The organism is Bacillus sp. UNC125MFCrub1.1 (genome assembly GCF_000701305.1).
Lineage (GTDB): Bacteria > Bacillota > Bacilli > Bacillales > Bacillaceae > Bacillus > Bacillus altitudinis.
The window spans coordinates 171,840-229,510 of the sequence record NZ_JNIG01000010.1 but is presented as its reverse complement, the minus strand read 5'-3'; the positions used below and the strand labels follow the sequence as shown (position 1 = coordinate 229,510).

18 protein-coding genes and 1 riboswitch (2 of these 19 cut by a window edge) are annotated in these 57,671 nt (G+C 44.8%); of the genes, 14 read left to right on the top strand and 4 right to left on the bottom strand.

Annotated elements, in window-relative coordinates:
* From N521_RS06310 to N521_RS06260, 11 genes are all read left to right on the top strand, one after another.
* Positions 1–922, top strand: partial view of a hydantoinase B/oxoprolinase family protein gene (locus tag N521_RS06310; protein WP_035390499.1) — the end only. Its footprint begins 1,064 nt before the window's first position; 922 of the gene's 1,986 nt are visible here — the last part of the coding sequence; the start codon falls outside the window, past its left edge; it ends in the stop codon at positions 920–922.
* Positions 919–2,004 carry an ABC transporter substrate-binding protein gene (locus tag N521_RS06305; RefSeq protein WP_008347834.1) on the top strand — a complete coding sequence of 362 codons (1,086 nt, stop codon included), beginning with the start codon at positions 919–921 and terminating at the stop codon, positions 2,002–2,004. Before N521_RS06310 ends, N521_RS06305 begins: the two co-directional genes overlap by 4 nt.
* Positions 2,005–2,012: 8 nt before the next feature.
* The gene (locus tag N521_RS06300; RefSeq protein ID WP_025206726.1) at positions 2,013–3,104 is read left to right on the top strand and encodes an ABC transporter ATP-binding protein; all 1,092 of its coding nucleotides are present in this window, start codon (positions 2,013–2,015) and stop codon (positions 3,102–3,104) included.
* On the top strand, positions 3,104–3,973 hold the full coding sequence (locus N521_RS06295; protein ID WP_008347830.1) for an ABC transporter permease: 870 nt from the start codon (positions 3,104–3,106) through the stop codon (positions 3,971–3,973). Before N521_RS06300 ends, N521_RS06295 begins: the two co-directional genes overlap by 1 nt.
* Entirely contained in the window at positions 3,966–4,769 is an 804-nt protein-coding gene (locus tag N521_RS06290; RefSeq protein ID WP_008347828.1) for an ABC transporter permease, read from the top strand. The genes N521_RS06295 and N521_RS06290 overlap by 8 nt, the downstream gene beginning before the upstream one ends.
* Before the next feature lie 368 nt (positions 4,770–5,137).
* A riboswitch (cyclic di-GMP riboswitch) is annotated at positions 5,138–5,230 on the top strand.
* Between the two features lie 147 nt (positions 5,231–5,377).
* Positions 5,378–16,093, top strand: coding sequence for a non-ribosomal peptide synthetase (locus tag N521_RS06285; protein WP_035390496.1), 10,716 nt, complete (start codon positions 5,378–5,380; stop codon positions 16,091–16,093).
* 19 nt (positions 16,094–16,112) lie between these two features.
* A complete protein-coding gene (locus N521_RS06280) occupies positions 16,113–26,735 on the top strand; it encodes a non-ribosomal peptide synthetase (RefSeq protein WP_035390494.1) in 10,623 nt (3,540 codons plus the stop codon).
* Positions 26,736–26,780: 45 nt separating this feature from the next.
* Positions 26,781–30,614, top strand: a complete 3,834-nt coding sequence (locus tag N521_RS06275) for a non-ribosomal peptide synthetase (RefSeq protein WP_035390492.1) — start codon at positions 26,781–26,783, stop codon at positions 30,612–30,614.
* A gap of 62 nt (positions 30,615–30,676) precedes the next feature.
* Positions 30,677–40,819, top strand: a complete 10,143-nt coding sequence (locus tag N521_RS06270) for a non-ribosomal peptide synthetase (protein WP_035390490.1) — start codon at positions 30,677–30,679, stop codon at positions 40,817–40,819.
* A gap of 13 nt (positions 40,820–40,832) precedes the next feature.
* Complete coding sequence (locus tag N521_RS06265; RefSeq protein WP_035390488.1) at positions 40,833–49,031, top strand: non-ribosomal peptide synthetase; 8,199 nt, start codon at positions 40,833–40,835, stop codon at positions 49,029–49,031.
* Positions 49,032–49,037: 6 nt separating this feature from the next.
* Positions 49,038–49,778, top strand: a complete 741-nt coding sequence (locus tag N521_RS06260; protein WP_025206732.1) for a thioesterase II family protein — start codon at positions 49,038–49,040, stop codon at positions 49,776–49,778.
* Positions 49,779–49,816: 38 nt separating this feature from the next.
* Here N521_RS06260 and N521_RS06255 read toward each other — a convergent pair whose 3' ends face one another.
* Positions 49,817–50,731, bottom strand: coding sequence for a DMT family transporter (locus N521_RS06255; RefSeq protein WP_008347299.1), 915 nt, complete (start codon positions 50,729–50,731; stop codon positions 49,817–49,819).
* A 131-nt stretch (positions 50,732–50,862) separates the two neighbouring features.
* Here N521_RS06255 and N521_RS06250 point away from each other — a divergent pair, with 131 nt between their 5' ends.
* The gene (locus N521_RS06250) at positions 50,863–52,200 is read left to right on the top strand and encodes an aminotransferase-like domain-containing protein (protein ID WP_035390486.1); all 1,338 of its coding nucleotides are present in this window, start codon (positions 50,863–50,865) and stop codon (positions 52,198–52,200) included.
* Here the strand turns inward: N521_RS06250 and N521_RS06245 are convergent.
* Positions 52,187–52,888, bottom strand: a complete 702-nt coding sequence (locus tag N521_RS06245) for a 4'-phosphopantetheinyl transferase family protein (protein ID WP_035390484.1) — start codon at positions 52,886–52,888, stop codon at positions 52,187–52,189. The two genes, N521_RS06250 and N521_RS06245, sit on opposite strands and share 14 nt — an antisense overlap.
* Before the next feature lie 143 nt (positions 52,889–53,031).
* Here N521_RS06245 and N521_RS06240 point away from each other — a divergent pair, with 143 nt between their 5' ends.
* A complete protein-coding gene (locus tag N521_RS06240) occupies positions 53,032–53,892 on the top strand; it encodes an effector binding domain-containing protein (RefSeq protein ID WP_017366603.1) in 861 nt (286 codons plus the stop codon).
* Between the two features lie 25 nt (positions 53,893–53,917).
* Here the strand turns inward: N521_RS06240 and N521_RS06235 are convergent, their stop codons facing one another.
* Together N521_RS06235 and N521_RS06230 are read right to left on the bottom strand one after the other, a co-directional pair.
* On the bottom strand, positions 53,918–54,508 hold the full coding sequence (locus tag N521_RS06235) for a hypothetical protein (protein WP_035390482.1): 591 nt from the start codon (positions 54,506–54,508) through the stop codon (positions 53,918–53,920).
* Between the two features lie 85 nt (positions 54,509–54,593).
* Positions 54,594–55,238 (bottom strand): YczE/YyaS/YitT family protein, encoded by a 645-nt coding sequence (locus N521_RS06230; protein WP_007498187.1) that lies wholly within the window; start codon positions 55,236–55,238, stop codon positions 54,594–54,596.
* A 546-nt stretch (positions 55,239–55,784) separates the two neighbouring features.
* Between N521_RS06230 and N521_RS06225 the strand changes: the two genes are divergently transcribed.
* Positions 55,785–57,671, top strand: partial view of an isopeptide-forming domain-containing fimbrial protein gene (locus N521_RS06225; protein WP_035390480.1) — the 5' portion only. It continues 2,160 nt past the right edge of the window; 1,887 of the gene's 4,047 nt are visible here — the first part of the coding sequence; it begins with the start codon at positions 55,785–55,787; its stop codon lies off the right edge, out of view.

Here is a 57,671-nt window from a genome sequence, read left to right as displayed (position 1 = left end):
GCTGTTGCCTGAAGCAGTGCCGGCGGCAGGTGCAGGTCAATCCGCTATCGTCGTTCTCTCTGTTCCTGATGATCAAACAGGAGGCAGAAAAATGTCTGTGGTCGAACCGTTAGGCGGAGGCGGCGGTGCTCAAAAAGGGACTGATGGAGTAGATGGAATTGATCATTCGTCAGGATTTTTAAAAAATACACCCATTGAGAGCTTGGAACAGCATATTGATATTCATGTACACCGATATGAACTGTTGCCAAACACAGGTGGAGCAGGGGAACATAGAGGGGGACATGCGATTGGTTTAGAATTTGAAATGATCAAGCCAGAATCGATGGTGACGGCACGAGGAATGGAACGAATGAAGTTTCAACCTTGGGGGTTAATGGGCGGACGTGCAGGAGCAATTGGTGAGGTGAAATTGACCAAACCAAATGGGGAGACACAAAACCAGCCGAAAATTGATGTCATGCGTCTTGAAAAAGGCGATATTGTTCAATTGGTTTCACCAAGTGGAGGAGGATGGGGGAATCCATTTGCTAGAACGAAAGAAAAAGTCCTTCATGAAGTGGAAGCAGGGCTATTAAGTGAAGAAAGAGCACTTCAGCAATATGGCGTCAAAGTCTATCGAGATCATAATGAATGGAAAATTGATGACGAACAGACGAGCAGGCTTCGTGAAAAGATGAATGATGCTGATGCTGTCGCTTGGGATTTTGGAAAACAAAGAGCAGCTTATGAGAAAGTGTGGACAGACGAAGCCAGCAGTGAGCTTGCTGTGCAGCTTCGTTCATACCCAGCAAATGAGCGTACGCACTATAAACATGCGGTTCATTCTCATTTTAGTCATAGACAAGAACCGTTAACAAAGATGGATATTATTCAAGCACTTCATCAGTTGAATCAACAAAAAGGGGGAAACGAATTATGAAAAGAAGATTAATGACCATATTTGCAGGTGTCCTATCCATCATGATACTGCTGTCTGCATGCGGTGGAAATGGGCAGGACCAAAGTAAACAGCAGCAGACTGTGATCGTTGGTGTCTACGGAGGGGATTGGGAAAAGAATATTAAGCCAATCCTCGAAAAGTTTGAAAAGGATACAGGCATTAAAGTACAAACGGTCTCTGGGGCAGATTCTGAATGGTTTACAAAATTAAAAGCATCTAATGGTAAAAATCCACCGTATGATTTGCTTATTTTACAGCCTGATACGATTCAAAGAGGTATTGCGGCAAACGTTCTTGCGCCTATTGATGAAGATCAAGCACCGAATGTGAAAAAGCTTTATCGTTCTGTTCAAAAGAAACTCACTGTTGATGGAAAACAATATGCAGCAGGCTTTAGTATGGGACAGCTTGGAATTGCTTATAGAAAAGATCTTGTCAAACAGGAGCCAAACAGCTGGACAGATTTATGGAGCGATCAGCTGAAAGGGAAAGTGGCGATTTCTTCCCCAACTTATTCAGCGGGCTTACAATTTTTCTCTGCACTTGTCCATGCTCAAGGAGGGACAGAATCAAATCCTAAGGATATTGATAAAGCATTTAAAAGCCTAGCACAATTAAAAGGGCGTGTAGCTGCTTTTCCTGATAACCCAGGGTCTATTCAAACGCTGTTAGAACGTGGTGACGTGACGGCAGTTCCATATTGGGATGGCCGAGCATTTGCACTTGAAGAAGAAGGGATGGATATTGGATTCTCATATCCGAAAGAAGGCGCTGTGGCAGCAGTTGCGAGCTGGGCGTTAACAAAGGGAAGTCAGCATGAGGAAGCGGCTTATAAGCTATTAAACTACCTTAGCGGGAAAGAAGCTCAAGAAGCCTTCTCAGAAAAATCTTACTATGGCATGTCGAATTCTGATGTGAAATACGGAGACAAAATTAAGGGGAAAGTGAAGGTTGGCGAAAATTATTATAGCAAGCTGACTTGGGTAGATTACGAAACAGCGACCTCGGAGCTCGGTCAATGGACAAATCGATGGAATGAAGTATTAGGCGGAGGAAAATAGGTGATCGCATGAGTGGAATCAATTTAGAACATATCAGCCAGCATTTTGGCGAGCAGATTGCTCTTGATGATGTCAGTCTTACGGTAAAAGAGGGAGAGTTTTTCTCCCTTCTTGGCCCTAGTGGCTGCGGAAAATCAACTTTACTCAATATCATTGGTGGTTTTTTAGAACCGACAAAAGGAGTCGTCTATATTGGTGATCAGGATGTGACGACTTTACCTCCTTATCAAAGAAAAACGGGGATGGTCTTTCAAAGCTATGCACTTTTCCCACATCTCACCGTATTTGATAATGTTGCATATGGGTTGAAGGTTCAAAAGAAAAAGAAGGCGGAAATCAAGCAAAAGGTGATGGAGAGTTTGTCTCTTGTTCAATTAGAGTCATTTGCCAAACGTATGCCGCACCAATTAAGTGGAGGTCAGCAGCAACGGGTCGCCATTGCACGGGCACTTGCCATCCAGCCTGCCGTTCTTCTTCTGGATGAACCACTCAGTAACTTAGATGCAAAACTAAGAAAAAATATGCAGACGGAGCTGCGAAATATTCAACGGAATGTCGGGATTACGACTATTCTTGTGACGCATGATCAGGAGGAAGCCTTAAGTCTTTCCGACCGAATTGGGATATTAGGTGAGGGGAAAATTCAGCAGATTGGGACACCTTTAGAAGTATATCGTCAGCCAAATAATCGTTTTGTTGCTGAATTTATCGGACAGGTCAATCTATTTGAAGCGGAATATGATGAAGTTACTTCCACATACACTGTTCCACATTTCATTCAATCAAACGGGAAGCAAGTTCAGCTAAAAGTTGCCGCATTTAAAGAGAAGAGCGAGAAGCATTTACTCATGCTGCGTCCTGAGAGAATCAAGTTATCTTCTGTCGGGGAGGAAGTTCAGCCAAATCATGTCACAGGCGTGTTGGCAGATGTCAGTTATATTGGGCACTCTTTACGTTTGGTCGTTGGGCTTAATCAAGGTGAAATCATTGTCCATGCATCAGACGCAGCATTTCCCGAGCTGCCTCAAGTTGGAGAAACTGTGCATATTCATTGGCAGCCTGAAGATATTGTGTTCTTAGATTCGAAGGTGCATGCGTGATGCGAATCAAAAAAAAGAATCAGCGCTTTCATTGGTTTATGCTGCTGCCAGCTTGTTTGTTTCTAGTTGTATTCCTTCTTGCTCCGCTTGTGATGATGTTTGTCCTCAGTTTTCGTGATGTGGATTCGATGATGAATACGTTACAATCCTATAGTTTGTCTCAATATTTACATGTATTTACGACAGATGCATATGTGAAAGCAATTGGAAGTACTGTGTGGGTGGCCTTACAGACAACGGTGATTTGTTTATTGATGGCATATCCAGCAGCTTATGTGCTAGTGAAAGCACCTCACCCAAGATTGCGGGCTTTTTTCTATATCTTACTTGTATCGCCGCTTTTGACGAGTGTCGTCATTCGGACATTTGCATGGATCGTTCTTCTTTCGCAAAATGGCTTGATCAATGGCATGCTGATCGATTTACATCTGATTGAGAAACCGTTATCGATGCTGTGGAATATGAATGCGGTCATTATTGCTTATGTTCAAGTGATGCTGCCTTTTGCAGTGCTGCCTATTGCAACGAGCTTAACTGATATGGACCGTCACTTAAGACCGGCTTCTATGAGTCTTGGTGCTGGTCGTATTCGGACATTTTTTCATGTGACCTTGCCGCTTACGATTCCAGGCATGATCACCGGAGCAATTATTGTCTTCTCACTTGCAGCAGGAAGTTATATTACTCCTCTGCTAGTCGGCGGACGGATGCAACCGCTCTTGCCACTGTCCATTTATCAGCAGGTCATGCAGGTGTATAATTTGCCTCTTGCCGCTGCGATGTCCTTTACTTTATTGATTTGTGTGCTAGCGGTCGTCAGTCTATTAAGCTATCTATTGAAGCGTTGGGAGGCGAGGATGCATGCGTAAAAAATCAATAAGTGACCGTTTGCTTTCGGTTCTGATATGGACCGCAGGCTCACTCGTTTATCTCTTTTTAACCGTACCTGTTCTTGTCATTGTTCTTTCTGCTTTTAGTCCGAATGCTTTTCCTGAATTCCCGCCGACTTCGTTTTCCGTTCGCTGGTTTCATGAGGTCGTGTCGAATCCAGAATGGATGGAATCTTTGCGTATCAGCGTGATTCTGTTATTGATTGTGACGCCGCTTACTGTTCTTTTAGGAACGATGGCTTCTTATGCTTTAGCAAGGCTTTCCTTTAAGGGAAAGGAAGCTGTTCAAGCCTTTATTTTGTCACCTCTTATGATTCCTCAGGTGGTATTAGGGATTGCGATGCTGTATTTGTTTACGGCTATGGGTTTTACAGGGTCTTTGTGGGCATTAGTCATTGGGCATGTCATCATTGGTTTTCCTTATGTGGTACGAACCGTGGGTGTCAGTGTTTCAAATCTTGATCCACGTCTTGAGCTAGCTTCCATGAATCTTGGTGCAGGGCCCATACGTACTTTCTTTCGTGTGACACTGCCCTTGATCAAGCCTGGTATTATCGCAGGTGGGGTGTTTTCTGCTGTGACATCATTTGGTGAAATCTCGATTAGTTTGTTCGTTTCTTCACCTCAAACCATTACGATTCCCGTGAGGACGTTTAATTACATTGAGCAAACTTTTGATCCGAGTGTCAATGCGATATCTGTCATATTTATTATCATTTCTATCATTGCGTTGCTCATTATTGAGAAAACGATTGGTCTGTCTAAGGTGATGTAAATATAATGAAGAAACAAGGAGCTGTCATTTGAAATGACAGCTCTTTTTGTATTGTTTTTTATGGTAAAAATATTCAAAGTTTTATGGAATGTAGTTCTTAAGGTTTAAGAAAATGCGAGGCGTGATAGGAGACCTCTCTCCTACATTTTCGGTCATATTTGAAAAATTTAAGGAAAAACATGAAATTTTTGCGGTAATTGGTCATTTATTTTCGGTGGAACGCAACTATTATTAGTTATTTTCGGTAAATATCGTAAATTATGATGTGATCCCTTCGGCATAACGCATGAATCTTTACACCCATTTTTCGGTGAAAAAAACAATAATTTCATATAAAGTGGACGTAAATAGAAAATATCTAAAAGAAAAGAAGAAAAAGGCAAATCTATGGAAACATAGAGACGCAAAGCCATGTCCTAAGGTAAAAGTTGCTTTTTTACTATGGTCGGCAGGTTACCGAATCAAAATGGGAGTCCCTCCGTTTTATTCGGGGTGGGCTCCTTTTTTGTTATTCCGTCTATTTTAATGAAATAGACTTGGTTCTTTTGATATAGAGGGTGCAGGGTATCACAGTTGGTGGAGAAAACATAGAAGAGCGGAGGATGAGAATGAGTACAGTTTATTACCCCTTAACACATGCGCAAAAGCGAGTATTCTACACGGAAAGATTTTATCCAGGCACAAGTATTTCTAATTTGGGTGGGTTTGCCAAGTTAAGATCGGTATCAGGTCTAAATCCTTCTTTGATCGTGGATGTGCTTCAAGCGTACATTCGTGAAACTGATTCTCTTCGTTTAAGGCTGGTGTATCGACATGAGCAGGAGGAGCCCGTTCAATATATCAAGCCATATGAAAAACAGCCGATTCGTTTGGTGAAAGGCTGGAGTGAAAAGGAAGTCAGAGCGTGGGCGAACGAGGAGATTCGTGAGCCGATGGAACTGATTGATCGTTCCTTAATTGAATTTACGGTCTTTCAAATCAGTGATCAAGAGTGCTGGCTGTTCTGTAAAGCACATCATATTGTGGCTGATGGTATTTCAATTATCTTGATGGGAAATCGAATCATTGATCTATACCATGACATGCTGCAGGGGACAGACATCTCCCCAATTGAAGACATTTCCTTCGTTGATCACATCATGAGTGAGCAAACGTATGAATCTTCTAAACGTTTTCAGAAAGACCAAGCTTTTTGGAACGAGCAATTTTCCAATATTCCAGATTTCGCTTCTTTAACACCGCATAAAGGTTACGAGATGAGCTTACATGCGGAGAGATTTTCAGGGGATATTCCTGATTCTTTAAAGGAGAAGCTTCGAGTCTTTTGTGAAGAAGAGAAAGTCAGTATGCTTTCTATGTTTATGTCCGCTGTCTATATTTACTTGCACCGATTTAGCGGCATGGAGGATGTGGTCCTTGGAACTTTTATGGGCAATCGGACAAATGCAAAGGAAAAAAAGATGATTGGGATGTTTGTGTCGACCATTCCGATGCGCGCATCTGTGCAAGGATCCCTCACGTTTCTTGATTTCGTGAAGCAGGTCATGGCGGATCAGATGAAGATCTTGCGTCATCAAAAATATCCTTACAATGTGCTCATGAATGATTTAAGGGAAAGAGATGGATTTACAGGACGCCTGTTTGATATTTCTTTAGAGTATCAGGTCATGCAGTGGCAGAAAAAAGAGAATCTTTCGTTCATTACGGAGCCGATTTTTAGTGGAAGCGGGATGAATGATATATCGATTCATGTGAAAGACCGCTGGGATACAGATACATTGACCATTGATTTGGATTACCGTACAGACCTATTTAGTGAAGATGATATGAGTAAGCTGTTTGATCGATTGATCATTTTGCTGGAGGCGGCAGTCTCTCAGCCAGATCAGCTAATTGGGGCTTTCTCTTTACTGCCAGCAGATGAACAAAAGCAGCTGCTTCAATTATCTAAGGGAGAAGCATTTGATTTACCAGGAGCGAAACCAGTTCACCACTTATTTGATGAGGCAGCTAAAAAGTATTCAGAACGGGCAGCTGTGGTTGCGGAAAATGGAACGTTCACTTATGGAGAGCTGTATCAAAAAGCGGACAAACTGGCACGATTTTTACAGATGAAAGGTGTCTCGGGTGATGTGCCAGTTGCCGTTTTAATGGAACGGACGGCAGATGCGATGGCTGCCATTTTTGGGATATTAAAAGCTGGTGGTGCATATGTACCGATCGATCCGGCATTACCTGAGGAACGCATTCAATTTATTGTAGAAGATTCCGGTGCTTCTATCGTTTTAACAGAAGAATCGTTTGTTCAGCGATATTCATCTATTGCGGAAAAAATGATTGTCCAGCAGCATATGGAATTAGAAGATCGTCCGCTGCCTGAGCTGATCGATCAGACGACATCACAGGATTTGGCTTATCTCATTTATACATCGGGTACGACTGGAAAGCCGAAGGGAGTGATGATCGAGCATCTTCAGCTGCATCATTTGGTTCATGCCCTGCATCACGAAGTGTATGAGGGGGCAAATCAGCTTCAAGTGGCGCTTCTTGCACCGTTCCATTTCGATGCATCTGTTAAACAAATCTTTGCTGCTCTTTTATTTGGACATACGCTTCATATTGTGCCTAGAGAAACGACACGAAACGGTGTACAGCTAGCGACTTATTACAAAGAACAACAAATTGAAGCAACAGATGGAACGCCAGCACATGTGCAGCTTTTACTTGCAGCTGATTTGGACGGGCTTGCACTGACTCATATGCTGATTGGGGGAGAAGCACTCCCTGCGAAAGCAGCGCAGGCGCTGATTGAAGCTGTGCGTGTCAGCCAGCCGGATTTTGCCTTGTGGAATGTGTATGGTCCGACAGAAACGTGTGTGGATGCGGCGGTTCACCGTCTAGATCTCAGTGAGCTGCAGAAGTCACCAGAACAGCGCTATGTGTCAATTGGAAAGCCACTGGGCCATCACCGGATTTATATTTTAAATGAACATGAACAACTACAGGTGCAGGGAGCTGTGGGAGAACTATGCATTGCGGGAATAGGAGTTGGACGGGGCTATGTGAATCAGCCTGAATTGACGGAGAAGGCATTCAGACCAGATCCATTTTTTCCTGAAGACCGGATGTATCGCACAGGTGATGTAGTGAGATGGCTTCCAGACGGCACAATTGATTACCTTGGAAGAATAGATGACCAAGTGAAAATAAGAGGTTACCGCATCGAAACAGGTGAAATTGAGGCAGTCATGGAGCAGGTAGACGGAGTCGATCAGGCTGTCGTCCTTGTCGTGGATGAACCGGACGGTGGAAATGCTTTAAGTGCTTACTATCAGGCACGACAAGAATTTCTTTCCGTGGACACCCTGCAAGCCGCTATCAAACATCAGCTGCCAGCTTATATGATGCCGCTTTATTTCAAGCAGCTTGAGGCATTTCCACTAACAGTTAGCGGGAAAGTCGACCGGCGTGCGCTTGCTGCATTAAAAGGGGATAAGGCTGTCAGTGCTGTTTATGTAGCGCCTAGAAACGATGTAGAAACGAAGCTTGTTCGTTTGTGGGAAGACGTTCTTCATCAAGAGAGCATAGGTGTGTACGACTCATTCTTTGACCTAGGCGGGCATTCACTCAAAGCGATGAAAGTTCTTACACTCGTTCAGCGGGCTTTTCAAGTGGAGGTCCCTTTATCTGTTTTATTTGAACAGCAAACAATTGCAGCACTTGCTGTTTATATTGAACAAGCGGAAAAGTCTTCACAAGTGGTCATACCGAAAGCACCGACTGCCGCCGATTATCCACTGTCACCAGCGCAGCAGCGTGTTTATATGGTGACTCAGCTGGAGCAGAGCATCGCCTATCATATGCCTGCCGTTGTGAAATTAAGAGGAACGCTGCAACGAGAGAAGTTGGAGGGAGCTTTTGAAAAATTGATCGCACGTCATGATATGCTGCGCACTTCTTTTCATACAGTCAAAGGAGTCCCTCGTCAGCGGGTAGCTTCATCCGTTCCATTTCAAATAGAACAGGTGACAGGCAGCACGATGGAAGAGAACATGCGTCAATTTGTCCGACCTTTTCAACTTGAGCAGGCTCCGCTTTTGCGTGTTGGGCTTCAGTCTTTACATGATCAGGAGCATCTTCTCTATTTCGATATGCATCATCTGATTTCAGATGGTCTTTCAATTGATTTGATGCTGCGTGAGCTGTCTGACGCATATGAGGGATTAGTGAAAGCGCCATTGAAGCTTCAATATCAAGATTATGCTGTTTGGCAAGAACAACAGGCAGAGCAAGGCGGGCAAATAGATGAAGCATTCTGGCTGAAAGAATTTTCAGGAGATATCCCTGCTTTGCAGTTGCTAACGGATTATCAGCGTCCGGCTGTCCAGTCTTTCGCTGGAGACCGCGTTCTCAGAAACATCGATGAGACGTTAACAGGCCGTTTGGAGGAGCTTGCAGCGAATCATCATACGACGCTGTATACCGTGTTGCTTTCTGCTTACTATACATTGCTTGCAAAATACACAGGTCAAAAGGAGTTTGTAGTGGGGACGCCAACAGCAGGCCGGGTGCATGCAGATTTGAATGACATGATCGGCATGTTTGTCCAAACACTTGCTTTACGTTCAGAGGTAGATCCGAACGGTTCAATGACGCAGTTGATTGAGCAAGTAAAGGAAAAGACGATGAGGGCGTTTGAGCATCAGCAATATCCATTCGAGCGGCTGCTTGAAAAGCTAAATGTGCAAAGAGATTTTAGCCGCCATCCATTATTTGATACGGTCTTTACTCTAACGCCAGATCATTCAACAGCCCAGCATATTGGAGAGATGAAAGTCGAAGTCGAGGAAACCAATTTCCATATTGCAAAGTTTGATCTCACACTTCAAGCGATGGAGTCAAGTCATGGTCTTTCCTTTGTTCTCGATTACAGTACGGCGTTATTTAAACGAAGTACTGCCGAGCAGATGCTCAAGCATTATGTTTATCTTCTGGAGCAGATGGTCGAAATGCCGGAGCAAGCGATTCAATCATACCGCTTACTGTCTGAACAAGAAGCAGCGGCTCAATTGAAGATGTGGAACCCGTTACCTACGCCATATCCTGTGGAAGAAACCATTGTGACGCAATTTGAATCGCAAGTGCAGCAGCATGGTCATCAGCCTGCTTTGCAATATAAAGATGAGGTTCTTTCTTATCAAGAGCTGAATCGCAGAGTGAACCAGCTGGCTCATTATTTACGTGAACATGGTTTTGAAAAAGGGATGACAGCGGCTTTATTCTTTGAACGTTCCAATGAGATGGTGTTGTCGGTTTTAGCTGTGCTAAAGGCTGGCGGTGTCTATGTGCCAATCGATCCTGACTTCCCTGATGAGCGCATCAAGCACTTTTTGACAGATAGTGGTGCACAGTTTGTCCTGACCCATCAGGTGCTGCGTCATCGCTCTGTGCTTACTGCGTTTGAAGGGAAAATCATAGAAACAGAAGATCGAGCCGTTGATCAGCAGTCAGAGAGCAATCCAGTTGTATGTGTTTCGCCTTTGGACTTGGCGAATTTAACCTATACATCTGGTACGACAGGCAAACCTAAAGGGAACATGGTGACGCACCGGAACATTTTGAGAACAGTGAAGCAGTCGAATTATCTCACCATTCATCATGAAGACACGGTGATGAGCATTTCAAACTATGTATTTGATGCATTTATGTTTGATGTGTTTGGCGCTTTATTGAACGGAGCGAAACTCATTGTTTTGCCAAAGGATCACATTTTAAATATGAATGAGCTTTCTGGCGCGATTGAGAAGGAAAAAGTCAGTATTTTAATGATCACGACCGCTCTATTTCACTTACTGATTGATATGAAAAAAGGCAGCCTGAAAAACGTCAGAAAAGTGCTGTTTGGCGGGGAACGTGCTTCTGTGCCGCATGTTGTGGCAGCCCTTGAAACGGTTGGAGAAGACAAACTTATTCATATGTATGGACCTTCTGAAAGCACGATTTTCACAACGTATTATCCGGTGAATCACATTGAAGAACAAGCACTATCGATTCCGATCGGAAAGCCGGTGAGTCAAACGGCTGTTTATATTGTCGATGAGTTTGGACATGTGCAGCCGCCGGGAGTAGCTGGAGAGCTTTGTGTCGCAGGTGACGGACTGGTCAAGGGGTATTATTGCCAGCCAGAGTTAACGAGCGAAAAGTTTGTTGAAAATCCTTTCCGACCTGGTGAAGTCATGTACAAAACGGGCGATCTCGCACGATGGCTGTCAAATGGAGATATTGAATTCATTGGGCGAATAGATCATCAAGTCAAGATTCGAGGTCAGCGTATCGAGCTTGGCGAAATTGAACACCAGCTATTGCAGCATCCGCAAGTGAAGGAAGCTGTTGTCATTGCGATATCAAATGATACATTGTGTGCATATTTCACAGCAGAAGGTGCTGTTTCACTGTCGGATTTACGTGAGCAAGCAGGACGAGAACTCCCTGTTTATATGATGCCAGCTTTCTTCATGCAATTAGACGAGCTGCCACTAACGGGGAATGGCAAGGTAGACAGACGGGCATTACCGGTACCTGATGTAAGTGAGCAGGCGGCAAATGAATACGTCCCACCTCAATCAGATACAGAGCGTATATTGGCACATATTTGGCAGGAAGTTCTTGAAGTTCCGAAAATCGGCAGACATGATCATTTCTTTGAATGCGGAGGTCATTCACTGCGCGGCATGAAAATGTTGAACAGGCTCTATGAAGAGATGCATGTGGAATGTACGTTGAAAACATTATTTGAATCACCCACTTTAGAGGCGTTTGCCCATGCGGTGGATCAAACAGATCGAACTGAAATCAGACGAGTGGAAAAAGCGGAAGAAGCGGCTGTTTATCCTGTGACATCTGCTCAGAAAAGATTATTTGTTCTGCAAAAAATGACAGATGCCGAGCAGAGCTATCATATGCCAGCTGCTTTAAAGCTTGAAGGTGTATTTGATGAAAAACGATTTAAAAAAGCCATTGACCAGCTTGTTCATCGCCATGAAGCATTCCGTACGAGTTTTGACTTCGTTCAGGGTGAACCTGTTCAACGAATTGAAACGAATGTTTCTGTGAACATTGAAAACATCGAAGGGGAAGGCCGAGACATTCAGCAATTAATGAATGATTTTATTCGTCCATTTGATGTAGAAAAAGCGCCGCTGCTCAGAGTGGGGCTTGTGTCTGAATCGGAGAGTGTTCATTATCTGTTGATTGATATGCACCACATCATTTCAGATGGTGCGTCTGTCGGTATTTTAATTGATGAGCTATCGATCTTGTATCGAGGAGACGAACTTGATGAATTGCCTATTCAATATAAGGATTATGCGGTCTGGTCAAACAGTGAAGAATCTCTTGTACAAAAAGAGGCTGAAGCGGCGTTTTGGTTGGAACAATTACAAGGAGAACTGCCTGTTTTGGCGTTGCCTGAGGATCTTCCGAGACCAAAGGTTCAGACGTTTGAAGGGGGCCGCGTCGAATTCTCTATAGACGGTGCGCTTAAAGCGCAATTGGATGAGCTGGTTAGATCACTCAACGGTACAACGTATACAGTGCTGCTTGCTTGCTACAGTACGCTTTTAAGCAAGCTTTCGAGACAAGAAGACATCATGATCGGTTCTCCAGTGGTGGGCAGAACCCATCCTGATATTCAATCAGTCATCGGCATGTTTGTGAATACGCTGGCACTCAGAACAAAACCAGAAGGACACCAGACATTTTCTCAATTTGCGTCAACAGTTCATGAGCTTGTGTTAGCGGCAAATGAACATCAACTTTACCCATTTGAAGAATTGGTGGACCAAGTACAAACGGTTCGCGACACAAGCCGTCATCCGATCTTTGATGTGGTGTTCTCGATGGAAAATGCAGATATCCGTGACCTGTCGATGGATGGACTTCACATTGTTCCACAATCATTCAATGAGAACATAGCGAAATTTGACTTAACCTTAACTGGAAACGAATCTGACGATCAAATCGAGCTTGTGTTTGATTTTAATTCTTCTATCTTTGAACGGTCGTCGATTGAGAAGTGGAAGGAGTATTTCCTTTACTTGATCGAACAAATGGTGTCAGCACCAGATCAATTATTAGATCAGATGCAATTATTATCACCAGCGCAGCAGCAAAAACTGCTTGATGATTGGTCCGGACCTGTCCTAAATGTCCCGACAGATCAAACGGTTCATGCATTGATTGAGGCGAAGTCACAGGAAGTATCTCATCAAAAAGCCGCTGCCTTCTGCGGCACAAGCTGGACGTATGAAGAACTGAACAACCGGGCGAATACAGTCGCCGCAAGACTCATTTCCAGCGGCACAAAACCGGGAGACCGCATCGGCATTCTCACGCGTCCATCGCTCGAGATGACAGCCGCTGTTCTCGGGGTTCTCAAGGCAGGTGCGGCATTTGTGCCGATTGATGCCGATTATCCAGCGCAGCGCATTGCCTACATGTTGGAAGATTGCGGGGCAGAGGTCCTTCTGATTCAGAAAGGGCTCACTGCACCACGTTCTTTCACAGGTCATACCCTCTTCATAGAAGAGGCAGTAGAAGGAGAAGCACACGAGATTCAGGTTCCTGTCAAACCAACGGATCTCGCCTATATGATTTACACATCTGGAACGACTGGACAGCCGAAGGGTGTCATGGTCGAGCACCAGTCTCTTGTCAATCTTGCTTTTTGGCACAATGATGCTTTCCAGGTGACGAAACAAGACCGAACCGCCAAATATGCCGGCTTTGGCTTTGATGCCTCCATTTGGGAGATGTTCCCGACGTGGATCGCCGGCGCAGAGCTCCATATCATCGACGAAGCGATTCGCCTCGATATGATCAAGCTCAATTCGTATTTCAATCACGAAGGCATCACCATTGCATTCTTGCCAACACAGCTATGTGAGCAGTTTATGTCGATGGACAATCATTCTCTCCGTTACTTACTGACAGGCGGGGACAAGCTAAAACAGGTGAAGCCCGTTCCATACAAACTCGTCAATAACTACGGCCCAACAGAAAATACGGTCGTGGCGACAAGCGGGATCATTGATCCAGATCAAGGCACGCTTCCTATCGGAACAGCGATTGCCAATACTCGTTTTTACATTATGGGTTCGTTATATGACCTCTCGCCGCAAGGCGTACCGGGTGAGCTCGTGATTGCGGGGAAAGGACTGGCAAGAGGCTACTGGAATCTCCCAGAGGAAACGGACAAACGGTTTGTCCCAGATCCATTTTATCCAGGAGAGCGCATGTACCGTACAGGTGACTTGGTGAAATGGACAGAGGATGGCGAACTGATCTACCTCGGCAGAAAAGACCATCAAGTGAGCATCCGCGGATTCCGTATTGAGCTGTCAGAAATTGAAGCGCAGCTCCTTGCGCTGGATTCAGTCCAAGAAGCCGTCGTGACAACGGTCAAAGACGCAAGTGATCAAGACGCTCTTGTCGCTTACGTCATCACAGATAAAGAAACGGGCACTTTGAAAGAAAGCCTAAAGCGCACCTTACCTGAATATATGGTGCCATCATGGATCATTAAGCTAGCCCAACTGCCGATGACGGCAAATGGCAAAGTGGATCTCAAAGCACTGCCAGCACCTGATGTGGAAGCGAATCAAACAGCATACGAAGCCCCAAGAGATGAAGTGGAAACACTGCTTTGCGGCATTTGGGAAGATGTGCTTGGCGTCAGCCAAGTCGGTATTCACGACCATTTCTTCTTCCTTGGCGGAGATTCGATTAAAGGCATCCAAATGGCAAGCAGACTCACGCAAGAAGGCTGGAAGCTCGATATGAAACTACTTTTCCAATACCCAACGATTGCGGAGCTTCGCCCATATATCGAAGAAGCGGACCTTCTCACAGCCGATCAGTCAGCTGTCGAAGGAGAGGTTATTTTAACACCTATACAGCGCTGGTTCTTTGAACGGAACTTCAGCAGCCAGCATCATTGGAATCAGTCCGTTATGCTCCATGCGGCAAATGGTTTGGATGAAGCGCTTGTCAAGCAAGTGCTCGAGCAGATGATGACCCATCATGATGCTTTGCGATTGGTTTATCCGATAGAAGAAGGACGCATCATCCAGCGTCATCGTGGAGTAGACGAAAACGATGTAGCGGTGGACGTGATAGAAGTACAAGGAGAACGATCACAGCAAATCGAGCACGTAGAAAAGCTGGCAAATGAAGTGCAGGCGAGTATTTCTTTAACAGAGGGACCGTTAGTCAAACCTGCGATTTTCCGTACGGATCATGGAGATCACTTATTGCTCGTTGTACATCACCTTGTCATTGATGGTGTGTCATGGCGTATTTTCCTTGAAGACTTCATGGCTCTTTATGAGCAGGCGAAGCGTGGGGAAGAGCTGACACTTCCTGAAAAAACACATTCATTCCAAGCATATGCCCAGAAGTTGACGGAATATGCAGTGTCAGATGAGCTGCTGGCAGAAAGGGACTATTGGAAAAAGGTACTTGGGCATTTAACTGCACCTCTGCAAAAGGATCATGTTACAGAGGATCAAAGAATGCTGCATACAAAAACCATTCGCTTTACGCTGTCTGAGGAAGAAACACGCAGTCTACTGACAGAAGTACATGAGGCGTACCATACGGAAATCAATGACATTTTGCTAACCGCTTTAGGATTGACCCTGAAAGAGTGGACAGGAGAAGACAGACACTTTATTCACCTTGAAGGACATGGAAGGGAAGACATCCTTCCGGCGGTCAATGTGTCGCGGACCATCGGCTGGTTTACGAGCATGTATCCTGTGCTACTTGATTTGTCGCATGCGGAGGATCTTTCGTATCAAATCAAGCTTTTGAAAGAAGAGCTCAGACACATTCCGAACAAGGGAATCGGCTATGGCGTTTTAAAATACTTAACGCCTGACAAAATGAAGGACGGTCTCGCATTTGATGTCACGCCAGATATCAGCTTTAACTATCTTGGTCAGTTTGATGAACAGATTGGCGGGGGTGAACTAAGTCGATCCACTTGGCAGGCAGGTCAATCATTAAGTCCAGAATCAGAGAAACCTCATGCATTAGATATTGTTGGTTTCGTAGAACAGGGCTTGTTCCATATGACGATTTCATATCACCAGCTTGAATTCGAAGAGCAAACGATGGAGCAGTTCAAGGACCTTTTAGAAAAGAACGTGAAGGCACTCATCTCACATTGTGTATCACAAGATGAAGCGCAAATTACACCTAGTGATGTAGGAGACGATGACCTGACCATGGATGAACTTGAAAAGCTAATGGATATATTTTAAGCAAACGAAGAGGTGGACTATGAGCAAACAGAAGATTCAAAAGGTATATCCTTTAACACCAATGCAAGAAGGCATGTTATATCATGCCATGCTAGACCCTAATTCGTCCTCTTATTTCACACAGCTGGAGCTTGGAATAAGAGGGGAGTTTGATCTCGATCTTTTTGAAAAAAGTCTCAATGAGCTCATCGGCACATATGACATTCTCCGTACAGCCTTTGTCTATCAGCAATTACAGAAGCCTCGTCAGGTTGTACTGGCAGAGCGCAATCTAGATGTGTATAGAAAGAATCTATCTCACCTGAATCATCAGGAACAGCAAAAGGTACTAGATCAATATAAAAAGCAAGTGAGAAAGCAAGGCTTCCATTTAACGAATGATTTGTTATTGAAGGTCGCTGTTTTTCAACTGAATGAAACAAACTGGCATCTCATTTGGAGCAACCATCACATCATCATGGATGGTTGGTCCATGGGAGTTTTGATGAAAAAATTGTTTCATTACTACGAATCTTATCGGAACGGCAAAACGCCGGATCGCTCACAAGGAAAACCTTATGCAGATTATATCCAGTGGCTTGGCAAGCAAAATCAACAAGCAGCGGAAGGCTATTGGAAGGATCGCTTAGACGGTGCGGTTCAGCATCAAGGGCTTTTGCAGCAAAAAGAAGCGAACGGACAATATGACCATCAGGAATGGACGTTCACATGGGATGCTGAAATGGTCAGAAGCATTCAAGAGATCGCAAGAAATTGCCAAGTGACAGCACCAAATCTATTCCAGGCTGTTTGGTCGGTTCTTTTAGGCACTTACCATGCGGCACATGATGTCACTTTCGGAACAGTCGTATCTGGAAGGCCGCCAAGTGTGGCTGGGATAGAACAGATGGCAGGGCTTTTTATCAATACAATACCGGTCAGGGTAGAAATGAATCAGGAAGACACCTTCAAACAGCTGTTTCAAAAAGTTCAGCAGCATGCGCTGGAAGCGGAAAACTATGATTTTATGCCGCTTTATGACATTCAGCAACAGGCAGCTGCAGGAGGACAACTCTTCGATCACTTGGTCGGGTTTGAGAACTATCCTTTAGATCAAGAGCTATCTGGTGACACCATGTCGGAACGTCTAGGGTTTTCCATTGATGTAAAAGACGGATTTGAACAAACGAATTTCGATCTAAATGTCCTTGTATATCCAGGTGAAACATGGACATTGAAAATCAAATACAATGCGGTGGCTTTTGAAGAAGAGGTCATTGAAAAAATATCGAAACACCTGACCAACCTCATGAAGCAGATCATCGAAAATCCGGAAGTTCGCCTTCATGACGTGACGTGTATCACTGAAGAAGAAAAACAGCAGATTGAAGCATGGAACAAGACAGAACGAGATTATCCAAAGCATCTGTCTATTCCTGAGCTTCTGAAAGAACGCATTCAAACGCAGCCAGACCATCTGGCGTTAGTCGAAGGAGAGCGGGCATTCACCTATGAAGAACTCGGCCAAGAAATCCATCGTGTTGCGGGACATTTGATTGATAGCGGAGTGAAACAAGAAGATGCCGTCGCAGTGTATATGAATCGATCTGCTGAAGCAGTGATCGCCATTTTAGCGGTTCTTCAAGCAGGGGCTGCTTATGTACCAATTGATCCAGCCCAGCCAGAGGATAGAATCCGCTTTATGCTTGAAGACAGCGGCGCATCCGTTTTGCTCTATGCGGACAGCCAGCCGCCAGTTCATGAAAGCATCCAAGCCGTTCATGTGTCGGACATATCGAATCAGTCAAACGGACCTTTCGAAGTCGAGACCTCTCCTTCGCAATTGGCGTATATCATGTACACGTCGGGGTCAACCGGTCAGCCAAAAGGTGTTCAAATTGAGCATCAACATATTGTCAGATTGGCATGTTCACAGGAGACACTGGGCTTGAACAAGTCGGATCGTATGGCACATACAGGAGCAGTCAGCTTTGATGCCATTACTTTTGAAATTTTCACCACACTGCTGAACGGTGCAACGCTTTATCCTGTTGACCGTGACACGTTATTGGACATCAACCGGTTTGAACGCTTTATCCAAACGAATCAAATCTCGGCGCTCTTTTTAACGACAGGTTTGTTTAATCAACTCGCTCAGCAGCGACCGCATATGTTTAAAGGATTGTCCAAATTGATCACAGGCGGTGATGTGATCAATGTGAAAAGTGCAGAGCTTGTGAAGAAACATCATCCATCACTTGTTTTACTGAATGCGTATGGCCCAACAGAAAACACCACCATCTCGACCATTTATGAGGTGAGAGGGGATGAAACGGGCACGATTCCAATTGGTCAGCCGATCAATCATTCGTCCGCTTACATTTTAGATGACAATCAAAGACTTCAGCCAATTGGTGCGCCAGGAGAGCTGTATGTCGGCGGTGACGGTGTCTCAAGAGGATATCTCCATCGTCCAGAATTAACAAAGCAAGTATTTATCGCTGATCCTTTCAAGGCAGAAGGGCGTTTATATCGAACAGGAGATTTGGCTAGGTACGGTTCAAATGGTCAAATCGAATTCCTCGGACGGACAGATGATCAAGTGAAAATCCGTGGTTTCCGTATTGAGCTCGGTGAAATTGAAACGGTTCTTCAACAAGAGGCGGGGATCGATGAGGCGGTTGTGCTCATCCATGCGTCTCCTTCAGAAGAAAAAGAAATGACCGCTTACTATACGGGAACGATCAGAGAAGAAGAGGTGCGGGCTTTATTTCATCAAGCACTGCCAGCATATATGGTACCTCATCACGTCATGAAGCTAGATGCTTTCCCGCTTACAGCAAACGGAAAGGTCGATCGAAAAGCTTTACCAACGCCTGACGAAGCTCATCGTGAAGAAGTCAGGATCATTCCGCCTGAAACTGAGACGGAAAAGGCGCTTGCTCAAATTTGGGAGGAACTGCTTGGGAAAGCGGTGGGAATAGATGAGCATTTCTTCATGACTGGCGGACATTCACTCAAAGCAATGATGATGTCAGCCAAAATCCAAGAAGTGTTCCAAAAGGAAGTTCCGATTCAAGTGATATTCGAAAAGCCAACGGTTCGATCGCTTGCGTCATACATTGACCAGGACGGTCAAGAAGAACAAGGACATCCGATCTTACCCGCAGCGAAGGCGGAGGACTATCCAGTGTCACCAGCTCAGCGGCGCTTATACATTTTACAAACACTTGAACCTAAGAGTACGAACTATCATATTCCGATCGTCTTAACGCTTGAAGGTACGCTCGATCATCAGCGGCTCACCTCAGCATTTGATGAATTGATTCAAACGCATGAAATCTTAAGAACGAGTTTTCATATGAAAGGCGAGAACATCGTCCAAAGGGTACATGAAAGAGCGGCATTTGACCTCCCTGTCCATGATGTAAAGGAAGAAGAGGCCGAGGCATTTCTTGCTGAACGTCAGGCGCCGTTTGATTTGACAGCCGCTCCCCTCCTGCGGGCACAGTTGCTCAAAGTGAGTCATGATCGTCATCTATTAGTCTTGGAAGCACATCACCTCATTACAGATGGCAGCTCCATGAAGACGTTCATTCAGGATTTGGCGAAAGCCTATGATGGAGAGGCACTTGCAGAAAGAGCCATTCATTATAAAGATTACGCTGTCTGGCAGTTAAGTGAAGAAGAAACAGAGAAACAGCGTGCGCATGAAGCGTATTGGCTGAAGCAATACGAAGGAGATGTACCGGTTTTAGATTTGCCGACAGACTACCCACGTCCAGTGGAACGTGATTTTTCTGGAGAACGGGTGATGTTTGGCTGTGATCAAGCGACAACTCAGCGTATTCATGAGCTGCTCAAGAAAACAGATACGACGCTGTACATGTTCTTGTTATCTGCATTTCAAGTGCTGCTCGCTTCCTACAGCGGACAGGAAGATATCATTGTCGGATCTCCTGTTGCGGGGCGAACACATCCAGATATTCAGGACATGCCGGGGATGTTCATCAATACCATTGCGATGCGCGGGAAACCGGAACAAACAAAGTCATTTTTACAGCTGCTTAAAGAAATAAAAGAAACGAGTGTAGATGCTTTTGCACATCAAAGCTATCCGCTCGAAGAGTTAATCGCGCGTCTGCCGCTTGATCGTGATACAACCCGAAGCCCGCTCTTTAGTGTTTCGTTTAATATGCAGAACATGGATGTTCCTGCACTAAAGCTCGGCGATCTGAACATTTCGCCTTATGCAATGCAGCACCGATCCGTCAAATTTGATCTGTCTCTAGAAGCATTTGAACGTGAGGGAGAAATAAAACTAAGCCTAGACTATGCAACGGCATTATTTAAAGAGGAAACCATCCGCCGGTTCGGAACACATCTTCTTGCGATTATTCGTGAGGCGGTCCAGCATCCGAATGAACAAATTGGCTTGTTCAACCTCTTGGATCAGCATGAACAAATGGAGCGGCTGGAGAAAAGGGATGGAGAACAAACAGGTCAACATGAGCCGTACCATGTGCAATTTTCACGTCAAGCCATGGAAACGCCTGATGCCATTGCGGTGATGGATGGTGAAAGGAAGCTGACCTACCGTGAACTAGATCACATGTCCAATGCTCTTTGCAGTGAGCTGAAGATGCAAGGCGTAGAGAAAGAAAGCACAGTCGCACTTATTCTTGATCGATCTGTCTATGTCGTTGTCTCGATGCTAGGTGTAATGAAAGCAGGCGGTGCATTTGTCCCAATTGATCCAGCTTTTCCTGCGGAACGTATTCGTTACACATTAAAAGATTCAGGGGCAAAAGTCATCGTGGCAAATGAGTCTCTTGGCGATTCGTATCAGCATCTCAAGTCGATTCAGGTCGTACATGTGGAGAAAGCCGTCCAACGAAACGATTCTCTAGACCTGCCAGACGTATCGGTTGATCAACTGGCTTATGTGATTTACACATCTGGAACAACAGGGAAGCCAAAAGGTGTACAGCTCACGCATCGTAATCTATCACACTACGTCAATTGGTTGACACATGAAGTGACTTTACAAGAATGCGATCGAACGGCACTCCTGTCTTCTTATGCATACGATCTTGGTTACACAAGCATTTTCCCGGTTCTAAAAGCAGGCGGGACACTCTATATTCCTCGTGAAGACGTGTATACAGACCCTGTACGTCTCATGCGTTTTATTGATGAACAAGAGCTGACTTATATCAAAATGACACCATCCTTATTTCATATGATGGCAGATTCGAAGGGTCATACATTTGACGCTTTACGGCTTGTGGTATTGGGAGGAGAACCGATTGTCTCTGAAGATGTTGCGACATTTATGAAGCAGCATCCATGCGTGGCAGTGATGAACCATTACGGTCCGACAGAAACAACGATTGGTACAGTGAGCAAGCTAATGACACCGCATGAGCTGGACGCTTTAAAGGAGCGTTCTATCATCGGAAAGCCTATTGCTCATACAAGAGCGCTCGTATGCAATCGCGAGCAGCGCCTTGTTCCTTATGGCGCACCGGGGGAGCTTTATATTTCAGGTGATGGTGTTTCAAGAGGTTATTTGAATCAGCCTGAATTAACAGCAGAGCGTTTTCTTGAAAATCCTTATTTCCCTCAAGAGCGGATGTATCGAACGGGAGATTTGGTTAGACAGCATACAAATGGAGAGATTGAATTCCTTGGAAGAGTAGATGATCAAGTGAAAATTCGCGGTTATCGAATTGAGAAACAAGAAATTGAGCATGCCGCACGTGCCCTTTCAACCATTCAAAAAGTGTATGTCAAAGTGATCAACACATCTCGTTTACCGGAGCTGGCGTTATATTATACAGCACCTGATCACATTGGAACGCTGACATTTAGAGAAAAGCTTTCAGAGACACTACCGGATTACATGATTCCTACTTATTTTGTCAAAGTGGGTCATATGCCGCTGACGCAAAACGGAAAAGTGGATGCAAAATCTCTGCCGCTTCCTCATGAGGCACATATGAACCGCACGGCACATGCAGCACCAGAAACGGCGCTTGAGCAGACGCTTTGTGATATGTGGTCAGATGTTCTTGAGATTGAAAAAGTCGGCATTGATGACCATTTCTTTGAATTAGGCGGGCATTCTCTGAAAGGCATGGTGCTCATTTCGAACATGCAAGCCAAACTGAATCAGCATGTTCCACTCAAGGTTCTTTTTGAAAAGCCAACGATACGTGCGATAGCTGCCTATTTGGAAGAAGCTGATGCTTCGCTCGTCACATCGATTCAGCCAGCGGAAAAGCAAGATTTCTATCCAGTCTCTTCCGCACAAAAGCGAATGTACGTATTACAGCAGTTACATCCAGAATCCGTCACCTACCATATGCCAGCCGTTTTCATGATGGAAGGAAACCTTGATCTGAAGCAGCTAGAAGGAGCGATTCAAGCTTTAATTGATAGACATGAGTCATTGCGGACAGCCTTTGTTGAAATTGACGGCAGTCCCGTCCAAAAAATCTATCGCCGTGTACCGTTTACGTTACAGATGGTTGAAGTAGAAAGCGATCAGGTACAATCCGTCGTAGACAACTTCATGACACCATTCTCATTACATCAAGCACCTCTAATGAGAGCGAAAGTGGCAAAGCTGTCTGATGACAAATATGTGTTCATGATGGATATGCACCATATCATCGCAGACGGAGTGACACGCAGTCTGCTTATTCAAGAATTAGCGGAGTTGTATGAGCATAAGACGTTACCGCCAGTTCAGTTGCACTACAAGGATTATGCGGTATGGCAGCAAGAGGAAGAACAGCAAGCAGCACTTGAAAAACAGCGGCAGTATTGGCTGGAGCAATATGCACAGCCGCCAGAAGACTTAGCACTTCCGCTTGATTTCCCGCGGCCTAGCGTGCAGTCATTTGCAGGAGGCCGGGTTGATAGATGGCTGTCTGCTGAAAAGGCGCAGCATGTCAAAGCGCTCATGGCTGAAAAAAATGTGAGTTTGAACATGGTGATGCAAACGGCCTTTGCCATTCTCCTTCATAAATTGACTGGGCAGCATGACATCGTCATAGGGGCTGTAACGGCTGGACGTACACATGCGTCAATCGAACGGATTCCGGGCATGTTTGTGAATACACTGGCCCTTCGACATGACGTTCAGTTAGAAGAAACTGCAGAGCATCTGCTAGAAAAAATAAGAGATCACAATCTATCAGCTTATGAACATCAAGGATTCCCATTCGAGGATTTGGTCGCGCAGTTAGACCTTCCGAAAGACACGAGCCGCAACCCGTTGTTTAGTGTCATGATGACAACGGATGAGCGTGATCTGACGTTACCGGAATTGAATGGACTTACGCTTTCGCACAAACAGCAAGAAGCCGTTCAGGCAAAATTTGATTTAACGCTCGGTGTCTTTGAGGAACAAGATCAAGTGGGCTTGCGCTTTGAATATGCAGCGGCACTATTTAAAAAGAGTACCATTCAGCGATGGAGTCAATATGTTGAGCGAATCATAGACGAAATGCTTGCGAAATTGAATCAGTCGATCTCGACCATCTCCATCTTAACCAAAGAAGAAGAGCGACATCTGCTTGATGAATGGTCCGGACCTGTCCTAGATGTCCCGACAGATCAAACGGTTCATACATTGATTGAGGCGAAGTCACAAGAAGTACCTCATCAAAAAGCCGCAACTTTCTGCGGCACAAGCTGGACGTATGAAGAACTGAACAACCGGGCGAATACAGTCGCCGCAAGACTCATTTCCACCGGCACAAAACCGGGAGACCGCATCGGCATTCTCACGCGTCCATCGCTCGAGATGACAGCCGCTGTTCTCGGTGTGCTCAAGGCAGGTGCGGCATTCGTGCCGATTGATGCCGATTATCCAGCGCAGCGCATTGCCTACATGCTGGAAGATTGCGGGGCAGAGGTCCTTCTGATTCAGAAAGAGCTCACTGCACCACCTTCTTTCACAGGTCATACCCTCTTCATAGAAGAGGCAGTAGAAGGAGAAGCGCACGAGATTCAGGTTCCTGTCAAACCAACGGATCTCGCTTATATGATTTACACATCTGGAACGACTGGACAGCCGAAGGGTGTCATGGTCGAGCATCAGTCTCTTGTCAATCTTGCTTTTTGGCACAATGATGCTTTCCAGGTGACGAAACAAGACCGAACCGCCATTTTGTTGTGTGAAGCGATTCGCCTCGATATGATCAAGCTCAATTCGTATTTTAATCACGAAGGCATCACCATTGCATTCCTGCCAACACAGCTATGTGAGCAGTTTATGTCGATGGACAATCATTCTCTCCGTTACTTACTGACAGGCGGGGACAAGCTGAAACAGGTGAAGCCCGTTCCATACAAACTCGTGAATAACTACGGCCCAACAGAAAATACGGTCGTGGCGACAAGCGGGATCATTGATCCAGATCAAGGCACGCTTCCTATCGGAACAGCGATTGCCAATACTCGTTTTTACATTATGGGTTCGTTATATGATCTCTCGCCGCAAGGCGTACCGGGTGAGCTCGTGATTGCAGGGAAAGGACTGGCAAGAGGCTACTGGAATCTACCAGAGGAAACGGACAAACGGTTTGTCCCAGATCCATTTTATCCAGGAGAGCGCATGTACCGTACAGGTGATTTGGTGAAGTGGACAGAGGATGGCGAACTGATCTATCTCGGTAGAAAAGACCATCAAGTGAGCATCCGCGGATTCCGTATTGAGCTATCAGAAATTGAAGCGCAGCTCCTTGCGCTAAATGAAGTGAAAGAAGCCGTCGTGACAACGGTCAAAGACGCAAGTGATCAAGACGCTCTTGTCGCTTACGTCATTACAGATGCAGAAACGGCTGCGCTGAAAGAAAGCTTAAAGCGCATCTTGCCTGAATATATGGTGCCATCATGGATCATCAAGCTAGACCAACTGCCAATGACGGCAAATGGCAAAGTGGATCTCAAAGCACTGCCAGCACCTGATGTGGAAGCGAATCAAACAGCATACGAAGCCCCAAGAGATGAAGTGGAAGCACTACTTTGCGGCATTTGGGAAGATGTACTTGGCGTCAGCCAAGTTGGTATTCACGACCACTTCTTCTTCCTTGGCGGAGATTCGATTAAAGGCATCCAGATGGCAAGCAGACTCACGCAAGAAGGCTGGAAGCTCGATATGAAACTGCTTTTCCAATACCCAACGATTGCGGAGCTTCGCCCATATATCGAAGAAGCGGACCTTCTCACAGCTGATCAGTCAGCTGTGGAAGGAGAGGTCATTTTAACACCGATTCAGCGCTGGTTCTTTGAACGGAACTTTGATCACCAGCACCACTGGAATCTCTCAATGATGCTTCATGCACCAAAAGGGTTTGACTTGGCTGTCACAGAACAAGTTCTGCAAAAACTGCTCTCACATCATGATGCACTGCGCATGGTGTTCAGACAGGAGCATGATGACATGCTGCAATACAATCAGCGGGAGTTGACAGAACCATTTTCAATTATTTCTTGTGATGTTTCAAAAGCGCAAGATGTGAAACAGGCGATTTCCACATACGCCAATGAGTATCAGCGTCAACTGAATCTTGAAAAGGGTCCATTGATGAAAGTGATTTGTTTCCATACAGAAAACGGTGATCACTTACTCATCATCACACATCATCTTGTGATTGACGGCGTTTCTTGCCGGATTTTACTAGAAGACTTTATGTCTCTTTATCATCAGGCAGAAAAAGGAGAAACGATGGTTCTGCCGCCAAAAACGCACTCTTTCAAAGAATGGGCAGAAGCGATTGAACGATATGCGCAGTCACAGCTGCTAAAAAACCAGAAGGAGTATTGGGCAGCGATTGAAAATAGACCGTTTACGACTTTACCTGTTGACCATGAAGTAAAAGAAAGAAAAGTCGCGGATACGAAAGCGGTCAAAATGCAGCTGACAGAAGCAGAAACCGAGCATCTGTTAACGAATATCCATCTTCCGTACACAACAGAAATGAATGATATTCTTCTATGTGCGCTTGGGCTGGCCGTTCAGGAATGGACAGGTCAATCTCATGTACATGTACAGCTTGAAGGTCATGGAAGAGAGGACATTTTATCAGGATTAGATATATCCCGCACAGTTGGCTGGTTTACGAGCATGTATCCAGTCGTTCTTGAAGCGAAACCGAATCAGACCATTGCAGACGCTATCAAAGGAACGAAAGAGATGCTACGGCGTGTACCGAATAAAGGGATTGGTTACGGTATTTTAAGATACATGACACCATCCGAACCGTCAGTCAAACACGTGCAGCCTGAAATCAGCTTGAACTATCTTGGGCAGATTGATCAGGAAGTGACGACAGAACTCTTTGGGCCCTCAACCTATGATATGGGCCGTCAAGCAAGCCCTGAATCTGAAGCTGTTTATAAGCTGAACCTCAGCGGTCTTGTTCAGCACAATCAATTCATTCTGTCGTGCTCATATTGTGCAAGTGAATATGAAGAACAAACGATACAGCAGTTCATCGCATTGTTGAAGGAGAAGATCAGATCCATCATCACCCATTGCTTAGCGCATCAAGAGCGAGAATTTACACCAAGTGACTTCTCGGCTGCAGACCTTGAAATGGATGAAATGGACGATATCTTTGACATGCTTGAGGAGAAATTGACCTAACACCACTAGATCAGTCATGAAAAAGGGGAAGGAGGAATGAAATAGATGAGTCAATTTAAAAGGGATCAAGTTCAAGATATGTACTATCTGTCACCGATGCAAGAAGGAATGCTGTTTCATACCCTCCATCATCAAGAAAAAGGCTTTTATGTAGAACAAATGGATATGAACGTGAAGGGCACACTTCGGCATGATTTGCTTGAGAAAAGCATGAATATCATTGTGGAACGGTACGATATTTTTCGTACCGTGTTCCTCCACGAAAAAGTGAAGCGTCCTGTCCAAGTTGTATTAAAAAATCGACCTTTCCAGCTTGATGTTGTGGACATACAGGATCTTTCTGAAAGTGAACAGCTTGAACGTATTGATCGTTTTAAACAAAAGGATCAGCTGAGAGGATTTGATCTCTCGAAGGATCTGCTCATGCGGGCCTCTGTTTTTCAAACGGGTCCTTCAAGCTATCGCTGGATATGGAGCTATCACCATATCCTTCTAGATGGCTGGTGTTTTGGCCTAGTTGTGCAGGAATTGTTTGCGATTTATCATGCACTTTTGCATGACATCCCTTATAGGCTGGAGCCAGTCAAGCCATATAAAGAATATATTCAATGGCTGGAAAAACAAGATAAACAAGCCTCACTTGAATATTGGACGCAATCTTTGGCTGGTTTTGAGGGGCAGTCGACTTTTAAAGAACAGCGAAAGCAAACAAATGAGCATGAATTAGGCGAAATCGAATGGGCCATGAGTAAAGAAGAAACTGCTGCTTTATCAGAGTTAGCCTTGCAGCAGAATGCCACGTTAAGCAGTGCGCTTCAATCGGCTTGGTCCATTTTACTAAGCAGGTATCAGCGCTCAAACGATGTGTTGTTTGGAACGGTTGTGTCAGGACGTCCGGCAGATTTAGCTGGTGTGGACCGGATGGTGGGGTTGTTCATCAATGTCATTCCAAGACGAATTCAGCTGACAGACCAAATGACGTTCCGTTCTCTATTATCAGAGACGCAGCAGCAGTCTTTAGCGGCTGAACCGCACCAATATATCCCGATTTATGATATTCAGGCTAAGGCAGGTCAGCAGCAGCTCATTGATCATATTGTGGTGTTTGAGAATGTCCCTGCTGCAAAGAAAGACGAGCAGGAGTCACTGCTTGGCTTTACAGTAGAAGACATGAATGTCTATGAGAAATCGAACTATGATCTCAATTTACTGGCGTCGCCCGGGGAACAATTGCAGCTGAAGCTGGCCTTTAATCAGCGTGCATTTGATCCTGCATTTGTCCATAAATTAAAGGATCAGCTGACCCTTTTGATCAAAGGGGCCATCAAACATCCAGATCAGTTAGTTCATATACTGACACTTGTGACAAAGCAGGAAAAACAGCGAATGTTAGAGGAATGGAATGCACCTGAGCTGGAGCATGATCAGCTTTATTTGACAAAGTGGTTTGAGCATAATGTCCGAAAACAGCCGAATGCAGTGGCATTATCAGCAGGTGATCACACGATGACATATGCGGAGCTGAACGAACAAGCCAATCGACTGGCAAGGCATTTGCAAAAAAATGGGGTGGGTCATCAAACGGTGACCGCCATTTTAGCAGAGCGGACACCTGAACTCATTGTCAGTTTACTCGCTGTCTTAAAAGCAGGTGCCACCTATGTGTCGATTGATCCAGATTATCCAGAAAGCCGTATCCAATATATGCTGAGAGACAGCGGAGCGACGCATCTTCTGACTCATTCATCCTTTATCAGTCAGACGAGGTCACTCGCATTTGATGGCACGTATCTTTTTGCAGATGATCAAGAAATTTTACTGATGAGCTCAGAGAATCTGCCACTTGAAGCTGGTTTAGATGATACGGCATACATCATGTATACATCTGGAACAACCGGACAGCCAAAAGGCATCATGACGACCCATTCCAATATTGCCCGGGTGGTCAAAAATACGAATTATTTAACCATTTTAGAAACAGATACATTGCTGTCGTTATCAAATAGCGTATTTGATGGCTTTACATTTGATGTATATGGTGCGCTTTTAAACGGAGCAAAGCTTGTCCTGCCGCAAAAAGAAACCATTTTAGATATGGGGAAGCTCACTGAGTTGATAAAAGGAGAGCATATTTCTGTCATGTTTGTTCCAACCGCTTTATTCCATCTTCTCGTTGATGAAGGAACAGACTGGATGCGCGGTGTGCGTAAGGTGCTGTTTGGGGGAGAGAGGGCATCGGTTCAGCATGTGAGAAAAGCCTTTGATGTGATGGGAAAAGGCAGATTGTTGAATGTATACGGACCAACCGAATCAACGGTTTTTGCCACATATTATCCGATAGATGAAGCGATCCCTTTAGAGGCACGTTCTATTCCAATTGGGAAGCCGCTCAACCAGACGGGCGCTTATATATTGAGTGAGCACAGACAGCTTCAGCCGATTGGAATGGTTGGAGAGCTTTGTCTGAGCGGCAAAGGACTGGCAAAAGGGTATTTGAATCGTCCTGATCTGACAAAACAAGTCTTTATCGCCCATCCATTCGCTGCGGGTGAGCGCCTGTATCGCACGGGGGATTTAGCTTACTTTCGAGAAGACGGTCTGATTGAGTATGCAGGCAGAGTTGATGATCAGGTGAAAATTCGAGGACACCGAATTGAACTGACAGAAATTGAAGCCAACCTTCTCATGCACCCAGGTGTAAAACAAGCTGTACTCCTAGCGGATCATGATGAAACCAATCATACAAGGCTGCTTGCCTATATCACGTGTGATGATGCATGGAAAGGCAAACTCGATGACATCAAATCAGGGCTGAAAGAGCGTCTTCCAGCTTATATGCTGCCTCATGAGCTGATTGAACTGGAGAACCTCCCACTTACGCCAAACGGGAAGGTTGATAAACGCCAGCTACCAAAACCAGAGGCACCGCAAGGAAACCGCCGTGTGAAACTGCCCGCAAATGAAGTGGAACAAAAGCTGCTGGTAATGTGGCGGGAAGTACTTGAACGAGAGGATATTAGCACAGATGACCATTTCTTTGAGCTTGGCGGACATTCTTTAAAAGCAATGTCTCTTTTGTCCAAAGTATCAAAAGAGTTTGAGGTTCAGGTGCCGATCCATTTGTTGTTTGAGACCCCGACGATTGAAGCGCTTAGTCATTATATTCAGCATCAGGACGGGGAAACCGCTGGCTATCTTGTATTCAATGAATCTCAAACATCAACAGTCTTTGCTCTTCCGCCATTACCAGGCTACGGCTTTATCTATCAGGAAGCAGCAAAAACGCTTGATGATGTTCGGCTAGTCGCTTTTGATTTTATTGAAACGAATAACCGAATGGCGCAGTACGTTCAGCATATTCAGCACCTTCAGCCAAAAGGGCCGCTGACGTTGATGGGGTACTCAGGCGGATGTTACCTCGCCTTTGAGCTTGTTCAAGCGCTTGAACAAGTAGGACGGACAGTCGAGAAGGTCATCATGATCGATTCCTATAAGAAAATTGGAGAAAGTGATTTAGAAGGACGATCCATTGATGATGATATTGAAGCGATTGTTCATCAAACGAAACAAAGCGAGCTTGCTCAAGGGGAGATCGTTCAAGAAGCGCTTGCCCAAAAGACGCGCGCCTACTATGAAACGTTTGTTAAGGGGGTGAATCAAGGCAAAATACAGGCAGATATTACGTTCATCCAATCTGAAGAACAAATAGCGATCCCGGACTGGATGGAAGAGTGGACACAGGCAACGGCCGGATCTTTTACCCAATACCAAGGCTATGGCCGGCATGCTGATATGTTCAAACAGAAAGAATGTGCAGCTCAAAATGCAAAGCTGATCAAACATATTGTCAATCAAACAAATAGAGAACGAGTCTTGTAAACTTTAGATTAGGCAGGATGCAGCCTTGCAGTCCTGCCTAACAAAAAAGGAAAGGAACTCATATGAAACCATCAACCATTAACCAAACGAGTAGACATGAATCAATGGATGCGATTTTACAAGATGTAAAGACAACCATTTTACAAACCAACGAAATCGAACGCTTCGCTGTTTTTTCACGTGAAAAAACCATTCGACCGCGGCCGTATCACCTCTCTCATTTATTTCTCGACAAGCACATTGAGCAGGAGGCCGCAGCGGAAGCGATACAGACGCAAAAGGCTGTACCTGCTTTGGCCGATATGCCGCCCGCTCTTTCCTATGGAGGGGATCTCGACGTCACACAAGGCGCACAGACCTTACAGGAAGTCTTAACAGAGGCTGCAAAAACGACAAATGGGCTTACGTATATCGTGAATAGCAAGAACGAACTCACACAATCTTATGCGCAGTTACAAGGGGACGCCGAGAGGGTTCTGACTGGTTTAAGGGCACTGGGGCTTAAGGCAGGCGATCCTGTTTTCTTTCAATTCTCATCGAATCATGCCATGGTCACTGCCTTTTGGGCATGTGTATTAGGCGGATTTGTTCCAACGCTTGTGTCGGCTGCCCCAACCTATCGGGAGATGAATGCTGCAGTGAAGAAGCTTCATCACGCTTGGAAGCTGCTCGAGCATCCGCTCATCCTAACAGATGACTCACTGATCGAGGAGGTGCAAGGGTTAGCCTTACTGTGGCATACAGACCAATTACGTGTCGCAGCAGTTGAGCCGATGCTGACATTAGAAAGAGATACAGCCGCTCACCCTGCCGCGCCAGATGATTCCGTCTTCTTTATCTTAACGTCTGGAAGTACAGGGATGCCAAAGTGTGTAGAGCATTCCCATAGAAGTGTGCTGGCGAACGTCAAAGGAACAGTGGCAGCAAATCAATTTACACAAGAGGATGTCTCGTTAGACTGGATGCCTTTAGATCATATTGGTGGCATCGTGATGTTCCACCTTGTCAATGTGTACACAGGCTGCGAGCAGATTCGGGCAAGAACAGATGACTTTATCGCTCAGCCGCTGCGGTGGCTTGACTGGATGGACCGCTACCGTGCAACGAAGACGTGGGCACCTAACTTTGCATTTGCGATGATCAATGATTATGAGAAAGAGATTTCATCAGGATCTTGGGATCTGTCGGCGATGACCTGCATGATCAATGGGGCAGAGGCGGTCGTGCCAAAAACCATCCACCGATTTCTACACCTGCTTGCTCCGCACGGCTTAAAGGGAGATGTGATCAGACCGGCTTTTGGCATGTCTGAAATCTCATCAGCGGTTGTGTTTTCCTTTGCGATTGAGCGTGGAGATGAAAACAGCGGGGTTCTGACTTTTGAGGAAACGTCGCTGACAGAGCAGCTAAGACCAGCAGAAGCACGTGAGACAGGAACCGTCAGCTTTACAGAGTTGGGCAAACCGATTCCAGGTATCACGATACGCATCGTCAATCATCAGCATGAGCTTCTTCCAGAAGATCATATTGGCCGTGTGCAAATAAAAGGTCCAACCACCATGAAGGGCTATTACCGGAATGACGAAGCGAATCAAGAAGTATTTCAAGCGGATGGCTGGTTTCACACGGGTGATTTAGGTTTCCTGCACGAAGGAAGGCTGACACTAACCGGTAGAGAAAAAGACATGATTATCATCAACGGGAAAAACTATCACAACTATGAAATTGAAGCCATAGCAGAGGAAGTACCGGGAGTAGAAACGAGCTTTGTGGCTGCTTGTTCCGTCCGAATGGAGGCTTCTGCATCCGATGAACTGATTCTCTTTTTTACACCGAAGCTGTATGAGCCAGCTTATATTATGAGGGCAAGTCAGCACATTAAATCCCATATTGCAACAAAAATGGGCTTGTCTGCATCTCGCATCATTCCTGTCCAGAAGCATGCATTTCCCAAAACAAGCTCTGGAAAAATAGAAAGGGCACAGCTCAAGACAAGATGGCAAGAAGGCGAATTTGATGAAATGATCATGGAAATGGACATGAGACTTGAAAATGAACATACCTTGCCTGATTGGAGTTATCAAAAGAAGTGGATACCTGCTCCACTTGATGCAGCTGACAAGCAGATCATAGGGGACGTTGTGATCTTTGCAGATCCATTAGGACTGGCAGATCAATTGAAATCTTTTGCAAACAGTGAACAAACATACATTACGGTTGAACCGGGTCAAGCGTTCAAACAACTCACACACACTCACTTCATCATCCACCCGAATCGGCCGTCTGACTACGAACAACTCTTTGAGACGCTCCGTTCGTATGGCGTTTCGGTGAAACACATCATTCACCTTTGGAACTATACAAACCAAGAAGACAAGCTTTATGTGTCCAAGGCAAAACAAGCGCAGAAAACGGGCAGCATGAGTGCATTATTTTTAACAAAAGCCATTTCCGTCTATGAGGAGCAGGTGGCCATCACTTTTGTCTCAGCCCATGCGATGAATGTGCCGGGGGATCATATCCACGATGTAGAAAAAGCAACGACAGTAGGACTGATGACAGCAATTCAGCATGAATGGCCGTTTATCAAGGTGCAATGTCTTGATTTTTCTCTAGCAGAATCGGTATCTAGTCATTCTCATGCAATGGCGATGATGGCAGAACTCACACATGACCAAGACCGTCATGTTGCTGCTTATCGTCAAGGTGTTCGTTATATTCCCTTTTTAGCACCTCTTCATTTGGAAAAGGAACAGAAAAGGAAAGAGCCGCCATTTGAATCATCTGGGCTTTATGTCATAACAGGCGGGCTAGGCGGAATTGGCCGTTTAGTCAGTGAACACCTACTGACATCTTATCAAGCACATCTCGTATTGCTTGGAAGGAAAGAGAGAGAGGCACTTTCTAGTGACCAGCAAGAGACATTGTCTTTGCTAGAAAAGCAGGCAAAAGTGCATGGCGGCAAGGTTCTTTATGAGAAAGCAGACATCACGGCTGAAAAAGAGGTAGAAGCGATCATCTCTAGACATGAGGTCGCCGGAAATCGAAGGCTGGATGGCATCATTCATTTCGCAGGTATTATTCAAGAAGAACTGCTTGCTGATATGACATCTGTGTCTCTGAATGACATGTACGAAGCGAAGGTATATGGAACGATTGCGCTTCATGAAGCTGCCTCCAAACGCAGGAATGTTTTATTTCTTTCCAGCTCGTCAGCCCGAACGCTAAAGGGCGGTATGACTGTCGGCGCCTATTGCGCTGCCAATGAGTTCGTGGAACAATTTGCTCATTATCAGAAGCTGACATCTACAGTGAAGCCATATTGCTTTAGTTTCAGCATGTGGGACGAGATTGGAATGAGTGAAGGCTCCATGATAAAAGGCATGTTAAAAGAAAGAGGTTATCTACCAATTTCAAAGCAGGCAGGCTTCCAAACAATGCTCGCATGTCTGATGACAGATGCTCCGCTCATTTATACGGGATTGGATCGATCGAAGAAAGAGATTCACGAGATGATCCATGCGGATGCGGAGATGCAAACAGAGCAGACCTTTTACGTCTTTTTCAAAACTGATCAAACAAAGGCGGTGGAAGAGCGGCTTTATCAATCGATTCATACGTGTTTACAGTCCCGTCTATCTGGTGAATATGCCGTGCATTTGTTTCCTGAGGAATATTGGAAAGAAACAGAAGATGGATCGCCAGACGAGGCATATTTTCATGAATTAATAGAGGAAAGCGGAATGGATTCAGACAACAGAGCACCTCACACAGAAACGGAGAAACTGCTCGCACACATTTGGTCAGAGTTGCTCGATGTCTCGGATGTCAGCTGCGGCGATCATTTCTTTTTACTAGGAGGTCATTCGCTGAAGGCGACGCAAATGCTGTCTGCGGTTAGACAAAAAACAGGGTTTGACGTGCCACTTGCTGTGTTGTTTGAACATACGAGACTCGGAGAATTAGCAGACTGGATCGATTCAAATGCCAAAGCAGATGAAGTGATTCCGATGAGAAAAATGGAAAAGGGTCAGGAAATTCCGATGTCTTATGCCCAGCAAAGACAGTGGTTCCTCTATCAATTAGAGCCGGATCTGCCATTTTACAATAATACGATTTCGTTTCGGATGAATGGGCCTTTAGATATCAAGGTGCTTCAGGAAAGTCTGCATCATATGGTGGAAAGACATGAATCGCTCAGAACGTCCTTTACGATGAGCGGGGATGAACCGGTACAGGTCATTCATGAACAGATGGCCCTTCCAGAGCTTGAGGTGATGGACCTTTCAGGCATAGCGTCACAGGAAGAGAAAGAACAAAAAGCGGCTGAATGGGCGAAAGAAGAGGCATCCACACCTTTTCAATTAGAACACGAAGCGCTCTTTCGAGTGAAGCTGATTCGACTTTCACCCGCAGAGCATATCTTGCTGATGTCCATTCACCACATCGTGTCAGATGGCTGGTCGATCGGCATTGTTGCAAGAGAATTATCCGAGTGGTATACAGCGGCGATCGAAGGGCGGGAGCCGCACTTGCCGGCATTGCCAATTCAATATGCGGATTACGCACTGTGGCAGAAGGAGTATTTGACAGGAGAGCCACTAGATAAGCAGCTTACCTATTGGAAGGAGCAATTTGCGGCACCTGTTGAAGATTTGGTATTGCCGTATGATCATCCGCGGCCGGCCGTTCAATCCTACGAAGGGAAGACGAAAACATATCAACTGTCGAAGTCACTGTCTGAAAAGATTGATGAGCTATCTAAGAAAACAGACAGCACACTTTATATGACCTTGCTGTCGGCTTTCTCTACACTTTTACATCGATTGTCTTCACAGGATGAGTTTGTCATTGGCTCGGTCATTGCTGGGAGAAATCGAACGGAAATGGAGCATTTAATCGGATTTTTCGTGAATACATTGGCGCTTCGGATCGACCATAGCGGGAATCCAGCCTTTACGGAATTATTAGAGCGAGTGAAGGAGACAACCGTCGGTGCTTATGCACATCAGGATGTGCCGTTTGAGATGGTGGTCGATGAATTGAATATTGTCCGTGATGCCAGTAAGCAGCCGCTGTTTCAAGTTATGTTTGTTCTGCAAAACCTACCGCTTGAAGCTTCTCCAATGGGGGAGGCGACGTCAGTTTTAGCCATTGAAGATAATGATACAGCGAAATTTGATCTCTCTTTGTTTGTGTTTGAAGGAGCTGAAGGTCTTCAGTTAAAACTTGAGTATCATGCGGATTTATTTTCTGATGACACGATGGAGCGATTCCTTGCATACTACGAGCACCTGCTTGAAGGAATTTGTGAAAATCCAGCGCTGCCGATCAGACAAGTGAATTTCCTGCCAGAGAAAGAAAAGCATCAATTGCTCTATGAATGGAGCGGAAAGACTGATCAACCAAAAGGTCCGTTACTCATGACGGAACGATTTGAAGCGCAAGTGAAAAAGACACCTCATGCAGTGGCGCTCGAGTTCCAGGGAGATGAGTGGACGTACCAAGAGTTACATGAGAAAGTCGATCGTCTAGCAGCCTATTTGCAGCAGCGAGGCGTGACGCCGCATGAACCAGTTGGACTGCTCATCGACAGATCGCCTGAAATGATTCTTGGGGTGCTGGCCATTGTGAAAGCAGGCGGGGCCTATGTGCCAATTGATCCTGAATATCCAGATGCACGCATTGACTATATGCTGAGAGATACAGGGATTCAGCTTTTACTGACAAAAAATGAATGGCTGAAAAAAGTATCCATCCATCAAACGGAACTCATTTGTCTTGATCAAGGGTATGAAGAATTTTTACCAGAAGCAGAGGTCATGCCCGCTGCACTAAGACCTGATGGACTTGCTTATATCAATTACACATCGGGGTCAACTGGACAGCCAAAAGGAGTACTGATCCCGCATCAAGCGGTCGTCCGGCTTGTGTGTGAAACAGACTATGTCACCCTTAATGAACAAACGCGCATTTTACAAATCGCTAGCTTCTCTTTTGATGCATTTACGTATGAAATATGGGGTGCCCTTTTAAACGGGGGAAGGCTCATACTGACGGATCGAAATACCATTTTATCAATGGATACATTAGCGGAAGCACTAAAAACTTATCAGATTACAACAGGGTTCCTGACTGTGCCGCTGTTCAACCGTTTAACAGAAGAACATCCAGAAGCTTTATCTGGACTTCATGCATTATTGATCGGCGGAGATGCCTTATCAGCCGCTCATATCCGAAAAGCACTACCGTATTTGCCTGAAGGGCTTTTAAATGGTTATGGACCAACAGAGAATACAACATTCTCCTGTGTGCATCACATTCGAGCACTGGAAGAAGATCAGGCGACGGTCCCGATTGGACAGCCTATTGCTTATTCACAAGCTTATGTATTAGATGACCAAATGCAGCCAGTTCCGCAAGGCGTCATCGGCGAAATTTACGTTGGCGGCACAGGGCTAGCACTTGGTTACCTTGGAGATGAAGAAAAAACAGCATCATCATTTATCCCGCATCCTTTCCAAGAAGGAGCGCGTTTATATAAAACAGGCGATATGGGCCGCTGGCTGTCAAATGGCATCATTGACTGTCTTGGAAGAATCGATCATCAAGTGAAAATTCGCGGACACCGCGTGGAATGTGGAGAAATTGAAGCCGCTATGCTGACTTTTGATGACATCACAGAATGTGCCGTTATCCCGCATCAGCATGAGAGTGGTCATAAGCGATTGATCGGTTATTTTGTCCAAAAAGGCGGCATGACCACGCAAGACATTCGCAAAAACTTAAAAGACATCCTGCCAGATTATATGGTACCAAGCCTATTAATAGAGCTGGATGAATTACCGCTCACGCCAAATGGCAAGGTAGACCAAAAGCGTCTTCCCCCGCCAGAGTGGAGACAAGAAGAAGTAGAAACAGCCATTGACAAAGCAGCTACTGAGGAAGAACGTGTGTTAGAAAAAGTGTGGTCTCAGCTGCTAGGCGTTCCTTCTATTGGCGTCCATGATAACTACTTTGAGCTTGGCGGAGATTCCATTATTGTCATACAAATGGTGGCACGCTTAGCACAGGAAGGCTACGTCATCCAGCCGAGAGATGTATTTGAAAAACAGACCATCTCACAACTCGCACAAGCCATGAGAAAGGCAGAGGTCTCTACGGTCTATGATCAATCACCTGTGACAGGAGAGGTTCGTCTTCTCCCGATTCAATCATGGTTCTTTGAGCAATCGATGACCAATCAAGATTATTGGAATCTATCGGCGCATATTGAAATGAAGCGATCTGTTCCACATGAACAGTTAACACAGGTTCTTTCAAAACTGGTCGATCATCACGATATGCTGAGAGCTATATATACAAAAGAGGCAGATGGCACATGGATTCAAACCATTCGTGAGCCTGGTGTCACACCTTGTGTCACATTCTTTGATGTGACGGATGTGTCTCAAGAGGAAGCACGGGAACAAATCCGCTTGGAGACAAGTGCCTGTCAAGGAACATTGTCATTACAGCGCGGAGAAGTGATCAAAGCGATTCTTTTCCATACAGGTGAAGACACGTCTGAGCTCTTTATTGCTGCACACCATCTCGTCATGGATGGCATATCATGGCGCATGATACAAGAAGATGTACTAAATGGATTGAAACAGCTTGCTTCGGGGCAGGACATCATATTTGCGAAAAAAACCGCCTCCTATAAGCAGTGGGCAGATGCCTTATATGAATATGCACAAACAGATCAATTACAAGCGCAGGCCTCTTTTTGGCAAAAAATCAAGGATCAAGAGGAAGAAGGTTCTCCTTTCCAACTGCCTGCGCTTTCTAATATAGAAGAACATGCAGAGATCCTGTCGGTTCAGCTCACAAAGGAACAAACAGATATGTTACTTAGACAGGCCTCACAAGCATACCGAACAGAGATTAACGATTTACTGTTATCAGGCCTCACGCAAGCAATTGGAAAGCCAATGCTCATCACGTTAGAAGGGCATGGACGCGAGGATTTATTTGAACAGATGGATTTGTCACGGACAGTCGGCTGGTTTACAAGCTCTTATCCTATTTTTATTCCTTTTATTCAAACCGATGTTGCAAGACAAATCAAAGACGTCAAAGAAACCTTACGAGCTGTGCCGCAAAAGGGAATCGGCTACGGTTTGCTTCAATATATGACAGAATCTCGTTTACTCAAAACGGTAACGCCGCAGATGAGCTTTAATTACCTCGGTCAGTTAGATCAGGCAGATGGCGAAGCCAAGCTTTATATAGCAGACGAACGAAATGGACATGTTCACGATCCGAAAGCAGAAAGACAGCATTTGATCGATGTGTATGGATATGTGACAGATGGTCAGTTGCAGATGAACTTTATGATCAATCGAGAACTGCTGCAAGATCAAGAGGTGCGGTTGTTACCTGAACGTTTTAAAGAAAAAATGGAGATCATCTTGACGCATTGTGTTGAAACGAGCGGCGGCTTTACACCATCTGATTTTCCGATGGTTCAGCTCACGCAAAAGCAAATAGATGAACTTCCAGACAATGTAGTCGATGTGTATCCGCTGTCTCCAATGCAGCAAGGAATGCTGTTTCATGCACTGCTAGATCAAGACTCACAAGCTTATTTTGGTCAGGTGCATATGACACTCGAAGGCTTAACAAACGGCGATGCCTATGAACAAGCTTGGAATCTTCTTGTAGAACGTCATTCCATTTTGAGAACAAAATTCGCTTGGGAAGGGCTGAAGGAGCCTGTTCAGTTCATTCAATCAGAAGGAAGCATCCACCTCACTCAGCACGATGTGCGCCACCTGAGTGACGAGGAGCAAGAAGAGACAATCGAACACTTTTTAGTATCTGATCGTTCAAAGGATTTCAATTTAGACCATATAGATGAACCGCTGATTCGGATTGCTTTATTCCGTTGTGATGAGGAAAGATGCACGTTTGTCTTTAGTTTTCATCACATTTTAATCGATGGATGGAGTTTGTTCAGCTTTATTCAGGAATCCTTTGCGCTTTATCGCTCTCTTGTGGACGAACGAGAGATCAGTCTTTCTACAGTCCGTCCATATAAAGATTTTATCGAATGGCTGCAAAAGCAGGATCAAGAGAAGGCGCAAGAATTCTGGCAGCGTTATATGTCAGGCGTAGAGGAAGCGACACCGCTTCCAGGAGACGGCGAAGAACATGCTTTAGACCAAGAAGTAAGCATGGCGCAGTCCAGCGTCAAATTGACGCCAGAGATGCAGCAGAAGCTGGAGAAGATGACTGGCAAGCAGAAGGTCACGATGAGCACACTGATTCAATCAGCGTGGGGACTACTCTTGCACCTTCATTCGGGCGCAGAGGATGTCATATTTGGGGTGACCGTATCTGGCCGGCCAGCCGACTTACCAGAAGTGGAAAGCATGACAGGGCTCTTTATTAACACATTGCCGCTTCGTTTACCGATCCATTCGGACTGGACGATTGCACGATTGCTCGCCCATACACAGGAAACCGTTTTTCAGATGAGAGAATACGAGTATACCGTACTGCCAGATATTCAGCAGATGACGGAAATTCCAAATGGAGAGGCATTGTTTCACAGCATTGTCGTGTTTGAAAACTATCCGATTGAGTCCATTGAGCCGTATGGCGTACGCATTTTAGACATCGCCAGTCATGAAGAAACAAATTATGACTTAACCCTTGTCGCAGTGCCGGGAGATACGCTGGAGCTTCGGATCACATACAACTTAAATCAATATACAGAAAAGCAAATACAAACGCTGATGCAGCAGCTGATTCACACACTTGAAGCCATGACAGAACAAGTGGATACGCCGCTATCTTCCTTCACACTTGTGACAAGTGAGGAAAAAGAGCGGATGATCAGTGATTGGGCGAAAAACGCATGTGTCAGCGTGCTATACCCAGACCAAGAAGAAGTTTATGCAGGCGTACATGATCCTGCCTATGAAACGGAAATATATGTCCTGAATGAAGAACATCAGCTCATGCCGATTGGATTTCCTGGAGATATTTTTATCGGCGCAAAAGAGATCAAAGCACTTTTTGGAGAGCTAGCCGATTGGATGGAGGCGCATAAAATTCCGCATCCATTCAAACATCAAACAGGCGAATACCTTTATCCGACAGGGGATGTCGGCGTTTGGACGGAAGAAATCAAGATTCAGATTTTGGATTGGATGTAGGAGGAGAAGAAGAATGCTAGTTAGTAGACGAAAAGGAAATACAGCAAATCATATTGTCAGGATCAATGGAAAACGAATCGATCTCAAAGCATTAGAGAAAGTCTTCATGCTTCACTTTCCACTAAAGGAATGTGCGCTCATCCCGAAGAAAAATCAAGAAGGAGGCCTATCGCTTGTGCTTTTTGCACAGGCGAAGGACCCTTCGCTGAAAAGAGAGGATTTGATGAAAGGCCCGCTTCATCCTGATGAAGTGCCAGCCGCACTCGTCCTCGTCCCTTCCTTGCCGCGAAAAGAAAGTGGAGCGGTCGATACCGAGGCGCTGCTTGCCATTGATGTACTAGATGAAGAGGAACGAAGAAAGATAGAAGAGCGCACGAAAGCCATAGATGGAGTAGAGGAAGCAGCCGTTTTGATAGAGAGTCAGACAGAAAAACAAACACCCTATCATTTAGATGACCTCTTCCCAGATAGACAGCGTACAAATGGAAACGAATCGTTTTCAAAAGATGAAGTCAGCCAAACCATACAATCCTCCGCACAAGAAAAACCACCAGCTCTTGTTTATGGAGGTGATGTGATTAGAAAACCTGGTACACCAGTCACATTGACAGAGGTACTGATCCGAGCCGCCTTTATGTCACCAAATCGCGGAGTCACGTATCTCAAAGAAGGCGGTCATGAGGTGATCCAGACTTACCCGGAATTGCTCACAGGAGCGGAACGTGTCCTATCTGGATTAAGGGCAGCCGGACTTTCAAACGGCGATCAAGTGCTGCTTCAATTGAAAGATCATCAAGATTTTATCACAGTATTCTGGGGCTGTATTCTCGGTGGAATCATTCCAACCCCAGTCTCTGTACCGCCGGTGTATGATGAAATGAATCAAGGCGTGAACAAGCTCAAGGGCGTGTTTCAGCTGCAAAATGAGCCATTCATTATTACAAACGAAGCGAGTGCTGAGGACATTGCAGGACTGCGTGAAACATTTGAATCAAAAGCGATTCCGATTTTAACAATCGAAACATTACTTGCCTGTGATCCAGATGAACAGCATTATGAGCCAGAGCCGGATGAGCCTGTGCTTCAGCTGCTGTCCTCAGGAAGTACGGGTGTGCCAAAGTGTATCCGGCACAACCATCAAAGCATTTTATCTAGAATCATTTCCTTTGAGCAGGCAAATGGTTTCACGCATGAGGATGTATCCATGAACTGGATGCCGCTTGATCATGTAGGGGGCATTGTCATGTTTCATGTCCATGATGTCTACCTCGGCTGCCAGCAAATTAGTCCATCCATTGATCAATTTATCGAACGGCCGATGGTGTGGCTGGATTGGGTAGAAAGATACGGTGTCACAAGAACGTGGGCACCAAACTTTGCCTTTGCGATGATGAATGAATATGAAGACGACATTCGCAAAGGGAGCTGGGATCTCTCCACCTTGACCTATATCATGAACGCCGCCGAAGCAGTTGTTCCTAAAGTGACGCAGCGTTTCATGCACATCATGGGTGCGCACGGATTAAGCCGCCATGCGATGGTGCCGGCTTATGGTATGTCAGAAACATCATCAGCCATTGTCCAGTCAAAAGAATTCATGCGTCATGATGATCAGGGTGGACAATTGACCATTGATCAGACCTCATTAACAAGTGAGATTCAATATGTGACGCACGATCATCCGCACAAGATGACTTTTACAGAAGTCGGTGCACCAATCCCTTCTGTATGGATTCGGATTGTAGACGAGCATCACCAAGTGCTGCCAGAAGATCAAGTCGGCCGCTTGCAGGTGAAGAGTCCAACGATTATGATGGGCTACTATCAAAATGAGGAAGCGAATGAAGAAGTATTTGCAGAAAACGGCTGGTTTCATACAGGAGATTTAGGATTTATTCATGAAGGGCGCCTAGTCCTCACAGGGCGGGAAAAGGACATCATCGTCATCAACGGAGCGAACTATTTGAATTACGAAATTGAAGCCGTTGTGGAAGAAGTTGAGGGGGTTGAAGTCACATTTGCCGCTGCGTACGGCATTTACAATCCCGAATCAAGTAATGACACACTCGCCGTCTTTTTTGTTACGCAGAAGGATTCGATAGAGGATCAAATCACAATGATTCAGCAGATTAGAGAGAGCATCATTCGCAAAATGGGAATCGAACCTGACCACATCATTCCGGTGAAAAAAGACCAATTTCCGAAAACAGAAAGCGGAAAAATCCAACGTGCCCAACTAGGTGCGGCACTGAAAGATGGGGTGTTTCATGACATTGAACGTGCACTTGATCTTGCTTCGGAAAATGAACAAACCCTCCCAGATTGGTTCTTTAAACGTATTTGGGTAAAAGAGAATATCGGTCCATCTCAGCCGGTATCCACTGATCATGTACTCGTATTTGAGGATGAAAAAGGGCTTTATCCATCGCTTTATACACAATTTGAACAAATGAACCTGTCTTTTGTTTCTGTGAAAAAGGGTCATGAATTTTTACGCCTGTCAAAAGGGATGTATCAGATGAACCCTCGTATCAAAGGGGATTACGTCAGGCTTGTGGCGGCGCTTGAAGCCGATGAATTAAAGATTGACCGTATGCTCCACTTGTGGAATGTGTCAGATAAGGAGATGATTGCGAGCCCTGCGCAGTTCAAAGAACTGAATGCAAGCACCAGCCAATCCATTTTATATTTGTATCAAGCATTGAGACAAGAAAATAAAGAGCCAATGCGTCTCGTTGTTGTCACAAAAGGTGGTCAATTGGTAAAACCGCAAGATGAGCTTCATGTGGAGAAAACGTCTCTTGCCGGATTATTAAAAACCATCCCGCAAGAATGGGAAGGGGCAGAAGTGTCTCACCTTGATATTGAAGCGGAGAATGTGGAACAGGATGCCAAGCATATTGCGGACGAACTAGGTGCGATTCATTTGAAAGCAGAAGTGTCTTACCGGCATGGCCAGCGTCTCGTACCAAAGCTGGAAAAAGTGAATATGATGACGGCACCTCAGACAGAAGGGTTTTTAGAATATGAAGGCTTGTACTTGCTGACTGGCGGGCTTGGCGGTATTGGATTTGAACTGGCTAAGCAAATGCTCCAATTTGGCTTGAAGCTCGTGTTAATTGGACGGACATCCCTTGAAGAAGACAGAGAAAAAGAGGCGTCATTCTCACAACTTAAAGATCTGGGAGACGTCCTTTATGTACAAGCCGATGTGACGAATTTATGTGACGTCGAGCAGGCGATTTATGAAGCAGAAAAGCATTTCGGACAGTCGATCCGAGGAGCGCTTCATTTAGCCGGTGCTGGCAATGTATCTGAGCACTTTCAGCATGTGGATACGTACACACTGGCTCATACAACAGAAGAAGATTTCGTCAAAGAACTTTCAGGGAAGGCAGATGGTGCTTGGGTGCTGCAAGAAGCCTTCAAGCATGATCCGTCAGTGCCACTCGTCTTTTTTGGATCAGTGAATGGCTTTTTTGGCGGCACCACATTTGGTGCATATTCTGCGGCGAACAGCTTTTTAGATGGACTCGCACATGACCTTACCTATCATGAGGGAAGAAGAGCGATTTCGTTGAATTTCAGTATGTGGGATAATCTTGGTTTGTCTAAGGGACATACTGGGGCTGCGCTAACCGTTCGCAAGGGCTTTCAATTGATTGGAAAAAAACAAGGGCTCCATTCATTATGTCTAGGTGTTCGGCTGAATGAAGCGCATCTATTTATCGGCCTAGATGGGGCGAATCAAGAAATCGCTGAACATCTTCAACCAGCACCAATGCCGCTTTTTGAAAAGAAACTGTACTATACGGTGCAATCAGGCAAAGAAGTGGATGCTGACAAGATCACAGACATCATAGAGGGGAAATGGGACATCAGGCAAGTGGAAGATATACCGAAAAAACAAGATGGCTCTATTGATCACGAAGCCCTCAAACAGTTCCATCACAAACACGCACAGCCGTTTGAAAAGCAATTGCCAGAAACGAAGACAGAGCAGGTGCTTGCGGCCATATGGGAGGATATTTTAGAAGTCGATCGTGTGTACAAAGAGGATCAATTCTTTGATCTTGGTGGACATTCATTAAAGGCCACTCAAACGATTTCTCGTATTAATCATGAGTTTTCAATAAAGGCACCGCTAAAAATATTGTTTGAAAGCAAGAATCTGGCACACTTGGCACAAATGGTCGATGACATCAATGGAGCACCAGCCATTCAGGAAGCCAGCATTCCAAAGCTGGAAAAACGAACAAGCTATGAGCTGTCACATGCTCAAAAGCGAATTTGGTTCTTATCTACATTAGAAAAGAGCCATCATTACAATATATTAGGTGCTTGGAAGCTGATGGGCCAATTACACATCCAAACGTTAACAAAAGCGATCGGTCTCTTAACAAAACGTCATGAAGCACTGCGCGCAACATTTCAAACCATTGGCGGCAAGCCGGTTCAAGTCATCCGTGAAGATCTTCCGCCATCAGTAACCGTTGCGAATTTCTCATTATTTAATGAAAAAACAAGAGTGAGAAGATTGGAACAGCTGATTCAGCAAGAGGCGAACCGCATCTATGACTTAGAACGGGGACCGCTTGCACAGTGGACAATTGTTGATATGGGGAAAGAGGAATATTACTTGCTTTGTGCGCAGCATCATATCATTTCCGATGCATGGTCGCTCAGCCTGCTTATTCAAGAATTAGAAGTCGTGTATGGTGCGCTATTATCAGAGAAAACGTCTGAGTTACCTGCACTTGAGATTGAATGGACTGATTATGTTCATTGGGAGAATGAGCAATTAAAGAACCACCATGAGGCTCAGAGCTATTGGCTAGAAACGTTACAAGGAGAGTTGCCGGTATTAGAGCTCCCGTTTGACCGTCCTCGTCCGCCGGTTCAAACATTTAATGGAGCTACAGAGCAAATCGTGATAGATGAACCGCTTGTTCGTCGTTTACATGCCTTGTCGAGGCAGCAGGGGACAACACTATTTATGACGATGTTGTCAGCCTATTATGTCCTGCTTCACAAGTTGTCTGGACAAACAGATGTCATTGTTGGATCGCCGATCGCTGGCCGTGATGTCGAACAATCAGAGAAGCTCGTCGGCATGTTTGTCAATACGTTGGCGCTGAGACAGGACGTTTCAACAGCCAATACCTTTGCCGATTTACTGGCAAAGGTGAAAGAAATGACGTTAAAAGCCTTTGAGCATCAGCATTATCCATTCGACAAGCTTGTGGATGACCTTTCAATGGATAGAGACCTAAGTCGTTCACCGATCTTCCAAGTCGCCATGGGGTATGTCACTGATTCGCTGGATATCAACCTAAAAGGACTGACATCGGAACAAGTGATGGTCCATCATACCGTCTCTAAATTTGATCTCACCTTGCATGTATTTGAGCAGGAGGACAAGCTGTCTATCCATGTGGAATATAATACGGATTTATTTGAGCAAGAAACGATCCACCGTATGATGAATTATTATCTCAATCTGTTAGATGGCATGACGGCTCAGCCTGAACGGACATTCGCTGACTTTTGCGTCATGGACAAAACAGAACAGAATGCCATGATCATAGGGAAAAATCAAACTGACACGCCTTATCCAAAGCGTACGCTACAAGAATTATTTGAAGAACAAGTGCAGCGTGACCCGCACCGGATTGCTGTATCTTATATGGAAGAGCATATGACGTATCAAGATTTAGACGAGAAGGCGACAAAACTGGCTGCCTATTTACAATCAAAGGGCGTTGGACCAGGTTCACTTGTCCCGATGCTGTTTGATCGTTCGTTTGACATGATGGTCTCAGTTCTAGGGATCGTCAAGTCGGGTGCTGCTTATGTACCGATGTCACCTGAGTATCCAGATGCCCGCATCGGTCTGATCGTTCGCGATACACAAAGCGATATCATCTTAACCCAGTCGCATCTGATCAATCGTTTAGACGATCTGAGCGGCACAAAGATTGAAATGGACAAGCCGTTACCAGAAACAGACGCAGTGTATCAAAGGGAAAAATCGATTGTAGGAGAAGACCAGCTTGCCTATGTTAACTACACTTCAGGCTCAACAGGCACACCAAAAGGCGTGATGCTTCCTCATGCAGGTGTGGTCCGCTTAGTGAAAGAAACAAACTATATTGAGCTTGGTTCAGAAGATAAAATGCTTCAGCTGTCTAACTATGCATTTGATGCCTTTACCTTTGAATTATGGGGAATGCTGCTAAGTGGCGGTCAGCTGGTTCTGATCCCGAAATATGCTGCTCTGAATATGGACGAATTAACTCGGTTAATCAAAACGCATCAAGTCACAGCCAACTGTTTGCCAACTGCATTATTCAACCGGCTGATTGAGCATGATCCAAAAAGTGTAGCTGGATACCGTACATTACTTGTTGGCGGAGAAGCCATGTCTAGTGAGCATGCACGAAAGGCATTGCCGCATATGAAGGGTGTGCTGATCAATGCTTACGGTCCAACAGAAAACACAACATTAGCGACCACTTATCAAGTCACACACGTACCGGAGGATGCTAGATCAGTGCCAATCGGTGTGCCAGTCGCCAACTCAACGGTTGTCATACTAGATGATCATCTCAATCCAGTACCAACAGGCGTAAAAGGAGAAATCTATATCGGCGGAACAGGGCTGGCGAAAGGGTATCTGCATGACCCAGAGCGTACGGAGGAGCGGTTTATTGACAATCCATTCCCGGCATTAAAAGGCGACAAACTGTATCGTTCCGGTGACCTAGGGAAATGGCGGTCTGATGGCAGTATTGAATACCTTGGCCGAAAAGACAACTTGGTGAAAATTAGAGGCTACCGAATTGAATGTGGAGAAATTGAGACAGCCCTGCTCAAACACCCACAAGTAAAAGAATGTACCGTCATTGCCAAAACGTACGGCAGCTCAAAACGGCTGGCAGCCTACCTTGTCACAGATGGAGGAGAGCCTGTTCCCGGATGGAAAGCATTTTTACAGGAAAGCCTGCCAGGCTATATGATTCCAAGTTACTTTATCGTACTTGACGCAATTCCCGTCACAACGAATGGGAAGGTCGATCAAAAAGCATTGCCGGAGCCGACAGACGCAGTCTCATCCTCACATGAAGACGATCAACCGGTAACAGAAACACAGCAGCTGATTGTGACAGCTTTCAGTGAAGTGCTTGGTGTCAAACGAGTAGGAATTCATGATTCATTCTTTGATTTAGGCGGAGATTCGATTATGAGTATTCAAGCCGTTGCCAAATTAAAAGAAAAGGGTGTCCGTGTTGATCCAAAATGGATTTTCATGCACCCAGCGCCAGCGCAGTTAGCGGCATATTTGGACACAGTGCCAGAAACAGGCGAGCCTGTCGAAAGAGCGCCGAAAGACTATGCGATCGAGTTGAAAAAAGGGGATCCGGCTGAACCGAGAATTTTCTTTGCACCGCCTGCTGGTGGAACGGTGATGGGGTATATCGATGTGGCCAAGCTCATGACACATGAAGGAGCTGTTTACGCCTTGCAGTCTCCAGGCTTATATGAGGATGAAGAACCACAATTCCTTCATTATACAGAGCTTGTCACCATTTTTATTGAAGCCATTGAGACATTCTATCGACCAGGCATTGATTATTTGGCAGGGCATTCTATGGGCGGACATCTTGCTTACGGAATGAATCAGAGACTCTGTCATGCAGGAAAAGCGCCAAAAGGATTGATCATTTTAGATACGGTTCCGGTATTAAGAGATGAGGCAGATCAAGCGCTTCATGCCGATATGAACGAAGAAGAAGTGAAAATGCTCGCCCTCGTCCTAGGTATGGGGAACCTCGTCGGCATCAAACCAGAAGCATTACAAGGGCTCAGCTTCCAAGAAGTGAAGCAGAAAATCCTCAAAGAAGCAGAAAAGGATGAAGTCGTTCATCAATTTATGAATGATCACTATTTAGATAAATACTTGCAAATGCAGACTCATAATACCATCATGTCACAAGCCATTGAATTAGAAAAAGACCCATTCTCTGTGCCGTTTTATATTATACAAAGCAGCGATCACGCCACAGATTTCCAGAAGAAATTTGCCGATTGGGAAGCTTACACGAGAGAAACGTGCTCGTATTATCAAATAAAAGGCGACCATGTGACCATGATGAAAAGACCGCAGGCAGATCAACTTGCGCAGATTCTTGAAACGATCGTAAAGGGGTAAGGACGTATGAACCAATTATTTAAAACCTTTGAAAAAAAATCAGATCTCATTCAGCTTATTTGTTTTCCTTTTGCTGGCGGATATTCCGCCTCTTACCGTCCGCTCTTTGAACAGCTGAAGGACACGGCCGAAGTGACAGCAGCAGAGCCTCCGGGTCATGGAACGAACCTCATGCCGCTTGAAACAAGCATTGACCGGCTGGCTGAATTGTATAAAGAAGGACTGACAGGCAAATTAAACCGTCCATTTATTTTGTTCGGACATTCCATGGGCGGACTTGTGGTGTACAGGCTGACTCAGTTGCTAGAAAGGGAAGGCATCGATCCGGCAGCGGTTGTCATTTCTGCCATTCAGCCACCGCAAACAAAAAGACAAATATTGACCCATTTATCGAATGAAGCATTTGTTCAGCATATCGCTGAAATGGGCGGGATTCCAAAAGAATTGTTAGAGAACAAGCCAATGATGGATTACTTTACACCATCCTTACGTGCCGACTATCAAGCATTAGAATCCTTCCAGCACACAGACAAAACGATCATTAAATCACCCGTTTATTTATTGAACGGAAAGCAAGATAAAAAATGCATGGAAGACGCAGCCGGCTGGCTAACATGGGCAAACGCCATCGAACGCACTGATTTCGAAGGAGGCCACATGTATATCAACACACACCTCGAGCGGTTCGCAGAACATATGAGGCATGTCATTGAGCAGACAACAAAAAGGCAATTCATCAACCAATAAAAGAAAACAACGGCCCTGTCAAACGAGGGCCGTTTTCTTTATGAATTCCCCTTCCTCACCACATTCCCGCCAATCACTCCGCCAATGACGAGCACAGCTCCGATGAGGTGAACCATATCAATCGTTTCATGTAAAATAAGCACGCCAGCGGCAATGGTAATGAAAGCAGAAAGATTGTTAAAGATACTCACCTTTGCTGCTTCAAGGTGGGAAAGAGCATAGTTTGATAAATACGCTGTGAGCAGTGATGAGAGAATGCCTAAAAACAGCATAGACCATACAAAGGATGGCTGCGTAAACGGACTGAAAAACTGCGGTAGTGTAGCATGTACCGAGTGCCGAATGAGAGCAGCAGCATTAAAGAAGACAAATCCAAAGAATGTCATCACGAAAGTCAGTTCAATGACATGGAATCGCCGTGTCATCACTCTGGCAAATACGCTATAGGCACTGGATGATAAGGCTGAAAGTAAGATCAGCACATAACCAATGAGATGAGAATGTTTCACATCAATTCCCTTCACCACAAAGAGGAGCATCACCCCGGACACAGAAAGAATGGTAAACAGCACCTGAATCGAGGTAGGACGTTCCTTTAAACACCATGCTGCAAGCACCATTGTCAAAATAGGGATGGTCGCCTGAATAATGCCGGCCTCTGATGAAGAGGTAAACATCAGCCCCCACACTTGAAATGCAAAAAACAACACAGGATAAAGCAAGGAAAATGGCACAATGTAAATGAGATCACGCCATTGAATGGAAAAACGGTACTTTTTTCGTAAAAATGGAAATAACAAAAGAGCCGCTGCAAAAGAAACAGTAAATCGGTGTGCCAATACATCAATTGGATTCGCTGATGCTAAAGCCACTTTGACAAACAAGAATGAAAAACCAATTATACAGGCGTATGCGATCGAAGCAGCATACGCTTTTTGTTTTGACATATCCATCAGAATTCTCCTTACACGAGCATGCATGCTTCAGTTGAATTGACCGGTTCTGTCTTTTTATCGTAAACGGATCAAGTAAAGTGTACAATAAGAGTTATTGATATCTGTACCGGTACAAGGAGGGTAGTACTGTGAGGAAATATGATCACCTTGTGTTGAATATAAAAAACAAAATCGAGAGCGGCGAATACAATGCTGGAATGAAAATCCCATCCATTCGTCACTTAGCGGCTCAATATGCTGTGAGCAAAAGCACTGTCATAAAAGCACTAGATACATTAGAGCGTGAACACTTGCTGTACTCTGTAGAAAGAAGTGGCTATTTTGTCGTGAAAACCAATCAGTCAGCCGTTAAGAAGGGCAGCACATGGATTGATTTTGCTTCCTCTGCGCCTGATCCCATTGTGTTTCCGTATGTCGATTTTCAGCACTGCATCAATCAAGCGATTGATCTGTATCAAAATGATTTATTTATCTATGGCACCACCAATGGATTACCATCTTTACTGCCAATCATTTCAAAGCGTTTAACGGATTATCAAGTGTTTGCCTCTCCAGAACAGATCGTCATGACTTCTGGTATTCAGCTGGCTTTATCGATTTTAAGCACCATCCCGTTTCCAAATGGAAAACAGACCATATTGGTCGAACAGCCAGGCTATCACCTATTCCTCCAATACTTAGAGAAAAACCAGCTGCCTGTCCGGGGGATTCAGCGGACGAAAAAAGGACTCGATCTTCAGGAATTGGAGCGTATCTTCCGGGAGGAGGATATTCGCTTTTTCTATACGATGCCAAGATTTCAAAACCCGCTTGGAACGAGTCTGTCGAAACAAGAAAAAATAGCGATTGCAGCCCTTGCCGAAGCATATGATGTCTACATCGTTGAAGACGATTATTTGGCTGATTTAGAATTCGATACAAAAAGAGACCCGATCTATTCATATGATCAGGCGGGGAAGGTCATTTATTTAAAAAGCTTCTCAAAAATCATTTTTCCAGGGCTTAGAACAGGTGCTGTCGTCTTACCAAACGAGCTGATTGGCCCCTTCAGTGAACATAAACGGCTGATTGATATCGACAGCTCGATGCTGTCGCAGGCTGCTTTAGAAATATATTTGAAAAGCGGGATGTTTGAGCGTCATAGAGAAAGGATGCAGGCGACCTATAGAGCTCGATCCAAACAACTTGTGGCCTGTTTGAAAAATGATCAAGGCGCTTATGCGCTGGGAGAAGAGGAGCCAGCTACCCATACCCACGTTCGTGTCGACCGGTCCATTCCGATGAATCAGCTCATTCAGCAGCTAAAAAAGGCTTCTGTGATGGTTCAGCCGATCGACCGCCATTTCATTTCTACTTATCATAAGGAGCCTATACTTCAGCTGAACATTTGGCATGTAAAAGAAGAGGAAATCGCACGAGGCGTCGATTTGCTAAAGTCATCACTTCAACAAATCACACGTTATTAAGGCGTGACAGCATGTTCTCACAAGTGAGTATCTCGACGTGCTCAGCCGCAGCGGGTTTTCTTGTACAAACCGCCATTTGGTAGGCAGGATCAAGTGAATATGTTTGGACAACGCAAGGGGCTTCGTGATCAGGTAATCTCAAAGTAGCCTGTCCATCCTCTGACAAGCGAGCGGTAAAGGATGAAAGACCATAGGATATTCCCTTCCCTGTCAGCTTGATAAAAGCCTCCTTCATGGACCATAAATGAAAGAAATAGGCTTCCTGCTGGTCTGCCGGCTGTGATAGTAAATCTTGATATTCGTCAGCTGAAAAAAATCGTTTGGCAATGGCTAAATCAATCGGTTTAATCTCTTCAATATCAATGCCAACAGGCGCATCATCTACTGCGCCCACGACCCAATCACCAGAGTGAGAAAGATTAAAATGAAAAGAAGGAATTTGCCGGACAACAGGCTTTCCATTCCCTTCTGTTTCAAAAATGATCTGTTCCATAGGCAGTGCGTACATCTCATGAATGATGTGACGAATCAGTACCTCACCTAAAAGCGTTCTTCTTGCATCGATCAAAAAGCGAAAGCGCTCAGCGGCGGCGCGTTTTTCAAGTGACACAAAAGGCTTCAGCTGTTCTATTTGGTTTCGTGCATTTTTATCATCTAAAGGTTGTAATTGAATAGCGAAAATCTTCATAACGGACCTCGATTTTTTACATTTATTGTACCATTGGATGAACACATGCAAAAGAGAAACAGACATCCTGTTCAATGAAAGCACAAAATGACAGGAAGGTGCGGACGGTTCTCGATATAGTGGAAAAGGAAGGAGAGGGAAAAATGATTCACTTGATCATGGATAGTATCAATTATATGGAAGAGAGGCTGGATCAGCCTTTGCAGATCGAAGAAGTGGCAGAGGCCGCCTGTATGTCTAAATTTCATTATCAGCGGCTATTCCATATGCTGACGGGAATTGCAGTAGCAGAATATATTCGCAAAAGACGATTAACCCTTGCGGCAGAAGAATTCATGACCAAGCAAGTGAAAGTCATTGATGCGGCGGTGAAGTATGGCTATGAAACCCCAGAGTCGTTTGCGAAAGCCTTCAAGCGGCATCATGGATATACACCGGCAGCAGTGAAAACAGGCGAGTATACAGTGAAAGCCTACCCCCGTCTCTCCTTCGAACTTCAAATAAAAGGAGTCGAACCGATGCATTATCGAATTGTGGAAAAAGATTCATTTTCAATCATGGGCAGAAGACTAAAGACAACAACAAAGAATAGCCAAAACAAACAGGATATTCCCGCCTTTTGGAAGCGTGTCAATCAAGAAGGATGGACGGATTCACTGGCTCATGCAGCTGGAGAACTCGGATATATCGGTGTATGTGCGCATTTTGATGAAACGCTTGAAACATTTGACTATATCATTGGGATTGAGCAAGGTGAGGAACAACCAGATTCGACCATGACAGTCGAGCAGATTCCGGCCAGTACGTGGGCTGTATTTCAGGCAAAGGGGCCTGTCGAAACCGCTGTGCATTCAACATGGACACGTATTTTCACAGAATGGTTTCCTGCCTCAGGATATGAGCATGCTGGGGGAATGGAGATGGAAACGTACCCTTTAGATGGAGAGATAAATTCTCCAGATCATGTGACATTGATTTGGATTCCAATCCGTAAACAATCATAAAAAAGGCAGCGTATCTCGCTGCTTTTTATCCTTGTGTGAGGACGTGAACACCGTTTGGATCGGTCGTATTCATCCCATGAGAATCTATCATCTTCACTTCAAGTAAAGAGAGACGTTCTCCCTTTTTCCAATGAATAGGTTGTGTCAAACCGTCCAGCAACTGATCGACCGCAGGTGTATGAGTCAAATCAGGTACTGCGATCGTCATCTCGGCAATTGCTTCTTCACCAGTTTCAATCACATCTGTCCGCCGCTGCAATTCAAGCCTTAAGCGCATCGGTGTAGAAAGAAACGTTCTTCGCTCCCCAGTCTGGATTGCCCAGTTTCTCTTTTGCGCTTGTACCAGCAGCTGATCATATTCATCATCAGTCACTAGAAAGCCGATGTGATCAAAAAGGACTTTTTTACTATAACCAAATGTGATATTGATCTGTCCCTTTCTCATCTCAATGATTCGGAAAGAGGGCTTCTTCTCTCTAAAATCATCCCATGTCTGCGGAGGGGGAAAGGAACATTCCTTTGCGAAACGCCCCTTTACTTCAAAGCCTAATGAGGTGTACGCCTTCTCTGTCTCCTCAACAAATGGTGTCCAGTAATGATAATGGAAAAGCTGCATCAGAGGATCATCTCCTGTTTTAAGAATATTGCGTCTATTTAGTTTAGCACAAAACAAGCCATTCATTTAGTAGAATGGCTTGTTCTTATCGGGTAAGGGTCTGAACAGGTTTCTCCGCTGTTTTTGTAATGAGCAGTTGCAAGAGCCGTGTCGATTGTGGCAATGAAAAGCGAAGGACGAGTCCGGTAAAGATGGCCGTCAGAATCGTTCCAATGCCAATCGGGCCGCCGAGCATCCATGCAAATAGGAGCACGGTTAACTCAATACCATTTCGAACCCACTGCACGTTCAGCCCCGTTTTTGCTGAGATGAGCAACATTAATGAATCCCTTGGCCCAGCGCCAAGGTTGGCTGAGACATAAATGCCAACGCCATACCCAGACACAATCACGCCCGTAATAAACACATATAAAGCAGGTAAATACCCATGTGGTGCAGGTAATACTGCATTAAAGAAATCAATAAACACGCCGATCAGCACCATATTGAGCAGGGCGCCGATCTTTGGAAAAGATTTCGTGAAAACAGATGTCAGTGTCACAATCAGTGCACCAATAATGATCGACCATTGTCCAATGGTTAAACCAAAATGCTGAAACAGTCCATAATGAAAAGCGTCCCACGGACCAATGCCAAGGATCTTTCCCTTCACTGTCAGCGATAGTCCAAAAGCAAGTACAATTAATCCAACAAAATAAAAAAACCAACGTAAAAGATGTTCCCGCTTCAAAAGCTTTCCCTTCTTTCTTAAACACTCGATTTCAATCGTAACATACTCGCACGCCCCTTTAAATGGCTTTGCTCAATTGTAATCGCTTACTCGATAAAAAGAATTTTTTCCATAAAAAGAGCAGAAAACATCAAATTTTGGAGCAAGACTTTTGAATTGTTTTTTTTAACAAAGCGAACCAATAATTAACAATTTTTATGAAAATAAGAAAAAAATTCAATATAAAATGACAAAAAAACAACCTTTATCCAATTAAAGAATATTCAAGATAAAATAGAATAGATTGTATGTAAATTGCGTCGTTAGGCCTGTTTTTATTGATAGATAAAATATTTGATACACGATAAAAAAACTTGTTTTATTGGAAAAAACATAGATGGATCAGATGTCGAAAGCTTTATATGACCAAAGGGCTATTTTTGTCGAAAATAGTCTTTTAGTCATGTTGAGGGTTCTGAAATGTTACTGATATTCTTTACCAAAGTGTGGGAGGTGAACTGGTACATACCATTATGATGTAAAGCAGGGAAAAGGGGATGTCAAAAAATGAACATATTAAAAAGAACGAGTCAATTATTTCTTATATTGGTGCTGATCGCTGGAAATTTATTAACGGTCTCACCACCTGTTACAAAAGCTGCTGGAACAGTGGTCGTGAACAATACGGATTCCTATATGATTGGGACTAGGCCACTAGTTCTTCAGCAACTCGATGGAAATGATCCAACAAATGTTAAAGCTAGTGTAGAGGTGAAAGGAATCGATATAGGCGCAGTGAATGGTGTTGCTGTTAGCGATCGAGAAAATGTAGTGTATGCAACTGCAAATGGCACTAGCCTTACTCTATATAAAATAAATGCGACATCAGGGCAAGCACAAGTCGTAACGAAACTACCTGAAGGCGCTACTAATGCCGTTGTGCATCAAGATAAATATATTTATTCTTATTTTTCTAATGGTGATTCTTTCCTTGGAACGTACGATTTAGTTACGGGTCAAAAAACGTCCAAAAAAATCGTCGGTTATGACGCTGGCTCTGGCATTGGTGGTGACATTGGCGGAGATCTTGTAGTCGATAAGGATGGCTATCTTTGGTTTGCATCTAATAACAGTGGAGCCGTTGCGCAAATGAATCCTGAAACAGCTGAAGTCATTCGTGTCATTCCGATTACAAATGCGGATGGTAAAACGATTGACGGAGGCGTGCGGGGAATTAGCTTCTTGCCAAATGGGCAGATGCTATTACAGTCAGGATTAAATGAATCCATTGGTCATTCCACTCTTTTTACACTTGATGCGAAAACATTAAGTACAACATATATGGGCACTGCAGGTGATTCATTATCTTACGACTTAGCTTCAAGGGTGAAGCCTGAATTCGATCCATATCCACCTAACCTTGAATCAGAAAAATCGGTTGCTTTACAGAAAAAAGCAGAAGGCAACACAGATGAAAAGCATCCAGAAGTAGGCGACACTTTGCTTTATACAATTAGAGCAAAAAATACTGTGCAATTCGGCATTCTTAAAAATCTGATCATATCAGATAACCTTCCGAGCAGCTTAACCTATGTTTCTGGATCTCTTATGGTAGATGGCACAAGCGTAACAGATGCAAAGGATCAAGACAAAGGTGATTTTACAAACGGTACTGTGACAGGTCAAATAGGTGATGTGAAAGACACCGATTGGCACACCGTGACATTTGAAGCGAAAGTAGCAAAAGGGCAAGCGGGTAAAGATATTCAAAATACAGCGAATGTCAAAGGGGAAAACACACCGCCAGACAATCCAACAACAAACATAGAAATTTATCCTCGTGATCCGAAGCTTGAATCAGAAAAATCAGCGGTCTTACAGAAAAAAGCAGATGGGAATACAGATGAGAAGCACCCAGAAGTAGGGGACACATTGCTGTATACCATTCAAGCCCGTAACGCTGTTGAAGATAGTGTAATAGAAGACCTTGTGATTTCTGACAAGTTACCTCAAGGATTATCTTATGTACCAAATTCTCTACAGGTAGATGGGAATCCAGTCACAGATGCAAAAGATGGCGACAACGGTGATATGACAGATGGAACTGTCACTGGAACGCTCGGTGAAGTGAAAGATACGAAATGGCATACCGTGACGTTTGAAGTCACAGTTGAAAAAGGTCAGGCAGGCAAAGATATTCAAAATACAGCGAGTGTCACAACCGGCAACACACCGCCAGACAAGCCGACAACGAATATAGAAATCTATCCTCGTGACCCGAAGCTGACTTCTGAAAAATCAGCCGTCTTGCAGAAAAAAGCAGATGGCAATACAGATGAGAAGCATCCAGAGGTCGGTGATACACTTCTTTATACGATTAAAACAAAGAATACGATAGAAGATAGTCTCGTTGAAAATTTAGTGATCTCAGACGAACTGCCGGAAGGATTAGCG

Bases quoted from the DNA above. Each gene is read 5' to 3' on its own strand.
- N521_RS06255 (WP_008347299.1), bottom strand. From the start codon at position 50,731: ATGGATATGTCAAAACAAAAAGCGTATGCTGCTTCGATCGCATACGCC.
- N521_RS06275 (WP_035390492.1), top strand. From the start codon at position 26,781: ATGAGTCAATTTAAAAGGGATCAAGTTCAAGATATGTACTATCTGTCA.
- N521_RS06295 (WP_008347830.1), top strand. From the start codon at position 3,104: ATGCGAATCAAAAAAAAGAATCAGCGCTTTCATTGGTTTATGCTGCTG.
- N521_RS06280 (WP_035390494.1), top strand. From the start codon at position 16,113: ATGAGCAAACAGAAGATTCAAAAGGTATATCCTTTAACACCAATGCAA.
- N521_RS06260 (WP_025206732.1), top strand. From the start codon at position 49,038: ATGAACCAATTATTTAAAACCTTTGAAAAAAAATCAGATCTCATTCAG.
- N521_RS06235 (WP_035390482.1), bottom strand. From the start codon at position 54,508: ATGCAGCTTTTCCATTATCATTACTGGACACCATTTGTTGAGGAGACA.
- N521_RS06265 (WP_035390488.1), top strand. From the start codon at position 40,833: ATGCTAGTTAGTAGACGAAAAGGAAATACAGCAAATCATATTGTCAGG.
- N521_RS06285 (WP_035390496.1), top strand. From the start codon at position 5,378: ATGAGTACAGTTTATTACCCCTTAACACATGCGCAAAAGCGAGTATTC.
- N521_RS06290 (WP_008347828.1), top strand. From the start codon at position 3,966: ATGCGTAAAAAATCAATAAGTGACCGTTTGCTTTCGGTTCTGATATGG.
- N521_RS06305 (WP_008347834.1), top strand. From the start codon at position 919: ATGAAAAGAAGATTAATGACCATATTTGCAGGTGTCCTATCCATCATG.
- N521_RS06245 (WP_035390484.1), bottom strand. From the start codon at position 52,888: ATGAAGATTTTCGCTATTCAATTACAACCTTTAGATGATAAAAATGCA.
- N521_RS06270 (WP_035390490.1), top strand. From the start codon at position 30,677: ATGAAACCATCAACCATTAACCAAACGAGTAGACATGAATCAATGGAT.
- N521_RS06300 (WP_025206726.1), top strand. From the start codon at position 2,013: ATGAGTGGAATCAATTTAGAACATATCAGCCAGCATTTTGGCGAGCAG.
- N521_RS06240 (WP_017366603.1), top strand. From the start codon at position 53,032: ATGATTCACTTGATCATGGATAGTATCAATTATATGGAAGAGAGGCTG.